At 58.3% G+C, this 57,671-nt stretch carries 50 protein-coding genes, 1 tRNA gene, 1 pseudogene and 1 riboswitch (1 of these 53 running past the window's edge); of the genes and pseudogenes, 26 read left to right on the forward strand and 26 right to left on the reverse strand.

The window, feature by feature from the left end:
* Positions 1-204: pseudogene (locus SIAM614_RS10655) on the forward strand (3-deoxy-8-phosphooctulonate synthase); the annotation flags it as partial.
* Positions 205-346: 142 nt separating this feature from the next.
* On the forward strand, positions 347-1,621 hold the full coding sequence (gene eno / locus SIAM614_RS10660) for a phosphopyruvate hydratase (protein WP_006934372.1): 1,275 nt from the start codon (positions 347-349) through the stop codon (positions 1,619-1,621).
* Between the two features lie 80 nt (positions 1,622-1,701).
* On the opposite strand, the gene SIAM614_RS10665 is transcribed toward eno, so the two are convergent.
* From SIAM614_RS10665 to SIAM614_RS10680, 4 genes are all read right to left on the reverse strand, one after another.
* A complete protein-coding gene (locus SIAM614_RS10665; RefSeq protein WP_006934373.1) occupies positions 1,702-2,376 on the reverse strand; it encodes a DsbA family oxidoreductase in 675 nt (224 codons plus the stop codon).
* 119 nt (positions 2,377-2,495) lie between these two features.
* Positions 2,496-3,677, reverse strand: a complete 1,182-nt coding sequence (locus tag SIAM614_RS10670; RefSeq protein ID WP_208983953.1) for a PleD family two-component system response regulator — start codon at positions 3,675-3,677, stop codon at positions 2,496-2,498.
* Positions 3,678-3,690: 13 nt separating this feature from the next.
* On the reverse strand, positions 3,691-5,322 hold the full coding sequence (locus SIAM614_RS10675) for an AMP-binding protein (protein WP_006934375.1): 1,632 nt from the start codon (positions 5,320-5,322) through the stop codon (positions 3,691-3,693).
* Between the two features lie 24 nt (positions 5,323-5,346).
* A complete protein-coding gene (locus tag SIAM614_RS10680; protein ID WP_006934376.1) occupies positions 5,347-7,218 on the reverse strand; it encodes an extracellular solute-binding protein in 1,872 nt (623 codons plus the stop codon).
* Positions 7,219-7,483: 265 nt separating this feature from the next.
* Between SIAM614_RS10680 and SIAM614_RS10685 the strand changes: the two genes are divergently transcribed.
* On the forward strand, positions 7,484-8,095 hold the full coding sequence (locus SIAM614_RS10685; RefSeq protein ID WP_040439891.1) for an invasion associated locus B family protein: 612 nt from the start codon (positions 7,484-7,486) through the stop codon (positions 8,093-8,095).
* A gap of 105 nt (positions 8,096-8,200) precedes the next feature.
* On the opposite strand, the gene hspQ is transcribed toward SIAM614_RS10685, so the two are convergent.
* The 3 genes from hspQ to SIAM614_RS10700 form a co-directional block, all read right to left on the reverse strand.
* Positions 8,201-8,524: a heat shock protein HspQ gene (gene hspQ / locus SIAM614_RS10690; RefSeq protein ID WP_006934378.1), complete on the reverse strand. Its 324-nt coding sequence runs from the start codon at positions 8,522-8,524 to the stop codon at positions 8,201-8,203.
* 102 nt (positions 8,525-8,626) lie between these two features.
* Positions 8,627-9,667 carry an HpcH/HpaI aldolase/citrate lyase family protein gene (locus SIAM614_RS10695; RefSeq protein WP_006934388.1) on the reverse strand — a complete coding sequence of 347 codons (1,041 nt, stop codon included), beginning with the start codon at positions 9,665-9,667 and terminating at the stop codon, positions 8,627-8,629.
* Between the two features lie 81 nt (positions 9,668-9,748).
* Positions 9,749-10,636, reverse strand: coding sequence for a lysophospholipid acyltransferase family protein (locus SIAM614_RS10700; RefSeq protein WP_208983954.1), 888 nt, complete (start codon positions 10,634-10,636; stop codon positions 9,749-9,751).
* Positions 10,637-10,938: 302 nt separating this feature from the next.
* On the opposite strand from SIAM614_RS10700, the gene SIAM614_RS10705 reads away from it, so the two are divergent.
* Together SIAM614_RS10705 and SIAM614_RS10710 are read left to right on the forward strand one after the other, a co-directional pair.
* The gene (locus SIAM614_RS10705) at positions 10,939-11,895 is read left to right on the forward strand and encodes an AEC family transporter (protein ID WP_006934390.1); all 957 of its coding nucleotides are present in this window, start codon (positions 10,939-10,941) and stop codon (positions 11,893-11,895) included.
* A 43-nt stretch (positions 11,896-11,938) separates the two neighbouring features.
* On the forward strand, positions 11,939-12,361 hold the full coding sequence (locus SIAM614_RS10710; RefSeq protein WP_006934391.1) for a DUF1801 domain-containing protein: 423 nt from the start codon (positions 11,939-11,941) through the stop codon (positions 12,359-12,361).
* 20 nt (positions 12,362-12,381) lie between these two features.
* Here SIAM614_RS10710 and SIAM614_RS10715 read toward each other — a convergent pair whose 3' ends face one another.
* Entirely contained in the window at positions 12,382-13,584 is a 1,203-nt protein-coding gene (locus SIAM614_RS10715) for a UbiH/UbiF family hydroxylase (protein WP_006934392.1), read from the reverse strand.
* Positions 13,585-13,725: 141 nt separating this feature from the next.
* Here SIAM614_RS10715 and SIAM614_RS10720 point away from each other — a divergent pair, with 141 nt between their 5' ends.
* The 12 genes from SIAM614_RS10720 to SIAM614_RS10780 all read left to right on the forward strand — a co-directional run bounded on the left by SIAM614_RS10720 (position 13,726) and on the right by SIAM614_RS10780 (position 28,851).
* A complete protein-coding gene (locus tag SIAM614_RS10720) occupies positions 13,726-14,694 on the forward strand; it encodes a DUF2182 domain-containing protein (protein WP_208983955.1) in 969 nt (322 codons plus the stop codon).
* A 181-nt stretch (positions 14,695-14,875) separates the two neighbouring features.
* Positions 14,876-15,592, forward strand: coding sequence for a CDP-alcohol phosphatidyltransferase family protein (locus tag SIAM614_RS10725; protein ID WP_006934396.1), 717 nt, complete (start codon positions 14,876-14,878; stop codon positions 15,590-15,592).
* Positions 15,593-15,822: 230 nt separating this feature from the next.
* A complete protein-coding gene (locus tag SIAM614_RS10730) occupies positions 15,823-16,800 on the forward strand; it encodes a quinone oxidoreductase family protein (RefSeq protein WP_006934399.1) in 978 nt (325 codons plus the stop codon).
* Positions 16,801-16,813: 13 nt separating this feature from the next.
* Complete coding sequence (locus SIAM614_RS10735) at positions 16,814-17,764, forward strand: LysR family transcriptional regulator (protein ID WP_006934401.1); 951 nt, start codon at positions 16,814-16,816, stop codon at positions 17,762-17,764.
* 336 nt (positions 17,765-18,100) lie between these two features.
* Positions 18,101-19,585 carry a xanthine dehydrogenase small subunit gene (gene xdhA, locus SIAM614_RS10745; RefSeq protein ID WP_006934405.1) on the forward strand — a complete coding sequence of 495 codons (1,485 nt, stop codon included), beginning with the start codon at positions 18,101-18,103 and terminating at the stop codon, positions 19,583-19,585.
* The gene (gene xdhB, locus SIAM614_RS10750) at positions 19,569-21,905 is read left to right on the forward strand and encodes a xanthine dehydrogenase molybdopterin binding subunit (protein WP_006934407.1); all 2,337 of its coding nucleotides are present in this window, start codon (positions 19,569-19,571) and stop codon (positions 21,903-21,905) included. The genes xdhA and xdhB overlap by 17 nt, the downstream gene beginning before the upstream one ends.
* Entirely contained in the window at positions 21,905-22,918 is a 1,014-nt protein-coding gene (gene xdhC, locus SIAM614_RS10755) for a xanthine dehydrogenase accessory protein XdhC (protein ID WP_040439893.1), read from the forward strand. The genes xdhB and xdhC overlap by 1 nt, the downstream gene beginning before the upstream one ends.
* A gap of 93 nt (positions 22,919-23,011) precedes the next feature.
* Positions 23,012-24,526, forward strand: a complete 1,515-nt coding sequence (locus SIAM614_RS10760) for an ABC transporter ATP-binding protein (protein ID WP_040439943.1) — start codon at positions 23,012-23,014, stop codon at positions 24,524-24,526.
* Entirely contained in the window at positions 24,526-25,614 is a 1,089-nt protein-coding gene (locus SIAM614_RS10765) for an ABC transporter permease (RefSeq protein WP_006934421.1), read from the forward strand. Before SIAM614_RS10760 ends, SIAM614_RS10765 begins: the two co-directional genes overlap by 1 nt.
* On the forward strand, positions 25,607-26,521 hold the full coding sequence (locus SIAM614_RS10770) for an ABC transporter permease (protein WP_006934423.1): 915 nt from the start codon (positions 25,607-25,609) through the stop codon (positions 26,519-26,521). The genes SIAM614_RS10765 and SIAM614_RS10770 overlap by 8 nt, the downstream gene beginning before the upstream one ends.
* Positions 26,522-26,618: 97 nt before the next feature.
* A complete protein-coding gene (locus SIAM614_RS10775; protein ID WP_006934424.1) occupies positions 26,619-27,683 on the forward strand; it encodes a BMP family ABC transporter substrate-binding protein in 1,065 nt (354 codons plus the stop codon).
* Positions 27,684-27,906: 223 nt separating this feature from the next.
* Entirely contained in the window at positions 27,907-28,851 is a 945-nt protein-coding gene (locus tag SIAM614_RS10780) for a patatin-like phospholipase family protein (RefSeq protein WP_006934426.1), read from the forward strand.
* Between the two features lie 22 nt (positions 28,852-28,873).
* On the opposite strand, the gene SIAM614_RS10785 is transcribed toward SIAM614_RS10780, so the two are convergent.
* Complete coding sequence (locus tag SIAM614_RS10785; protein WP_006934427.1) at positions 28,874-30,523, reverse strand: alpha/beta hydrolase; 1,650 nt, start codon at positions 30,521-30,523, stop codon at positions 28,874-28,876.
* 471 nt (positions 30,524-30,994) lie between these two features.
* Between SIAM614_RS10785 and SIAM614_RS10790 the strand changes: the two genes are divergently transcribed.
* Positions 30,995-32,953, forward strand: a complete 1,959-nt coding sequence (locus tag SIAM614_RS10790; RefSeq protein WP_198137303.1) for a putative bifunctional diguanylate cyclase/phosphodiesterase — start codon at positions 30,995-30,997, stop codon at positions 32,951-32,953.
* Between the two features lie 39 nt (positions 32,954-32,992).
* Here the strand turns inward: SIAM614_RS10790 and SIAM614_RS10795 are convergent, their stop codons facing one another.
* The 16 genes from SIAM614_RS10795 to SIAM614_RS10870 all read right to left on the reverse strand — a co-directional run bounded on the left by SIAM614_RS10795 (position 32,993) and on the right by SIAM614_RS10870 (position 48,062).
* Positions 32,993-33,226, reverse strand: a complete 234-nt coding sequence (locus SIAM614_RS10795; RefSeq protein WP_006934429.1) for a hypothetical protein — start codon at positions 33,224-33,226, stop codon at positions 32,993-32,995.
* Positions 33,223-33,759, reverse strand: a complete 537-nt coding sequence (locus tag SIAM614_RS30530; RefSeq protein WP_081455225.1) for a hypothetical protein — start codon at positions 33,757-33,759, stop codon at positions 33,223-33,225. Before SIAM614_RS30530 ends, SIAM614_RS10795 begins: the two co-directional genes overlap by 4 nt.
* 4 nt (positions 33,760-33,763) lie before the next feature.
* Positions 33,764-35,002: an agmatinase family protein gene (locus tag SIAM614_RS10805; RefSeq protein WP_040439894.1), complete on the reverse strand. Its 1,239-nt coding sequence runs from the start codon at positions 35,000-35,002 to the stop codon at positions 33,764-33,766.
* A gap of 10 nt (positions 35,003-35,012) precedes the next feature.
* Positions 35,013-35,870 carry an ATP-binding cassette domain-containing protein gene (locus tag SIAM614_RS10810; protein WP_006934432.1) on the reverse strand — a complete coding sequence of 286 codons (858 nt, stop codon included), beginning with the start codon at positions 35,868-35,870 and terminating at the stop codon, positions 35,013-35,015.
* Positions 35,867-36,688 (reverse strand): ABC transporter permease, encoded by an 822-nt coding sequence (locus tag SIAM614_RS10815; RefSeq protein ID WP_006934435.1) that lies wholly within the window; start codon positions 36,686-36,688, stop codon positions 35,867-35,869. Before SIAM614_RS10815 ends, SIAM614_RS10810 begins: the two co-directional genes overlap by 4 nt.
* A gap of 73 nt (positions 36,689-36,761) precedes the next feature.
* A complete protein-coding gene (locus SIAM614_RS10820; RefSeq protein WP_006934436.1) occupies positions 36,762-37,832 on the reverse strand; it encodes a putative urea ABC transporter substrate-binding protein in 1,071 nt (356 codons plus the stop codon).
* A 107-nt stretch (positions 37,833-37,939) separates the two neighbouring features.
* A riboswitch (guanidine-I (ykkC/yxkD leader) is annotated at positions 37,940-38,055 on the reverse strand.
* 206 nt (positions 38,056-38,261) lie between these two features.
* Positions 38,262-38,483 carry a hypothetical protein gene (locus tag SIAM614_RS10825; RefSeq protein WP_157139794.1) on the reverse strand — a complete coding sequence of 74 codons (222 nt, stop codon included), beginning with the start codon at positions 38,481-38,483 and terminating at the stop codon, positions 38,262-38,264.
* Between the two features lie 24 nt (positions 38,484-38,507).
* Positions 38,508-39,113, reverse strand: coding sequence for an SRPBCC family protein (locus tag SIAM614_RS10830; protein ID WP_157139795.1), 606 nt, complete (start codon positions 39,111-39,113; stop codon positions 38,508-38,510).
* Between the two features lie 20 nt (positions 39,114-39,133).
* On the reverse strand, positions 39,134-40,006 hold the full coding sequence (locus SIAM614_RS10835; RefSeq protein WP_157139796.1) for an XdhC family protein: 873 nt from the start codon (positions 40,004-40,006) through the stop codon (positions 39,134-39,136).
* An 18-nt stretch (positions 40,007-40,024) separates the two neighbouring features.
* Complete coding sequence (locus tag SIAM614_RS10840) at positions 40,025-41,224, reverse strand: vWA domain-containing protein (protein ID WP_006934449.1); 1,200 nt, start codon at positions 41,222-41,224, stop codon at positions 40,025-40,027.
* Positions 41,225-41,227: 3 nt separating this feature from the next.
* On the reverse strand, positions 41,228-42,109 hold the full coding sequence (locus SIAM614_RS10845; protein ID WP_040439949.1) for an AAA family ATPase: 882 nt from the start codon (positions 42,107-42,109) through the stop codon (positions 41,228-41,230).
* Between the two features lie 131 nt (positions 42,110-42,240).
* Complete coding sequence (locus tag SIAM614_RS10850) at positions 42,241-44,661, reverse strand: aerobic carbon-monoxide dehydrogenase large subunit (protein WP_006934453.1); 2,421 nt, start codon at positions 44,659-44,661, stop codon at positions 42,241-42,243.
* Entirely contained in the window at positions 44,658-45,167 is a 510-nt protein-coding gene (locus SIAM614_RS10855; protein ID WP_006934455.1) for a (2Fe-2S)-binding protein, read from the reverse strand. Before SIAM614_RS10855 ends, SIAM614_RS10850 begins: the two co-directional genes overlap by 4 nt.
* A gap of 22 nt (positions 45,168-45,189) precedes the next feature.
* The gene (locus SIAM614_RS10860) at positions 45,190-46,056 is read right to left on the reverse strand and encodes an FAD binding domain-containing protein (protein ID WP_040439952.1); all 867 of its coding nucleotides are present in this window, start codon (positions 46,054-46,056) and stop codon (positions 45,190-45,192) included.
* A gap of 423 nt (positions 46,057-46,479) precedes the next feature.
* Positions 46,480-47,742: an MHYT domain-containing protein gene (locus SIAM614_RS10865; protein ID WP_006934457.1), complete on the reverse strand. Its 1,263-nt coding sequence runs from the start codon at positions 47,740-47,742 to the stop codon at positions 46,480-46,482.
* A 230-nt stretch (positions 47,743-47,972) separates the two neighbouring features.
* Positions 47,973-48,062: transfer RNA gene (locus SIAM614_RS10870), tRNA-Ser, on the reverse strand.
* Positions 48,063-48,821: 759 nt separating this feature from the next.
* Between SIAM614_RS10870 and SIAM614_RS10875 the strand changes: the two genes are divergently transcribed.
* From SIAM614_RS10875 to SIAM614_RS10910, 8 genes are all read left to right on the forward strand, one after another.
* The gene (locus SIAM614_RS10875) at positions 48,822-49,967 is read left to right on the forward strand and encodes a septal ring lytic transglycosylase RlpA family protein (protein WP_229597961.1); all 1,146 of its coding nucleotides are present in this window, start codon (positions 48,822-48,824) and stop codon (positions 49,965-49,967) included.
* 172 nt (positions 49,968-50,139) lie between these two features.
* Positions 50,140-51,219 (forward strand): D-alanyl-D-alanine carboxypeptidase family protein, encoded by a 1,080-nt coding sequence (locus tag SIAM614_RS10880; protein ID WP_208983956.1) that lies wholly within the window; start codon positions 50,140-50,142, stop codon positions 51,217-51,219.
* Between the two features lie 74 nt (positions 51,220-51,293).
* On the forward strand, positions 51,294-51,980 hold the full coding sequence (gene tmk, locus SIAM614_RS10885; protein ID WP_040439954.1) for a dTMP kinase: 687 nt from the start codon (positions 51,294-51,296) through the stop codon (positions 51,978-51,980).
* Positions 51,980-53,041 carry a DNA polymerase III subunit delta' gene (locus tag SIAM614_RS10890; RefSeq protein ID WP_006934469.1) on the forward strand — a complete coding sequence of 354 codons (1,062 nt, stop codon included), beginning with the start codon at positions 51,980-51,982 and terminating at the stop codon, positions 53,039-53,041. Before tmk ends, SIAM614_RS10890 begins: the two co-directional genes overlap by 1 nt.
* 149 nt (positions 53,042-53,190) lie before the next feature.
* Positions 53,191-53,997 (forward strand): TatD family hydrolase, encoded by an 807-nt coding sequence (locus SIAM614_RS10895; RefSeq protein WP_006934471.1) that lies wholly within the window; start codon positions 53,191-53,193, stop codon positions 53,995-53,997.
* Positions 53,994-54,836, forward strand: a complete 843-nt coding sequence (locus tag SIAM614_RS10900) for an MBL fold metallo-hydrolase (RefSeq protein WP_006934473.1) — start codon at positions 53,994-53,996, stop codon at positions 54,834-54,836. Before SIAM614_RS10895 ends, SIAM614_RS10900 begins: the two co-directional genes overlap by 4 nt.
* The gene (locus SIAM614_RS10905) at positions 54,826-55,347 is read left to right on the forward strand and encodes a regulatory protein RecX (protein WP_006934475.1); all 522 of its coding nucleotides are present in this window, start codon (positions 54,826-54,828) and stop codon (positions 55,345-55,347) included. The genes SIAM614_RS10900 and SIAM614_RS10905 overlap by 11 nt, the downstream gene beginning before the upstream one ends.
* A gap of 240 nt (positions 55,348-55,587) precedes the next feature.
* On the forward strand, positions 55,588-56,979 hold the full coding sequence (locus tag SIAM614_RS10910) for an ISNCY family transposase (RefSeq protein ID WP_040439957.1): 1,392 nt from the start codon (positions 55,588-55,590) through the stop codon (positions 56,977-56,979).
* Positions 56,980-56,983: 4 nt separating this feature from the next.
* Here the strand turns inward: SIAM614_RS10910 and SIAM614_RS10915 are convergent, their stop codons facing one another.
* A protein-coding gene (locus SIAM614_RS10915; protein WP_006934491.1) for a hypothetical protein crosses the window boundary here: on the reverse strand, positions 56,984-57,671 show its 3' portion. Its footprint extends 41 nt past the window's final position; only the last 688 of its 729 coding nucleotides appear in the window; the start codon falls outside the window, past its right edge; it ends in the stop codon at positions 56,984-56,986.

A 57,671-nucleotide genomic window follows, 5' to 3' on the forward strand; every position in this document is an offset into this window, starting at 1 on the left:
GGCGACCGGACCATGGTGCCCGTTCTTGCCCGCGCTGCCGTCGCAGTTGGCGTTGCCGGCCTCTTCATCGAAACGCACCCAGATCCGGACAACGCTCCGTCCGATGGACCGAACATGGTGCCGCTCGATCAGCTCGAAGCGTTGCTGGCGCAGTTGAAGGCTCTCGACAACGTCGTCAAGGCCCCGGCAACCGCCGCAGAATAGTCAATTTCAGCCGCGCCTTGTGTGCGGCTTTCCTTTGTGGGGCAAGAGCTCCCGGAAAACCGCCGGTCCTCCGGCTTCCAAACAGCCGGACTGTCTCCGGCAACCTTACAATTCAGGTGCATGCGACAAGGGAGTTCTTTCCATGACCGCCATTATCGATGTCATCGGCCGTCAGATTTTCGACAGCCGTGGTAACCCGACCGTCGAAGTCGACGTTTTCCTGGAGGATGGCTCCTTTGGCCGGGCAGCTGTTCCGTCCGGCGCGTCCACCGGTGCGCATGAAGCCGTTGAACTGCGCGATGGCGGCGACCGTTTCATGGGCAAGGGTGTCCAGAACGCCGTTGATGCAGTCAATGGCGAAATCTTCGAGACCGTCGGCGGTCTGGACGCTGAAGATCAGCTTCAGATCGACCAGGCGATGATCGATCTCGACGGTACCCACAACAAGTCGCGCCTAGGCGCGAACGCCATCCTGGGTGTTTCACTTGCCGTTGCCCGCGCTGCCGCCCAGGCATCCGGCCTGCCGCTGTATCGCTATGTTGGCGGCACGTCCGCCCGCACGCTTCCGGTTCCCATGATGAACATCATCAACGGCGGTGCGCATGCCGACAATCCGATCGACTTCCAGGAATTCATGATCATGCCGGTTGGTGCCGAGTCGCTTGGCGATGCCGTACGCATGGGGTCTGAAATTTTCCACACCCTGAAAAAGGCGCTGAACGCAGCCGGTCACAACACCAATGTAGGTGATGAAGGCGGCTTTGCTCCCAATCTGGAATCCACCGATGCCGCTATCGGCTTCGTCATGAAGGCAATCGAAACCGCCGGTTACAAGCCGGGCGAAGATGTCTTCCTGGCACTGGACGCGGCATCGACCGAGTTCTTCAAGGACGGCAAATACGTGCTGGAAGGCGAAGGCAAGACGTTGGCGCCTGAGGAAATGGCAAAATATCTCGCCGATCTCGTGTCCCGCTACCCGATCATTTCGATCGAAGACGGCCTTGCTGAAGACGACTGGGACGGCTGGAAAGCCACCACCGACCTCATCGGCAACAAGTGCCAGCTCGTCGGCGACGATCTATTCGTGACCAACTCTGAGCGCCTGCGCAAGGGCATCGATCTTGGCGTTGCCAACTCGATCCTCATCAAGGTCAACCAGATCGGGACGCTTTCCGAAACGCTGGATGCCGTCGAAACCGCGCACAAGGCTGCCTATACCGCAGTGATGTCCCACCGCTCGGGTGAAACCGAAGACAGCACCATTGCCGACCTCGCTGTTGCCACCAACTGCGGCCAGATCAAAACCGGATCGCTGGCCCGTTCCGACCGGCTTGCAAAGTACAACCAGCTCATCCGTATCGAGGAAGAACTGGGCGCACAGGCGGTTTATGCAGGTCGTTCGATCCTGCGTGGCTGATTTCGGCCTGGTTTGAGTTCGAGAATGAGAAAAGCCCGCCACCCGGCGGGCTTTTTGGTTTTGACTTCAGGAGGACGCCGCTAATTGGAGATTGCAGCCTGCGGATCGGTTCGGGTTTCTTCCGCATGAAGAAGGGCTGCCGCGATGGTCTCCGGCTTTTCAGCTCCAGCCAGTACAAACCGGCCGTCTATGATGAAACAGGGCACCCCGGTGATCCCTGACTTGTGAGCATTGGCAATTTGCGCCTCGACCTTATCAAGATCGGTTTCCGTTCCCAGAAGGTGCTCCACCAGATCAGACTGCATACCCGCTTCCTCGGCAATGCGAACCAGCACCTCAGAACGCGTGAGATCCTCCCCATTCAGGAAGTAGGCTTTGAACAGCAGTTCCACGACCTCGTCCTGAAGATCATCATCGCGGGACCAGAGGATCAACCTGTGACAGTCGAGCGTGTTCGGCGACAAGGTGATGTCCTCAAAGGCAAAGTCTATGCCTTCTTCCTGCCCCGCTGCCTTGATCTGCGTGTAAAAAGCGTCGGCCTTGTCCAGGCCTCCAAATTTGTCGCTCAGATATTGCTTTCGGTCCTTACCCGACTTCGGCAAGGTCGCGTCGAGCTGAAACGGGTGCCAACGAACCAGCACGTCGAGCTGTGGAACCGACTTCAACGCCGCTTCCAGGCGCCTTTTTCCGATAAAGCACCAGGGGCACATCACATCGGAAACGACATCGACGGTAAGGGCGGACAGTATGGTCATCGGACATCCAGAGCGTTGGAGACATTTTATCAGGCTAAAGACTCTGACAAATATGCCAACCCCAAATTCACGGCAGTGTTAAGGCAATCCATAAAACGCGTCGCAGGAGTGGCATCCGTTCACAGAACAGTGTGCGTAAGGATGGAGTTGATCCGTTTCTGTAACCTGGTTGTGCCGGCTTCATTTTTCAAAACAGCCACCGGCCCGAAATCCTTCACGAGACAGACGAGGTCCTCGTCCCGGCTGGTGGCGTCGGCGATAGACAACAAGGTCGCATTGATATCGTCCAGTTCCTCCGAAGACGATACGGCAATGCCGAAATTTTCCGGTTGAAGCCTCATTTCCCAAAGATCGAGCCCGCGCGCGGCAAGACCGTTGCTGCAAGCTTCCAGATACCTGGTGTATTCCTCCACCCCAAGACCGCCTTGCGTGATCCGCTGGCGCAACCAAACATGACTTTCCGCTAGCACTCGGTCAGCAAGGCGCCGCCGTTTGCCAAACCGCGTTGCAGAGTTCAAGCGGTGGGCGAGGGTTTCCTTGCGGTTTTCACCGACGAGAACGTCGGAAGCTCCGTTCCGGAAGATATGCGCGATATCTTCCTCCCGCTCACAGACTGCCAGTACCGGCAATCCGGCGAAGCGGGCATCCCTTCTGATCTGCTGCATATAGTCGACGGCATCATCAAACGGAGCGTCTATCACAACCGCATCGAACGCGCGTTTCGACATGAATTCGACCGCCATGCTCCCGTCAAAAGCACCGACAACTTCAACCTTTTCTTCGCTGGCATCTTGCCATTCCAGGAACCGGCCACTGACGCCAACCACCAGCAGGCTGCTCGTCCCGGAATGATGGGGAGCGCTGCCGAAACCTGGAATTCTGCCGAAGATACGCCTGCGAAGCTGGGCCTCGTCGGATCGAAGCAGTGCGCGCTGATGGATGCAGATCAGCATCAGCAGCACTTCGTCGGGCACGATCCTGTCAATGATCGCCGTCGGCTGAAGGCCGGTTGGCAGAATATCGTCGCTGCCGGTGAGGATGTAAAAGGGGACTTCGCTGGCAAGGTTTCTGATTTGGGGCAAGAGCCAGGAAAAGAAACCGTCGCGGCGCTCGTTTTCTAGGCTGCTGATATCGACCACGATCGCGGCGGGCAGCGCCGTGGGAAGCTTGCTGCCCCTCTCGAACATGCTGACGAGAGAGACGTCTAAATCTTCGGGCGCATCGCCATTGCTGCTCCGCCTCGGCCGACGTCCCGCATACCAATACGGGCCGCGCCAGGAAAGCGACGTTTCAACATCCATTCTTTATCCCCACCTACGCCACGGCGGCGGGCAAACGCTGCGTCCGCATGGTCAGCCGTTCACGGCTGATGGTTCCGTCCTCATTCCGCGGCAGTGACTGTAAAATCAGCACACGATGGGGGATCTTGGCAAGATCCACGCCTTCGGCATCCAGATAGGCAAAAAAGGCACCTGCGTCAGGCACATTCCCGGCTTCGGGAACGAGCGCTGCATACATCCTGGCACCCAGGAGCGGATCTTCCACGATGAAGGCCGCGGCTTCCCGGATACCCGGATAACCGGCATAGACCACATCAACCGTCTCGAGATTGCCAGTACCGAGAGCGTAATGCCCCGGTATCCCGAAACCGGCGATACCCCCATCTGTCAGTTCGACCTTGATATTTGTGTTCAGGAAACCGTTGCCTTCCCAGCGAACACGCCTCTGATCACCGTTGATGGTACGCCAGCCGACATCGGGAACAATGGGCCCCTTGACCAAAAGCGTCGGAATCTGTGCTTCCACCTCGTCGGTGACTGCGATTTCAAGAAGGGCTGGCCCGCTTTCGCACCCTATTGGCCCGCTATGCTTTCCCAGCGCGGTGGCTTTCGTCTTCGCCGATGGACCTCGCGCTTTGGCCACGAGAGCAAACTCGTCAGCGATGTGAAGGTCAATCAGCCGGCGCCGGGCAACGAAAGTTGTCGGATGGGGAGCCGCTATATTCCAGGCCGCAAGCAAGGTTGTTTTGGTGTTTTCCAGTTTCCGGTCGAGCGTCTGAGCCAACGGCCCGGGTGTCGTCACGACATCCGCCTGAACCTCGTTTGCGTGCGCAGCAAGATTTGCAAGGGAGGTCGGGTGATGCAGGTGAAGGGTGCTACCGGTCAACAGCCAGGGTGCAAGTCCTCCGCCAAGCCCGGTCAACCCGCTGAGCGAGTAAGGCAGAACCATCACGCTGGCATCGCGCACATGGGCTTCCTGCACGATCATGTGCGCAACGGATACCCAGTGATTGTGACAGCGTGTGACCGGAACATTTTCCTCACCGCTGCGGCTCCAGCAGATGGTTGCGGTGTGATCCGCCGGATCAGGGCGCTCGCTGGGGGTGAACTTCAACTCATCACCCATTTCGGCAAGCATCGGACCAAGTTCGATCAACCCGTCCGGGATATCCTTGCCGAGCCCGAAAACGAACCGCAACGAGAACAGATCTGCGGCAACATCGCGCGCGGCCACACCAACATCACGCGTTTCGACGCGATCAGCGGCAACGAACCCCTTGGCGCCAATGGAATTCAGCGCTTCCAGAACGTTTTTCTGCCGCCAGTGCAGTGGCAGCGGGGATATGATCAGATCGGTCCGCAGCGCGGCCAGGATCGCGATGACGGTATCGACCGTATTGGGAGCCTGAACACCGACAACATGATCGGATGAAAGGCCAACGGTCGTGTAAAAGGCCGCGAGCCGATCAATCTCACGGTCAGCTTCGGCATAGGTCAGTGCTCGGGGAAGGCCGCCGGTCCAGGTTGCCCTGTCCGGAGCATCGACCAGGGCGAGCCGGTCGGGGTGTTCTGCTGCTGTCTTTCGGAACATTTCATCTAGCGGCACATCGGACCAGGCTCCGCTTTGATGATATTCCTCGGACAGGCTTTCAGGCGTGGCTTTCATATTATTCTTCGTCCATTGGTCCGATTATTGCGCCGTGGCTGACCACCAGGTGTCGTACTCGTGGCCATAAAGCGACTCGTTTTGAGGTGGTACGACCTGCTTCCAGTGAGCAACCCAATCGTCTGCGACATGGTAGAGCGGTACTGCATAGGCGCCGGAAATCAGAACGCGATCGAATGCGCGAACGGCGGAGACGAAATCATCCCGGCTCCGTGCTCCGACGATTTCATCGATCATCGCGTCTATTGCAGGCTCGTGCGCCCCGACAAAGTTGAAGGAGCCTTCTGTTTCCGCGGCTTTTGACGACCAGCGGCCATATTGTTCGGCTCCGGGGGACAACGAGGAGGTCCAGGTGTTGAACACCATATCGAAATCACGTTTGGTCCTGCGATCTTCGAACTGGGTGGGATCGACACTGCGTACGCTTGCCTCAACACCGAGCAGCTCCAGCGTCCGGATGTAGGCAAGGGCCAGCTTCTCTTCGTCTTCGTTCTTCGCCAGGATTTCGAAAGAAAGCTGCTTGCCGCTTTCGGCATGAACGAGTTTGCCGTCCTTGAGCTTGTAACCGGCCTTGCCAAACGCTTCGAGCGCCGCCCGCAGCACTTTCCTGTCCCGTCCCGACCCATCGGCTTCGGCCGGACGCCAGGTGCCGTCCATCACTTCAGGGTCGACCGCATCGGGGTAGGGGGCAAGCAGCTCCTTTTCGCGATCGCTCGCCGGGCGGCCGATCGACGACAGCTCCGAATTGTCCCAGTAACCGGCCGTGCGCGTGTAAAGGCCATAGTAAAGGTTGCGGTTCACCCACTCGAAATCGAACAGCATGCGCAAAGCCTTGCGCACGGCAGGATCGGAGAATTGATCCCTGCGGGTGTTGAACGCGATACCTTGCATGGCTGCGGGGATACCCAGCGGAATCGCGCGCTTGAGCACGTCGCCGTTTTTCACCGCCGGAAAATCTAGGCCCGTTGCCCAACGGGCGGGGTCGCGGAACTGAAGTGCCTGAACCAGGCCCTTTTTGAAGGATTCCTGCAAGGTGGTTTCGTCGCGGAAATACTCGATCCGGATTTCATCGAAGTTGTCGAAACCGGCTTTTACCGGCAGATCCTTGGCCCAGTAATCCGGGTTCTTCTCATAAACGACCAACCGGCCCGGCTCGATCGTCTTGAACGTGTAAGGCCCGGTCCCCACCGGAGGGTTCAAGGATGATTTGTCGAAGTTTTCCGCATCGGTGCTGGCCTTGGAGTAGATCGGCGCCAGTGCAATCAGAAGCGGCAATTCGCGATTGTCGCCGTTTTCGAACACCAGCTTCAGCCGGTTCGGCGCGGTCACCTGCTTTTCGGTAATGGCTGCATACCAGTTACGATAGGGGGGGCGGCCCTTGTCGCGGATCACATCCAGAGAAAAGATGACATCCTCTACGGTAACAGGCGTTCCGTCGGAAAACCTGGCATCCGGGTTAAGCTCGAATTCGATCCATTCCCGGCTGTCCGGCATCCGCACACGTTGAGCCAACAGCCCGTAGAGGGAAAAGGGTTCCGCATAGGAGCGGACCATCAGGCTTTCCAGAACGTTGTTGCCGAATTCACGCTCCCGCATGCCGCGGGCCGACGTCCAGCCCCCCTGGACGATGAAGGAATTCAGGCTGTCGAAGGTTCCCTGGACACCAAGTGTAATCGTGCCGCCTTTAGGCGCTTCGGGGTTGGCGTAGGGAAACGGCTCGTCAGGACCAAGGGCGGGCGTTCCGTGCATGGCAATGGCATGCGTCCAGGGCACGGTTTCTTCGTCCGCCACGGCAGGTAGGTTGAATGTCAACGCGAGCACACAAGCGGACGAAGCCGCCAAACCGATCGCCTTGCCGGCATGAAAAAGAAGACCGGAAACTATCGAACTACGCATCACCACCGCCGGAGATTCTGTTGATTCCCAATGTTCAGAATAACACACGGTTAACGGGGACGCGCCCGGCTCAAACAACAAACCTCAAGATATTCAGGTTTGAATTGCCCATTTGGGGTGCGTTGCAAATCGGCCACCCTCTCGCCCAAATTAAGTGTCTTACCATGGTTTAACGGTTTGAATGTCGTTACGGGCCTTGCGGTTGGTTCCGGAATGCCCCAGAACAACGCGAAAGTTTCGTACACGCACGATTGAGGACGTTTCGATGACGAGTGTTTTGAAAAGAGGATTGTTCGGATGTGCAGTAGGTGCATTCGTAGCCCTGTCTTCTTTTGCTGGTGCACCCGCAATCGCCCAGGAAGAAAAAAGCCCATGGACGAAAGCGTGTAACACCAATCCGAACACGCAGAAGCAAATCTGCTTTATTTCGATTGAATTGCGCACAAATACCGGACAGTTCCTGAGCAACATTGCCATTCAGGAAACTGAGGGGGAAGCCCGCAAGAAGCTGCTGGTCGCCGTACCGACCGGCGTTCTGATCCAGCCCGGCGTTCGCATTCAGATCGATGACGGCAAGCCCGTTCAGGGCAAGTACAGCATCTGCGCACCCAATGCCTGCTATGCAGAACTGGCGATTGATGACTCCTTCATCAACACCATGAAGCAGGGCGGCGAAATGATCGTGGCTCCGTATAACCAGCAGGCCAAGGAAATCGTCTTCAAGATGACCCTGATCGGCTTCACAAAGGTTTACGACGGCGAGCCCATGAACCTTGCTGAACTGCAAAAACGCCAGGAAGAGCTGCAGAGCGAATTGCAGAAGCGGGCCGACGAAGCGCGTCAGAAGCTGATCGACGCTCAAAAGCAGAGCCAGTAACAAACTGCGTTTTCAGAATTGAAAAAGGCCGGAACTTCCAAAGTTCCGGCCTTTTTCGTATTTGAACAAAATTCCGGCAGACCAGGCTGTGTCCCTACGGCCTGTTCAGTGGATCTCCACGCTGCGTGGCAGATAGGACCCGTCGGTCTGTTCTTCGAAAATTTCTTCCACTTGCGGATGGCGTATCGGTTCCCCGGTCATGTCCGCTTCCAGGTTCTGTTCGCTGACGTAGGCCACATATTCGGTTTCCTCGTTCTCGGCGAGGAGATGATAAAACGGCTGATCGCGCAGAGGACGTACGTCTTCCGGGATCGCGTTCCACCATTCTTCCGTATTGCTGAAGGTCGGATCGACATCGAAAATCACGCCCCGGAAGGGGTAAATCCGGTGCCGGACGACCTGGCCAATTCTGAATTTTGCCGTTCGCATGGTTACTCGTCCGCATACTGCATGCACTGCCGGGATACCGTGTCGGCAGCCTGCGTGCAAGCATTGTAGCATTAAACCTTAGACGACGAGCCTTGCGAAAGTCTAAAGGCCATAGACCTCCGCGCGTTCCGCGTCCTTCGATGCAACCAGTTTTGCAAGATCCACGATCACCTTCGCCTGTTTCCAGGTCGCGTCATCCTGCATCTTGCCGTCGATCATCACCGCTCCGGTACCGTCCGGCATTGCTTCAATGATTTTGCGCGCAAAAGCAACTTCGCCCGGATCGGGAGAAAAGACCTTTTTTGCGATCTGAATCTGCGTCGGATGCAGAGACCAGGCACCCAGGCACCCCATCAGGAAGGCGTTGCGGAACTGGCTTTCACAGGCTGCCGCGTCAGAAAAATCACCAAATGGGCCATAGAAGGGTTTCAGACCATAAGACAGGCAGGCATCGACCATCTTGCCGACCGTATAGTGCCACAGATCCTGCTGATAAGCAGTACGGCCGCCTGCGCTGTCCACGTCGGACAGCACCGCATAGTCCGGGTGCCCACCGCCAACCCGTGTGGTTTTCATGCCCCTCGACGCAGCAAGGTCTGCTGGCCCCAGGCTCATGCCATGCATCCGCGGGCTCGCCGCCGCGATCTCCTCGACATTCTTCACGCCTTCCGCCGTTTCCAGAATGGCGTGGATCATGATCGGTTTGGAAAGACCGGCCTTGGCTTCCAGTTGCGCAAGTAGCTGATCGAGGTAGTGAATGTCCCACGCGCCTTCGACCTTGGGCAGCATCACCACATCGAGCTTTTCACCAACTGCAGGCACGATTTCCAGGAGGTCGTCCAAAAACCAGGGGCTGTTCAGACAATTGACCCTGGTCCAAAGACCGGTAGTGCCGAAGTCGTTGTCCTGTGCCATCTGGATAAAGCCTCTGCGGGCGTCCGTCTTGGCATCTGCGGGAATGGCGTCTTCCAGGTTGCCAAGCACGACATCGACGCTCTTGATCAGGTCCGGCACCTTGGACCGCATCTTTTCGATATGCGGGGGGACAAAATGAATCATGCGCTCCAGCGAGACGGGACGTTCGCGGTATGGGTCCGGCGCGCCGATGGCGAGCGGCTTGTAGAATGCGCTTGGGGTTTTCATGAAACAGCTGTCCTCCACCAGTTGAAGACATAGCTATAACGTCAATGTTGCGCTGCAACCATACCCCGAAAGGAGAACAGGCTAATCGTCTTCCAAACGCGCCGCTGCCGCGCGGCGAGCCTGCTTCTGGGCGGAGGTTTTGCCTGGCGGCGCCCACTTCTTGTGGATCCACATCCACTGTTCGGGATGTTCCCGGATCCAGCTCTCGAAAATCGCATGTATACGCGCTGTTGCAGCCTCGATATCCGCCTGACGGTTGTCCGTGACCGGCACTTCGACAGCCTGGGCTTCTATCCGGAAATGAACGCCTTTCTTGCGGACGACCCGGCCCACAACGATCGGCACATTGCAGGATCGGGCAAGAGATGCCGGCACGGGCGTTGCGTAGGCCATCTGATCGAAGAAAGGGACCTGAACGCCTCGCGTTTCCCGCAGATCACCCATCATGGCGACGATCCCGCCACTTTTCAGGGTCGCCAGGATCTTTCGGGCTGTCTGATGGCTCTTCGACAACAGACCACCCTTGTAGAGGTCTTTTCGGAGCGCCTGAAGGGCCTTGTCTGCTTCCGGATTGCGCAAAGCCTGATAGACGCCGGTGATCTCGATGCCGCGGCGCACGGCCGGCTGAACACACAGCTCCCAGTTTGCACTGTGAAACGATACGAACAGACAGGCACGTTCGCCGTTCAGAACCTGTTCGGTGATCTCGTCCGCCACCGCCTCGAACCGGTAGTCCTGTTTCAGAAGACGGTCGATATGGAAGGTCTCTGCCGCCACTCGGCCAAGGTTTTCCCACATCCCGCGCACGATCCGTTCGCGCTCTGCGCGCGGCATGTTCGGAAACGCCTTCTTCAGATGCCGCAGGGCGCGTTTGTGCCTGGCATTGAAAGGCGCCAGAAGGCGCCAGAAGGCGCCCATGACGTAGGAAGCAATGTCGACGGGGATCAGGCGGAAAAGCCAGATGGCCACAGTCAGCGATAAGCCTTCCACCCGGTTTTGCACAGCTGTGAGCTTCGGGTGTTTACGCTGCTTTTTTTTGCGGGACATTACGACCGAATGCTTTCATGTTGTCCGCCCGTCTTGAAAAGAGGGCCTTCCGACCTTGTCCGAATGAATGGGGCCTTGCGATGCGCCCTCAGACCTGATTGGAATGCGGATCACCGGGGTGACCTCCAAGTCACGCGTCCATATCCAAGCCAGGCGCAAGATGCAAGCGCCTTGAGACCCACCAAACCGCCATACAGCGCGTCGTCTTCATCTTTGGTAATTGAATGCAGAATGTCATTTCACTGGCTCTTCCGTTTTTCGGACTGATCCTTCTCGGCTTCGGGGCCGGCAAGATCAAGAACCTGCCGGAGGCAGGTCTGAGCTGGATGAACTTCTTCGTGATCTACTTGGCACTTCCGGCGCTTTTCTTCCGGCTGTTGTCGGAAACGCCGATCGAGGAACTGGCAAACGCCTCCTATATCACCGCGACGACCTTCACGACCTACATCGTTTTTGCGATCTCCTTCTGCATTGGCGTTGTGGCAACGCGTGGCAACATCGGCGAATCCACCATTTTGGGCATCGCCGGAGCCTATTCCAACATCGGCTACATGGGCCCGGGCCTGACTCTGGCCGTTCTTGGCGAACAGGCGACTGTTCCGACAGCTCTTATTCTGGCCTTCGATAACGCGCTGATGTTCATTCTGGCACCGCTGATGATGGCATTGGCCGGTACCGACGACGAATCGATCCTCGGGACCTTGAAAAAGATCGCAATCAGGATCTTCACCCATCCCTTTATTCTGGCAACCATTGCCGGCGTCATAGCCGCAGCGTTCCAGATCAAGCCTCCGCAGGCAATTGACACGCTGCTCCGCTATCTCAGCAATGCGGCCGCGCCTTGTGCCTTGTTTGCGATGGGTGTCAGCATCGCCCTCCGACCCATCGGACGGATACCGCTGGAACTGCCGATTGTGCTGGGGGTGAAACTTCTGCTGCACCCGATCCTGATTTTCCTGCTCTTGACCTGGCTGGGTGGCTTCGATCCCAACTGGATTGCAACCGCTGTCCTGATGTCATGCCTTCCGCCGGCGACAAACGTGTTTGTCATCGCGCAGCAGTATGGAACATATGTTCAGCGGGCATCCAGTTTCGTTCTGATCGGAACAGCCCTGTCGATCATCACGGTGACTGGCTTCATCTGGGCGTTGACCAGCGGGTTCCTGCCAACCGGTGGATAAACCCACACGACAGAACAGCCGCTGAAGAACAGGAGGTTTTGCCGTGAAGGACAATCCGGACGTTCTTGCGTTGATCGAAAGCTATCCGTCGGAGATACGGGATTGCCTGCTGACAATCAGGGCAATGATCGTGGAGATCGCAACGCAGCGGGATGATATCGGAGCGCTTGAGGAAACCCTGAAATGGGGCGAGGCCAGCTATGTGACGACGCGGCCGAAAACCGGAACGACCATCAGGATCGACCATGACAAATCCGGGGCAGGGGATGTTGCCCTTTTCGTCAGCTGCCAATCGTCGCTGGTCGCCGATTGGCGCGGGATGTTCCCGGAACTTGTTTACGGCGGCGACAGAAGCGTTCACTTCAGTCTCGCAAAGCCTCTGCCCGAAAATGCACTCCGTCAGATGATTTTCATGGCCCTGACGTACCACACTGCCAAACGCGCGGTTGCAAAACCACGCACTTGAAAACAGTGCGCCATTACCGCTTACCTGTGAAGTTGAAACGCCGTTCCCGGCGCAAGCCCTTCCCGCATGAGGATGCGCCGCAACGGCCCCAGCTTGCCGGTGAGATACATGCCGGCGCTCCGCACCGCCTGAACCGGCAGGAATTCGGTAAGCAGAGATCTGTTCAGTACGTCGACCGCGTTTGTGCGTGATCGAATGTCGCTGAACCGTTTCTTTTCGTAAGAGGAGAGGAGGGGTCTGCTGCCGATATCGGCGTGCGAATGCCTGGCGGCGGCCACGATGGTGGTCAGGTCGCGGATGTCTCTCATGGACAGGTTCAGCCCCTGGGCGCCGATGGGCGGAAAGACGTGAGCGGTCTCGCCAACAAGTGCAAGACGTGGCCCCACAAGGGAAGTGGCCGTAAGCCCGGCGAGCGGGAAGCTTTGCGGTTTTGACGCCAGCTTGAAGCTTCCCAGAATGGAATGCGCCCGCCGTTCGAGCTCCGTTTCCAGCTCCTCATCGGTCATCGCCAACAGCTTTGCGGCACCTTCCGCGGTTTCCACGCAAACCAGCGACGACTGCCGACCGGGCAGCGGCACCAATGTGAATGGGCCTGTTGAGGTATGAAATTCGGTCGATATCTGCTGATGAGGAAGACGGTGCTCCAGGTTCAGAACGACGGCAACTTGCGGGTAAGACCAGCTCTTCACCTTGATCCCTGCAGCTTCACGCAATGTGGACTTGCGGCCATCCGCGGCAACTGCGAGACTTGTGGAAATTATCATGCCGCCGCTTGTGAAAAGTATAGCCTGTTCATCTCCAAACTCGGCAGTTTCGACAGTGTCCGCTATCATCTCAAGGCTAGGTTGGGCGGCACAGGCCTTTTCAAGAAAGACATTAAGTTCGCTGTTCAAGATATTGAAACCAAACTCTTCCAAGCCAAGTTCGCTGCAGTCGAAGACGACTTCAGGTGCTCGAAAGAGCCGACCTGTGCTGTCGATCATCCGCATCTTTTTCAAGGCCTCGGCATTGCCTTCGATGGCCGGCCAGACACCAATGTCGCGAAGAAGATCTATGGATTTTTGCCACAGCGCGGTGGTGCGGCAATCCTGTTGGTCCAACGTCGGAGCAATCAGAACACAGGACAGCCCCTGTTGAGCCAAGGCAAGAGCGGCAATGCGCCCGGAAGGGCCTCCGCCGACGATTGCGATATCGAACTGTTCCCGCGAGTGGCTGCTGGCCATGACAAAAATCCATCTGGTTTATGCGTACCGACTTAATTGCTGTTTGCCGGTTCAAAATCAACGGGACGAATACACGCAGGGCATACCTCACCCGATATGAGTAATATCAAATCCCGGATCCCGAAAATGCTCTAAGACGTCTTGAGCACATCAAAAGATATCCCGTTCACGGTCACCATGGCGAGTTTGCGCACTATCCTTTCCAATGAAGCCGGCTCCGCTAACCGGGAGAAGCCCCCCCGCGGCTGGCCACTTGTTCTGGCTCTCGTTGCGCTGTTGAGCGTTTCCGGCTGGGCGTATCTGATTGCGATGGTCGCCGACATGGTCCCGGTGATGGACATGAGCGAAGCCGGACCCGGCATGGTGATTCTCAACAGTTTCAATCAGTTCGCAGGCCTGCCGGCAGAAGCAAGAGCCGCACTTGCCGTCCTGTGCCTCCCGACCAACGCCACTTTCGGCATGCCAGGCACAGACATGACGGCTGTCGATCTGGCGAAAATCTTCCTCATGTGGGCAATGATGGCCCTCGCGATGATGCTGCCAACGGCCGTGCCGATGCTGCGCGCCTATCACTCCGCGCTCGCAGCCTGTACCGGAACGAGTGCACCCGGACGGTCTGTGGTTGCCGCTATGTTTGGGTACCTGGCAGTGTGGCTTGGATATGCCGTTGTCGCAACCGCTGCTCAGTGGGCCTTGTCTGTTGCCGGCGCGATGACGACCATGATGGCCCCGGCCAGCATGGCCTTGACGGCGTCCGTCCTTCTCGCTGCCGGGCTCTACCAGTTCACACCGGCCAAAAAGGCCTGCCTCGGCAGATGCTGGTATCCTCGCTGGGTATTCGTCACGGACGAGGGGGCTCCCGGCGTTGTCCCGGGCTTCCGGGAAGGCTTGATTCAGGGCTGGGTTTGCCTCGGTTGTTGCTGGGCCGTCATGACGGTCATGTTTGCGGTCGGGCTGATGAACATCGTCTGGATTGCCCTGCTCGGGGCGTTGATGGCCGTTGAAAAAACCTTCCCCAGCCGGATCCTTCCTCCCGCGATAGGCGTCGTTCTGCTGGTCTGGGCAGGCGTTCTTGTTTCGCTCATCCTTTTGGGAAACGCGACAAGCTAAATTCACCGCTATTGGCGTAGGGACTGTTTTTTAGGTTCACACTGTCATACGATTGCAATAAAGGATCGTATCAGCGTCGGTGTGTGCACCATAGGGTTTTAGGCCTAAGGCTGCCAGCACACATCTCAGTACGCCAACGCTTCAGCAAGTCGCGTTCGGATCACAAAAGCGAGGAAACCCCGTGGCGGATATCACACCAGGCAAAGAGAGGACCGAGCCTGCTCTGTTCCTGATCCATATCCTTACGGCTTCCGGCGCTCCCATTGCTTTGATCGCCCTCCTGGCAGGTGCTCGCGAAAACTGGGCCGAAATGTTTGCCTGGCTTGGCCTTGCCTTTTTCGTTGACGGTATCGATGGTCCTCTGGCTCGCCGTTACAAGATTGCGGAACGCCTGCCTCGCTGGTCGGGGGCGTCCCTGGATTTTGTGATCGACTACGCCACCTACGTCTTTCTTCCCGCCTTCGCGCTTTCCTGGAGCCTGATGCTGTCCAGTCCCTGGAACTGGATTTGCGGCGGTCTCGTGGTCTTTACCGGTGCGCTCTATTTTGCCGACAACGGCATGAAGACGCCGGATGGCTCATTCAAAGGTTTTCCTGCAGGCTGGAACATGGTGGTGTTCGGCCTGATGGTGTTGTCACCATCGCAGAGCTTCACGATCATCTTCGTGCTTTTGTGCTGCGCATTGACGTTCGCCCCCGTCCGTTTTGTCCATCCTGTCCGTGTACGCCGATGGCGGATGATCACCTTGCCGGTGACGTTGCTCTGGATGGGTCTTGCCGCTTACGCCATTCTTGATGGCATGGCGCTTAACGGTCCGGTGGCATGGGTGTTTACGGCAGCCAGCTTTTATCTGCTGCTGGTCTCCGCCGTTCAGCAGTTACTCGACAGGGTCGACTGATCTTTTCTGCCATCTAGAGGCTTTGTCAGCATCGGGGCGATGGCAAGCGCCTGTGCGAGGCTGTGCTTTGTTTCTTGGGCCCGGTCAACGTGTAGCGTCTGGAGTACCAACAGCCGATTCCGCTCCTGAATGACCTTTCCCGATGGCGTTGAAATCATTTATGGTCTTGCCAACATCAATTGCCGCAAGACCAAAAGCGGTCTCGGCCCGCCACTTCGGGGATTTAAGTCATGGTTCAAGCAATCTGTGTACACGAAACCGGTGGACCGGATGTCATGCGCTGGGAACAGATCGAAGTCGGTGAACCCGGCCCGGGCGAAGCACGTATCCGGCACACTGCGGTCGGCCTCAATTTCATCGACACCTATTTCCGCTCCGGTCTCTATCCGGCCCCCAACGGCGTCCCTTTCTCCCCAGGGAATGAGGGGGCAGGGGTCGTCCTGACGGTTGGCGAGGGCGTGACGCACCTCAATCCGGGGGACCGGGTCGCTTATGTAGGTCCTCTCGGCGCCTATGCTCAGGAAAGACTCGTTCCCGCTGATCGGCTCGTCGTTCTGCCGAACGAGATCGATGACAAGACCGCTGCAGGCATGATGCTGAAGGGCATGACCGCCCAGTACCTTCTGCGCCAGACCTTTTCCGTCGGCCCCGACACAACGCTGCTGTTTCATGCGGCAGCCGGAGGGGTCGGTCTGATTGCCGGTCAATGGGCTTCGCATCTCGGCGCTACCGTCATCGGCACAGCCGGATCAGAAGCCAAGGTCGAACTGGCCAAGGCCCACGGCTACGATCATGTGATCAACTACCGGACAGAAAACTTCGTCGACAGGGTGAAGGACATCACCGGCGGCAAAGGCTGTGACGTCGTTTATGACAGCGTCGGCAAGGACACCTATCCAGGATCGCTCGATTGCCTCAAACCCAGGGGCCTGTGGGTCACCTTCGGTCAATCCTCCGGCCCCATCACTGATTTCAACCTGGCGCTTCTCGCCCAGAAAGGCTCCCTGTTCGCAACGCGGCCGACGCTATTCAGCTACATAGCCAGCCGCGAAGCGTTGGAGGCAACAGCAGGCGAACTGTTCGATGTCGTCCAGAAAGGTATCGTCAAGATCGGCGTCAACCAGGAATACAGGCTCGCGGATGCCGTTCAGGCCCATCAGGATCTCGAAGGCCGAAAGACCACCGGCACGACAGTTCTGATCCCGTAAGGCCGGGAACCTCATGCGGTCCGCACGAGCACTGGATCTGTCTCGAAACCTCTACAGCCCGGCGATGCGCTATTTTCTGGCCGTCGCCGAGGCTGGCTCGATCCGTGCAGCGTCCCGGGACCTCAATGTGGCGTCCTCTGCCGTCAACCGGCAGGTTCTCTGGCTGGAACAAGCCCTCGGCCTGCAACTGTTCGACCGTGTCGGCCGACGTCTGCGTCTGTCTCAAGCCGGGGAACTGCTGCTGGCCCACATCCGGCGCACCTATTCCGATTTTGAGGGTACGGTTGCCGAACTCGACGCTCTGAAGGGGCTGCGCCGGGGCACCGTGTCGATCGCAAGCGTCGAAAGCGTTGCCGAAAAACTCCTCCCGGCGGTCATCAGCACATTCCGCAAGAGCTATCCCGGCATTCATGTGAATGTCTCCATTTCGTCTTCGAAGGAAGCTGCACGCAAGGTGGAAGCGGCGGAAGCAGATGTTGGCTTCACCTTTGATCCTCCGGAAACTTCCGCCCTGACCATTGCCTTTCACCATGATCTCGTCATTGGGGCGCTGATGCGTCCTGACCATCCGTTGGCGGGCGCGAAGTCACTTGGTCTGCAGGACTGCCTGAAATACCCGGTGGCGCTTCCGGCCGAGGGTCTGTCGCTCCGCACACGCCTCGACATCGTCCGCAGCCGGATACCCGGAGCGTCCCGCACCTATGTGGAAGCCAATTCTCTCAGACTGATGCGGGCCCTTGCCCGGGAGGAACAGGTGATCGGCTTTCAGACGTTGATTGGCTGTGAGGACGATCTTGCCAACGGTGTCCTGATCTTCAAACCTTTGTCAGATGCGCCGCTTCAGGCAGACAGGCTCTGTGTGGTAACGTCTTCTCTGCGTGCTCTTGCGCTTGCGCCTGGCATGTTTTTCGATCACGCGGTGCTCGCTTTGCGGGACCAACTTCCATCTCTTGATGCCAAATAGGCATCATTGCGGTCTCAAATGAGCGCTTTGGTTCCGTGTTTTTTTAAGGCACATTTTTTGTGACAGTTTTGCGGCAACGCGCCGCGCGAGGGAGAAAACTGATGGGGCGTTTGTCAACGCAGGTTCAGAACCCAGCCATGGAAAGACCGGCCGGAGGCCTGGTGTTCAATCAGTGGCATTGGGGCGAGGCCCTCGGCCCAATCTCCCCGCACCAGACACACCAGGAAAGCGGCACTGCCATCGCTGCACTGAAGAAATGCAAATGCACTTTCCAATCGATCCTTGCCGCCACTTTGCTTGCCCTTAGGCCTTCTGAGGAAAAAGGAGAGTTCCACCATGCGTGACACGATCCGTTTTCTGAAAGGTGGCGAAGTTGTCGAGCTGGCGAATGTCGGCCCGACTGAAACCCTTCTCGATTATCTGCGCCTGCGCCGACGCGAAACGGGTACGAAGGAAGGCTGCGGCGAGGGCGATTGTGGGGCCTGCACCGTGGCGCTCGGCCGCCTGATTGACGGCAAGCTGGTCTATCAGCCCGTCAACAGTTGCATCCAGTTGCTTGGGATGATCGACGGCGCGGAACTCGTGACCGTGGAAGATCTTACCCAGGACACAAGGCTGCACCCGGTCCAGGCTGCAATGGTCGAAATGCACGGATCCCAATGCGGCTTCTGCACGCCGGGTTTCATCATGACGCTGTTCACGCTGTATCACGATGCGGGAGCGGAAAAATCTCGAAAGACCGTGACCGAGTGGCTTGCGGGAAATCTGTGCCGTTGCACGGGCTACCGGCCGATCATCGATGCAGCGCTCGAGTCGTGTTTTGACGCCGCTGACGACGCGTTTTCGTGGCGCGCCCACGAAACACGGGAGCAGCTGCGGCAGTTGTCCGACAGCAGCGACGTCTTCATTGGCGACAGCGACTGCTTCTTTTCGTCCCCGGCAACGCTGGACGGCCTTGCAGCGCTTTATGGTCAGCATCCGAACGCAACCCTGGTCGCCGGAGCAACCGACGTCGGTCTGTGGATCACCAAGCATCTGCGCGAACTTCCCAAGATGATCTGGCTTGGCCGGATAGAAGGTCTCGACCGTGTGGAAGACAGCCCGTCGGGCGTTCTCATCGGCGCGACAGCAACCTATGCCGCCACAGAAGAAGCGATGACAAGCTTGTCCTCGAACCTGGGTGAACTCTGGCGCCGGATCGGCTCGAAACAGGTTCGCGCCTCAGGAACAGTCGGCGGAAACATTGCCAACGGCTCACCGATCGGCGACACACCGCCCGCCTTGATCGCGCTTGGAACGACGCTGGAACTGCATTCGGCGGAAGGCTCCAGAGCCCTGCCGCTTGAAGACTATTTCATCGACTACGGCAAACAGGACCGCCGGCAGGGTGAATTCGTCACCGGTCTCTTTGTACCCCGTCTTTCCGCCAATCAGGCTTTCCGCTGCTACAAGATCACGAAACGCTTCGATCAGGATATTTCGTCCGTCATGGGCGCTTTCCGCCTGACGCTGGACGGGGAGGGACTGATAACGGATGCCCGGATTGCCTTTGGCGGCATGGCCGGAACGCCGAAACGGGCAAGCGGAGCGGAGGCAGCCTTGAAAGGGGCCTCACTGGACGACCCGTCCACCTGGGGGGCTGCCATGCAGGCGCTCCTGTCTGACTTCACGCCGCTGACGGATATGCGCGCAAGCGCAGAGTACCGCATGGAAACCGCTAGGGCCTTGCTCGCCAAGGCCCTGATGGAGGTCAGCGGCACCGCGCCGGAAGAAGTTCGTGTGCTTGCAAAGCGGGAGGCAGACCATGACCGCGCAGCTTGACCCGAACGATCTGGCGACGCCTCTCAAGCATGTCCGAAAAGCATTGCCGCATGACAGCGCGGCAAAGCATGTTTCCGGAACGGCGACCTATATCGATGACATGGTTGAACCCGTCGGCACGCTTCATCTGGCACCCGGCTGGTCTCGGCAGGCTGTCAGGGGCCGGATCCTGGCGCTGGACCTCGAAGAAGTCAGGTCGGCCCCAGGTGTGGTTGCTGTCCTGACCGCAGACGATATCCCCGGTCGGAACGACTGCTCGTCCGCCTTTGGCGACGACCCGGTGCTCGCCGAAGACGAAATCCTGTTTTACGGTCAGGTCGTTTTTGCCGTCGTTGCCGAAACGAGAGACCAGGCGCGAAAAGCAGCGCTGAAGGCAAAGATAGACGTTGCCCCGATCACGCCCATTCTGACGGCTGAAGACGCGGTCGATGCCGACACGACGGTTCTGCCCGATTATCAGTTCCGGCGCGGGTCCCCTGAAACAGGAATGAATGCGGCAGAGGAAATCCTGTCCGGCAGCATGAAGATCGGCGGACAGGAGCATTTCTATCTGGAAGGCCAGGTTGCCATGGCCCTGCCGCAGGAAGACGGCGGCATGCTGGTCTATTCCTCGACCCAGCACCCGACCGAAATCCAGCACACCGTTGCCAAGGTGCTCGGCGTGCCCGATGCAGCGGTCACAGCTGAGGTGCGGCGCATGGGCGGCGGCTTCGGGGGCAAGGAATCGCAGGCAAACCAATGGGCCGCGCTGGCGTCCATAGCAGCCGCCCACACGGGACGGGCCTGCAAGATCCGCCTGGACCGCGACGACGACATGATCATGACCGGAAAGCGGCACGATTTTAAGGTCAACTGGCAGGTTGGACATGACAGCGAAGGCCGCATCCGCGCCGTCGACATGGAGTTTCTGGCCCGTTGCGGTTATTCGGTCGATCTTTCACTCGGTGTGAACGACCGAACGCTGTTTCATGCCGATTCCAGCTATTTCTACCCGGACGCGCTCATCCGCTCGCGCCGGCTGCGAACAGACACCTGCTCCAACACCGCGTTCCGCGGGTTCGGTGGACCGCAGGGCATGCTTGCTGCCGAACGCATGATCGATGCGATCGCGATCACGCTCGACAAGGACCCGCTGGAAATTCGCAAACTGAATTTCTACGACGGGGAACGCAACCTGACCCCCTTCGGCATGCCGGTGGAAGAGTTTCAGGTTATGCATGACCTGATAGACCAGTTGGAGGAAAGCTCAGACTATTGGGCCCGCCGGGACGATGTTCGCTTCTTTAACGAAAACAACGCCGTTCTGAAGAAGGGTCTTGCCCTGACGCCGGTCAAATTCGGCATTTCCTTCACGCTGAAACATCTGAACCAGGCCGGTGCGCTTGTCCACCTTTACACAGACGGCTCCGTTCATCTGAACCATGGTGGCACCGAGATGGGGCAGGGGCTCTACCAGAAGGTGGCCCAGGTTGTTGCGGAGGAGTTCGGCGTCAGTCTGAACAAGGTGCGCATCACCGCCACCAACACCTCCAAGGTTCCCAATACCGGCCCGACAGCGGCTTCCTCCGGCACAGACCTCAACGCCATGGCAGCAAAACTTGCGGCCAAGGAAATCAAGAACCGCCTGATTACCTTCCTGTGCGAGCAGCACCAGTGCGGACCGGAGGCCATCTTCTTCGGGGACAACAAGGTTGTCGTCGGAGACCAGAGCTTTGCTCTGGCGGATATCGCCAAACAAGCACATATGGCGCGCATCCAGTTGTCTCATGCAGGGTATTACGCGACGCCCGGCATCACCTGGGACAGGGAAAGCGCCACCGGCCGTCCGTTCTACTATTTTGCCTTTGGCGGTGCTTGCGCCGAGGTGACAATCGACACCATGACCGGCGAAATGACCGTCGACCGCGTGGATATTCTGCACGACGTCGGCCATTCGCTGAACCCGGCCATCGACCTTGGCCAGATCGAGGGTGGGTTTGTGCAGGGCATGGGGTGGCTCACCACCGAAGAACTGGTCTGGGACGAAACGGGCCGCCTGCGCACCCATGCGCCGTCCACCTACAAAATCCCGACCGCGTCCGATATTCCCGAGGAATTCAATGTCCGCCTTTATCAAGGCAGCGGAAATCCGCAGGCAACCGTTTACCGGTCCAAGGCTGTCGGCGAACCGCCCGTCATGCTGGCCAATGCGGTGTTTTGTGCCATCAATGATGCCGTCGCGAGCCTTAGTCCCGGCCTGGTGCCTAACCTGAATGCCCCAGCAACGCCTGAGGCGATCATGAAGGCTGTGCAGGATATGCGACGGAGGAAGATCGTCTGATGAAGGTCTGGGGGCACATTGCGGACTGTTTGAAGCGTAGCGGCGCTTGTGCTCTCGTAACCGTTGCCCGTGCCGATGGCTCGACACCTCGCGATGACGGGGCACGAATGGTGGTAACGCCTGACGGTGGTTTTTATGGCACGATAGGTGGCGGCACACTTGAGTTCGAAACAATCCGCCGGGCTGTGACTGCGATCCGCGAAGGCGCAGCGTCCTTCATGCTGCAAAATGTGTCTCTCGGTCCGGATCTCGGCCAGTGCTGCGGTGGCCGCACGCAGATAGCCATCGAGATCCTGACAGCGTCATCGCTTGAAATGGCTGAGGCGCTCTCGCGAAAGGAAGCCGAACGGCATCCGTTTTCAACCGAGGCCCACGTTGTGAACGGCGTCGTCCAGCCGCGGCGTCTGCTTTCAGCTTCTCCAACGAGCAGAATATCTCTTCAGCATGATCAAGGAACAGGCAATCAGTTGCTGATCGAGCAATTCGGGAGCCGGCGGCGCGAGCTTTATCTGTTTGGGGCAGGTCACGTCGGCAAGGCGGTTGTCCTGGCGCTTGCACCCTTGCCTTTCAATGTGACGTGGATTGATAGCAGAGCGGGCCAGTTTCCAGTCGCGGTTCCCGGAAATGTTTGGAAAGTCGCCAATTCGGATCCGGCAGCTATCCTCGATCAGGCTCCCGATGGGGCGTTCGTTTTGGCGATGACCCATTCACACGCACTGGATGAAGACATCATGGCACGTGCCTTGCTTCATCAACGCTTTGACTATTGCGGTGTCATCGGCTCCAAAACCAAACGCGCCCGCTTTCTGAAACGCCTTAAGGCCCGGGGGCTCACCGACACTTTGACGGCAAACATGGTCTGTCCCGTGGGCGTGACGACTGTCAGATCAAAAGAACCGGCTTCGATCGCCGCGGGAATAGCAGTCGACTTGCTGGTTCGGGATGAAGCTCGAAATCATCAACAGGCTGCTGCAGGCGGGGGGCTTGCACAAAAACTAACACTTGGTCAATAAGGCGGCATTCGCTTGGGGGACGGCGTGGCAGAAACGGTAACAACGACAGGGGACGCCGGTGCAGGGCGGCAAGGCAGGTCCGGCAAGGATACATTGCTTGACGCCCGGGGGCTGACCAAACGCTTCGGCGACATATTGGCGAACGACAGGGTCGATCTCGTCATCAACAGGGGCGAGATACACGCGCTTCTGGGCGAAAACGGCGCGGGCAAATCAACCCTGGTCAAGATGTTCTACGGCTCGCTGGAGCCGGATGGCGGCGAAATCCTCTGGCAGGGAAACCGGGTGGACATCGGCAATCCAGCAGCCGCCCGCGATCTCGGCATCGGCATGGTTTTCCAGCACTTTTCGCTGTTCGAAGCCTTGAGTGTCGTTGAGAACATTGCTCTGGCTTTGCCCAATCCGGGACGGATGTCCGAACTTTCCAACCGCATCCAGACCGTGTCGCGCGACTATGGCTTGCCGCTCAACCCGGAGGACATCGTCGCCGATTTGCCGGTTGGCATCCGCCAGCGCATCGAGATCGTGCGGTGTCTGCTTCAAGAGCCGCAGCTCATCATCATGGACGAGCCGACCTCGGTGCTGACACCTCAGGAAGCGGACCTCCTGTTCCTGACCTTGGAACGCCTGGCGAAGGAAGGTTGCGCCGTCCTATACATCAGCCACAGGCTGGAAGAGGTGAAACGCATCTGTCACCACGCGACAATCCTTCGGCATGGCCAGGTGGTGCGCGAATGCGACCCGACAAAGGAAACCCCGGCGTCTCTGGCAAGCATGATGGTGGGGGCGGATGTGGCTTCCGTCAGTGCAAGCGCTCAGAAACCTGTGATCGGTGAACCACGCCTTGCCTTGAAGAACCTCTCCGCAAAAGCCGCAACGCCCTTTGCGACGGCCCTCAACAATGTCTCGCTGGATCTGCGGGCAGGCGAGGTTGTCGCCATCGCAGGTGTGGCCGGCAACGGTCAGGGCGAATTGTTCGACGCCATTTCCGGCGAGATGCCGGTGGCAGCCGATATGGTTGTCCTGGACGGCAAGCCTTGCGGCAACCGGAACATAACTTGGCGCCGTCGGCAGAACGCGGCCTTCGTTCCTGAGGAACGGCTCGGTCACGGTGCCGTGCCGGGCATGAAACTGTCGCAGAATATCGTGCTGACACGCCACAGCACTGGCGACAAGCTGGTGAGCGCTGCATTCGTTTCAACCGCTAACGCCGGCAAGATGGAACAGCGCATCAAGAAGATCTACGACGTGCGCATGTCCCATGACGATCCGGAGGCACGGTCCCTGTCAGGGGGCAATCTGCAGAAATTCGTCGTTGGCCGGGAGCTCGACCGCAAGCCTGGTGTACTGATCGTCAATCAGCCGACCTGGGGTGTTGACGCAGGTGCCGCTGCCCTTATCCGGCAGGCCCTGATCGACCTTGCCCGTTCGGGATCGGCGGTTCTGGTGATCAGTCAGGATCTCGACGAGATCTTTGAAATCGCTGACCGCATTGCGGTGATATCAAGGGGCTATCTGTCTGCTGCAGAACCAACGGATGACATGAACCGCGAGCGGGTCGGACTGCTCATGGCAGGCGGCGCGGAAGCGCAAGGGGAGGTTGCCTGATGCGCGTCGAACTCGTCAAACGCAAAGAACACAGCCGCAAGATGGCGTTGCTGTCGCCGTTGATCGCCGTCGGGCTGACCGCAATCGCAGCCGGAATCATTTTCTCAATATCCGGCCATAACCCATTGTCCGGACTGTACAAGTTCTTCATTGAACCTTTAACTCAGGAATGGTCGTTCAACGCGACGATCGCCAAGGCGACACCGCTCATACTGATCGCCTGTGGCTTGTCTGTCTGCTATCTGTCAAACAACTGGAACATCGGCGCGGAAGGCCAGTTCATCGTTGGGGCGTTGTTCGGGTCTGCCTTGCCCATCCTGATGCCGGATTTCGAAAATGCGGCAACACTGCCGTTGATGATGGTCTTCGGCGTGATCGGGGGCGCCCTCTGGGCTCTGATCCCAGCAGTGTTGAAAACCAGGTTCAACACCAATGAGATCCTGACCAGCCTGATGCTGGTTTATGTCGCAAGCCTGCTTCTGGACTATCTGGTGCGCGGCCCATGGCGAGATCCGGGGGGGTATAATTTCCCGGAATCGGCAATGTTCTCGGACGCCGCCACCTTGTCCACCATCCCCGGAACCTCGCTCAGCTTTGCGGCGCCGATCACCGTGACTGTCGCAATCGTGCTTGCTGTCATTCTCGGCAAGACCCTCAAGGGCTTCGAGATAAGGGTAATGGGGGAAAGCCCGCGCGCAGGCAGCTTTGCCGGATTTTCAGCCAAAAAGCTGACCCTGTTTTCCTTCGCGACCGCCGGGGGCCTTGCGGGCCTCGCCGGAACGATGGAAGTGTCCGGTGCGCTCAATCAGCTCCTGCCGACAATCTCGCCGGGCTATGGCTTCACGGCCATCATCGTTGCCTTTCTCGGCCGGCTGAACCCGTTCGGGATCATCGTCGCGGGCTTCGTGCTGGCCTTGTCCTATATCGGCGGGGAGGCCGTGCAGTCGGCAATGGGGGTCTCCAACAAGATAGCCAGCGTCATTCAGGGGCTGCTTCTGTTCTTCGTGCTCGCCTGTGACACGCTCATCCTCTATCGCATCCGATTTGTCGGCCGGCGCGGCTCGGCTGGGGAGGCCTCCCATGTTTGAAGCCGTTCTTCTGACCGTCATCACCGCGGCAACGCCGCTGTTGATTGCCGCAATCGGCGAACTTGTCGTCGAACGCTCCGGGGTGCTGAACCTCGGTGTCGAAGGCATGATGATCATGGGGGCCGTCGTCGGCTTTGCGGTTGCCAATCAGACAGGGTCCGGCACGCTCGGTGTCATTGCCGCAATTGCCGCCGGCATGGCCATGTCAGCCCTGTTCGGCTTCCTCGTCCTCGTTCTTGTCACCAACCAGGTTGCAACCGGCCTCGCCCTGACCATCCTCGGGGTCGGCTTTTCCGGCCTGATCGGTGAAGCCTTCATCGGCATTCCGGGTTTGAGGCTGCCGGACCTCTACATTCCGGTGCTGTCGGAGATTCCCTTCTTCGGGCCGGTCTTCTTCCAGCAGGATGCACTGGTTTACATCAGTTTCGCACTGGTCATCGCGGTCGCCTACTTCCTGTTCCGGACGCGCCTCGGCCTCGTGCTTCGTTCTGTTGGCGACAACCATGGCTCAGCCCACGCTCTCGGCTATTCGGTAATCCGGATCCGATATGCGGCCGTTCTGTTCGGCGGTGCCTGTGCGGGCCTTGCGGGCGCTTACATGTCGCTTGCCTATACGCCTCAATGGGTTGAGAACATGACGGCAGGCAGAGGCTGGATCGCGCTTGCTCTTGTCGTGTTTTCGTCCTGGCTGCCGCTGCGCGTCGTGATCGGCGCTTATCTGTTTGGCGCAGTCAGCGTTCTGAATCTGCACGCACAGGCCGTTGAACTGGACATTCCGTCCCAGCTTCTGTCCAGCTTGCCGTATCTTGCGACTATTTTGGTGCTTGTGCTCATCTCCGCAAACCGCAGACTGACGCTCGTCAATACGCCAGCCTGTCTCGGCAAGCCATTCGTTCCAGACCGGTAAGCCTCCCAGCCACCGGTCGGCCCGGCCCCGGTGCGATCGGGGGCCTGGCCAGAAACAAGATCGCAACCAAGAGATCGAACAGAGGGGAAAGAACCAGATGAAATCTCTTTTGAAAGCAACCGTTGCCGCCGTTGCCTTTGCCGCGGCCGGCTCTGCCGCAAACGCTGCGGACGTCAAGGCCTGCTACATCTATGTCGGACCGGTAGGCGACTTCGGCTGGTCCTATCAGCATGACCAGGGCCGCCTTGAAGCAGAAAAGCATTTTGGTGACAAGCTGGAGACCGCCTATCTTGAGAGCGTTCCGGAAGGTCCGGACGCAGAACGTGCAATTGAGCGTTTCGCCCGTGAAGGCTGCAACATCATCTTCACCACGTCCTTCGGCTACATGAACCCGACCATCAAGGTCGCCAAGAAGTTTCCGGACGTGAAGTTCGAACACGCCACCGGTTACAAGACCGCCGACAACGTCGCGACTTACAACTCAAAATTCCACGAAGGCCGTTACATTATCGGCCAGATCGCGGCTAAACAGTCCAAGACTGGTGTCGCCGGCTACATCGCCTCTTTCCCGATCCCGGAAGTTGTTTCCGGAATCAATGCGTTCTTGCTCGGTGCTCAATCCGTCAATCCCGATTTCAATCTGAAAGTCGTGTGGGTCAACTCCTGGTTCGATCCGGGCAAGGAAGCTGACGCTGCCAAGGCTCTGATCGACCAGGGTGCAGACGTAATCTCGCAGCACACTGATTCCACCGCTCCCCTTCAGGTGGCACAGGAACGCGGCGCGCACGGTTTCGGACAGGCGTCAGACATGATCCAGTTCGCACCGGAAGCCCAGTACACGGCAATCGTCGACGATTGGGGTCCGTACTACATTGAGCGCATCCAGGAAGTCATGGACGGCACCTGGGAATCCAAAAGCACCTGGGCAGGCCTTTCTGAAGGTCACGTCGTAATGGCTCCCTATACCAACCTGCCGGATGACGTTGTTGCCATGGCCAAGGAAACTGAGGCCAAGATCGCCGGCGGCTGGGAACCGTTTACCGGTCCGATCACCAAGCAGGACGGAACCGTCGCGGCTGAAGAAGGTGTCACCCTCGACGATGGCGCTATCCTTGGCATGAACTGGTACGTCAAGGGCATCGACGACAAGCTGCCGCAATAAAGGCAATAATCACGGCACAAAAGCGGCCCGGACCTTACGGTTCCGGGCCGTTTTTATAGCCAGGACCTGTGGTCAGGACCTGCGACAATCGCACTGGTTGCCGCTGTAAGAGTATGCTTCAATTGATTGAACCGGATTTCCGGCACCTCTACAAAACAGAACAGAGATCTCGTTGCTCATCCAGGTGGACTGATGACATGAAACAGAACAGGACCCGTGAAGTATGATCCACCGCCGCGAACTCATGCTGGCCGCAGCCGCGGCCGGGTCCGGCAGTATCGCCGGCCTGACGTCAGAAAGTCTGTCCGCGCAGTCTGAGGAAGCTCCAAAGCAAATCAGCAAGGAGGATGGGTTCAGACTGGCCCTTGGAGGCGGCGCCGCAAAGGCGTTTGCCCATATCCCCATTCTCGAAGCGATGGACGATCTGGGTGTCAAACCCGTTGAAATAGCCGGTACGTCAATGGGCTCCATCCTGGGCGCGTTTTATGCAAGCGGCATGAGCGGACGCGAAATCAGACAGTTTGCCGTCGATCTGTTCACGCAAAAGACGCAGTTGATTCAAAAACTGTTTCTGACGGATGGCCGCACGTGGTCATCATTGTTCAATGTTGTCCGCCCCGCGATCATCGATCCGCTGGTTCTGTTTGAAACGCTCTTCCCGCCGTCCCTTGCAGAACGGTTCTCGGATTTGAAATTGCCGATGAAAATCATCGCTACGGATTTTTACACCCAGTCACAGGTCATTCTGGAGGAGGGGCCTTTGCTGCCGGCGATCGCTGCCTCTTCCGCTCTTCCAATGCTGCTGACACCGGTCAGGATCGACGGGCAAGTGTTGATCGATGGCGGCTTCGTCAACCCGACGCCCTTTGATGTCTTCCCGGATGACGGTGTCGCGACAGTTGCGGTCGATGTGACGGGAAGTGATTTCGCGGAACGAAAAAGCGGTCTACCGAGTGGGCTGGAAACCTGGATCGGGTCGTTCTCGATTACCCTGCACTCGCTTGTCGCCGCCAAACTGGCCTGTACGCGACCAGATGTGTTGATCGAACCACCGATAGGCCGCTTCAAGACCATGGAATTCTTCAAGATTGCGGACATCGTGAAGGCGGCAGAACCGGCTGGAGAAACCTTCAAACGCGGCTTGGCCAACCTTCTGGAAAACCGGTAGTTCGTCTGGTTGTTCAGGTGTCCTAGATGGCCGGGTCACGGCGCGCGAAGATCGCCTTCAGCGCCGCTGCTTTTTCAGGTGACCATCCTTCCGGATCAACGACGGCTGCCCAACCGTCGATGTAATCCGGGGCGACGTAGTAATGACCGTGCCGGGGCACATCCAGCGCAAACAACGAATCCAGCGCAATCTGAAGCATTGTCACCACAGGAAACCACGACAGCTTTTCGGACACGTCTGGTGCGCGCGGTGCAGCGAGCCAGGCCGGCGGTCTGAACGCCGTGTCAAACGTGAAATTGACAATCGGATCGCTGCCGTAGTTGAGAAACACTGTGCGGATTGGACCCCACGGGGCAAAATTGCCCTCCAGTCCGCCATATTGATCCATCACCCGGACAAGCGAGCCGTTTCCAAAGTCTGGGCGCCAGGCGGGACTACCCGCATTTCGTCGGTCACGCACTTCCGACCAATAACGCGAGAAAAAGGGAGAGCCTGCCCAGAAGGCTCCCTGAATCGGATCTCCCAACATATCGAACAACGGCAGGGTTGCCTGCGAGTTGAACGCGCCCTGGCTTAACCCGTGCACGTAAAGATCCGGCCGGCTATCTTTCGGCAGTTTCGTCCAGTGAGCATAGACTGTGTTGAACAGGGCTCGCGCCTGATCGACGCCGTAGTCCGGATGGGCAGCCAGCGCCAGAAAACTGGTGAGATAGGAATACTGAACAGCCACCGTTGCCACATCGCCGCCAAGCATGAAATCGATCGTATCGTGGGCTCCTGGGTCCATCCAGCCTGTGCCGGGAGGCACCACCACAACAAGAACGGATCTTTCGAAACCGCCCGCGCGGATGAGTTCCTGTAAGGCAAGTTGCGCACGCTCTTCAGCGGTGTCGCCCGATCTGCGCCCAACATAGACCCGCACCGGATCAACGGCATTGCCCGGCGAGAATTCGGCTATCTCTTCGGCTGTAGGAGCGGACGCAACATAGTGCCGGCCCCAACGTCCCATTTCCTCCCATCTGACCAGCGACTGGCTGCTGCCGGTCTTTCCAGGGTCCTCGGGTCTCGCGACATCCGGTTCAAGCATCATGTCTGCTGCCAGGAAGGATGCGTCGGCCGCACGAAATGCATTGCGCACCAACGCGCCATCAACAAGGGCCCAAAGCAGCCAGCCGACCAGAACAACGGACAGGACAACGCCCACACGTTTGGGCAGAACTCTCTCCAAAATGGCGGCGACGGCCCGACGGGCAGCTCCGGCCAACCGGAATACCAGCCAGAACACAAGCGCGATGACTACGCCAACGCAGACAATGAACAGTGGCGCTGCGGTTTCCAGAGGGGGCAGCCCGACGGCTTCCCGGGTGGCGTTTTGCCAACTGGCCGCCTTCGCAAGGCTGTAGATCATGATCGCGAGAGAATTTCCGACAGCAGCGAGCAGCCAGAGCTTCCAGATCCGCCCCTTCGGTTCCGGCAATTCCAGGTAACGCCAGATACTCCGAGTAAAAAGGGTTGCTTCATAGCCCACTGCGGCCGCAACCGCCGCCAACATCGCCTGGACAATTGGTTCCCTCGGCATCATCGACGGCGTCAGTGCGGCACCGAAAAAGCTGGCGGCGACAATCAGACCAGCCGGCGAAATCCCATCTCGGATTGTCTTCAAGACCGGCATTCGCGCGCGCTCCCTGATGCGTTTACGTTGTCATGCTGCAGAATTTCGTGACCGGGACGAGACGTCAAGACAACCTTGGGTAAACAATGGCAACTTTGCAGCAATCTTTTGCCCATCCCCGTTATCCACCATCGAACCGATCAAAATTACGCTGCGTCTTTTAGAGTTTAGACGGTCTTAACCGTTGTCAGGTCTAATTTTCGCAATCGTGGATCGATGGGCAGAAAGATCTATCCACGTAAATGGATCGCACCGGTTTTCGTTCGCAAGTTCCGTGAAAGATTGCAGCGCTAACAATCGAATGTGATCCAATGCCGGTTCAGCATAGCAGGTTGAAGACCTCTCGCTGATAACCGGACATGGCAAGCCGGGGGGCACCGGTTCGTCTGTGGCAGAGACATTGGGCCGGCCAGGACTATTAACATGCTCCATTCGGGAGCTAAGGACTCTGTCATCAGGGCGGTTAAGCCAATGAATTTTGATAAACTATTGCGAATAGGGTTTCCGGCGCTCTGCGCAACTCTTACGCTGTTTCTTGGTGCAAACGCCTATTCTCTTTACAGTGCGCAATCCGACTATCTGCACAAGGTTGAGTTGGAACGCTCTGTCCTCAATGATGCACTGCGCTTCAATACCACGGCTCTTGAAAAGCTGATTGCGCGGTACGGCGCATTCAAGAGCCCGGAAGACGCGACTGAGGCCAGAAAGACCTACGAAATTCTTGTAAACGCCTTCGAAACATGGCCCAGCGATGCCTACAGCGAGATTGTCGGTCCCTCGGACTATATCCAGCAAAAGTTGCTCAACATCATTCGCGCGAGCAACCGGGTTAAGCCGTTCCTGGACACACTTGATGACCAGACATCCCTCAACAATGCTCTCATCATCCTGCAGGGAATAGAAAGTTCTCTTGAGCAGATCAATCGGATGGCGACAGAGGAAGCCGGCACGCAAATGGCGGCGGCCAGAGACAGCTTTCATTTTCAGCAGATCTTGCAGGACCTTCTCATTGTTGCGTTTCTTTTGGCGAGCCTCGGGTGGATATGGTTCACCAACAAGCGCAGCCAGATGCTGCAGCGGCAAGCAGATACCAGCCGCGAACAGATGGAACTTCTGGAGCACCGGCTCAACCATGACAGTGTCACCGGCCTGATAAACTATCGCGTTTTCGCTGAAACCGTACGCGCTACCCATGAAACGCTGGCTGCGGGCCAGACCTTGGCCATTCTCAATATCGATCTGGAATCCCGTCTTCCGGCGATCAACAAATTCAGCCTGGCGACCGAAGAAGCCATCCTGACCTCGACAGCGGACCTGCTGCGCCATGCCGTCGACCGGATGGAGGGTGAAAACTGTCTGGCCCGATCAGCCGGCAAGGGATTTTTGCTGATGACCATCAGCGACGAGGACCTTGGCCTGACCGCGTCTGTGATTGCGAACCGCATCCACGATATTTTCCTGCGTCCAATACCGACGGCGGTTGGCTCATTTTTGATTTCGCCGGCCATCGGCTACGCGGATTCGACTACCGTCGAGCGAGATGCGGCGGACATTATCCGCAATGCGGATCTGGCAGTCAGCAATGCGGTCAACTACAGCCGCCGCCGCGTCGTGACATACGAACCGGCCATGCGTGCAGAAATGGAACGGCGGACAATTGTCGAAAACGCGCTTGCCCGCGCCATTGAGGCCAACGAGTGCCTGCCTCACTTCCAGCCTCAGTTCAACCTCATGACCGGGCGTATCTTCGGCGTGGAGGCCCTGGCCCGCTGGTATCATTCCGAACTGGGCTGGATCTCACCATCGGAATTCATCCCGATTGCCGAACGTAATGGCGATATCGTTTCGCTTGGCTGGAAGATCCTGGAGACGTCCTGCTCGGAAGTTCAGTTGCTGCCATCAGATCTCAGCCTGTCGGTCAACCTGTCCGTCGCTCAAATCCTGAGTGACGATGTCGTCGCGATGCTGGACGAGTGTCTGGGGCGCACCGGTCTTCCGGCTTCCAGACTGAAGCTTGAAGTCACCGAAACAACCCTGATGAGCGATCTGCGCCGCATTCAGACGACACTGTCCGAGTTGCGGTCCCTTGGCATCGGCATATCGCTGGACGACTTTGGCGTTGGCTACTCGGCCCTGTCTTATCTGACGGACTTCGACTGGGACGAAATCAAGATCGACCGTTCGTTTGCCACCAAGGCGGTCAAGGACAAGAAACTGCGTGATATCCTCAAGATGGTTCTCGGCATTGCCGAAACCATGGGCTCGCAGGTCCTGATCGAAGGCATCGAGACCGTCGAGCAGCGGGATGTCCTGGTCGACATCGGCTGCACCATTGGCCAGGGCTATCTCTTCGGTGGCCCGATGGCGATTGACGACATCACGACGCTGTTCTTCTCCGATCACTCCAGAAGCACTCTGGCGGGACTATGATGCCTCCAAGGCGAAGTCCCGCCTGAAGCTATTCGGTTCTCAAGACGCGCGATCGGCGGCTTGCTGTTTCTTTGCTTTTCTCGCTTGCCTGACCAGAGAAAAGATCAGAACGAGACCTCCGATGGCGGCAACGAACATAAGCTGATGGAATGGCGATCCCAGCAGGTGATCACCTGCGCTTTCCAAACCGGTCAGATGATCATGCTCTCCGGGGTGGGCAAGTGCCGGAGTGGATGCCACGGCAAGAAGTGACGTCATCACAAGCTGTTTCATTCTGCGATATCTCCATGGGACAGGCGGGTGGTGAGGATGTCGATCAGATCGATGTCTGACCGTTGCGACAGGGATACGAAGGTGAAGGTCATGGTTTCCCGGGCTTTGACCATCGAACCGGGAAAACTCATGTAGACGAGCTCACGGGAGGCAAAGGCGGGCGAGGCTGTGCCCACCTGCCAATTGCTGACGATCTTCGCGTCGACAAGGTGCTGCACGAGACCATCGGTACCGGGACGGTGAAACGGAACGCCCGCAAGACGCAGGTAACTGGTCTTGTCTTCCGCCGCCCGAAAGCCGTCGATGAAGCTCACTGCCAGAGCCTGCAGTTCCTCCGCCCGGTCAGTGTGGGACGCGCCATGCACATGGGAATGCAGATGGTCCGGACCGTCGTGATTATGCCCCGCGAGGTCTGTGTGGTCGTGGCTGTGGTCGTGTCCGTGCGCATGGGAATGATGATCGTGGTGGTGGTGGTCGTGATGACCATGATGAAACTGGTGGTCGTGGTCGTGCCTGTGCTGGTGCCGCGCCATCGCCTTACTCCACGTCCGGACCGGCCGGAATGGACACCGGCTTGTCGACGATGGATTTGTGGGAGCCCATCTTGCCGTGGGAAACCAGGGTGCCGAGCACATCCACAATCACACGAGTTGCTAAAAGGGCGGTGATGTCGGAGCAATCGTAAGGCGGCGAGACTTCGACAACCTCAAGACCGCAGATGCCTTCCTTGGCGACAAGCGACACAAGCTCCAGTGCTTCTCTCGGCAGGAAGCCGCCCGGTTCCGGCCAGCCAGTGCCAGGCACGAACCCGCAGTCGACGCTGTCGATGTCAAACGAGATATAGACCGCGTCAGCATCCTTCCAGGCGAGTTCCAGCGCGCGCGCGGCCGTTTCCGCCAGACCCAGTTCCTCAACATCGCGCATGGTGAAGATGTTGGTGTTGCGCTCCCGGGCAACTTCCACCCCTTCGCGCGGGACCTGCCAGCCACCGATGCCGATCTGGACCAGATTGACGGCCGGGACATTGACGAGATCGGTTGCATGGAACCACGGCGTCGTGTGCATCCGCTCATCCAGGTCCTTTTCCTGAATGTCGATATGCCGGTCGAAATGCACGATGCCGATACGTTTTGAGGTGCACTGGGCAATCCCGCGCACGCAAGGAAAACCGATTGAGTGATCGCCGCCGATCATGATCGGCAAGGCGCCGGAGGATGCGACGTGGGAAACCGCCCGCGTGATCTGGTCAAAGGTCTTCTCGATATTCGCCGGAATGGTGAAGATGTCGCCGACGTCGCAAAGCGTCATCTGCTCCCGAAGATCCACCCCCATCTCGTAATTGTAGGGCGTGTAGAGGGCAGAAATCTTGCGAACACCCTGCGGCCCGAAGCGTGTACCAGGCCTGTAAGTGGTGCCACCGTCAAAAGGAATGCCGATGACAGCCGCATCATAGGCGCCGACCTTGGTCACGTCCTCGATGTAGGGCGCCTTCAGGAAGGTGTTGATCCCCGCATAATGGGGCAGTTCGCCACGGGCAAAGGTCGGGATCGATTTGTCGGTGAGACTATCCGATCCAGTCAATCCCATCCGCAGGGCCCAGGCTTTTTCCTTTTCCCAGGCAGCTGAGGGCAGGGCACCTTCCTTTTCAGCAGCCTTCCAACCCCGCAATTGCAGTTTGTCGAAGTCAGGATGATGCTGTCGACAGCTTGGTTCTCTGTTCAATTGCCCCGCGCCACGGTGGTGCGTCCTGGGGCCTGAGGTTCGATGGAAACTCATTGGATAATCCTCATTCGTGGTTGTCACTGGCCTGGGTGTCATGAGCCTTGCTGTTTTGGGAGAAAGGCGGGGGTTTGGTTGCCTGGGACGCGCCGATGGCCCCGGCGATGGCTTCCGGCGACCGCAGGGTGCCTCCGGTTGGCGATTTGAGCGGCAGGTCGTAGGTGATGGTCGCGCCGTAGGCGTGCGGTGCTTGCGGATCGTGACGGATCTTGTCGAACACCAGCAACCGCGTGCCCAGTTTGAAGGCTTCATGGATATCGTGCGTCACCATGAACACCGTCATGGACAGCTCTTTCCAGAGCCCCAGAAGCAGTTCATGCATGTCAACGCGGATACCGGGGTCAAGCGCGCCGAAAGGTTCGTCGAGCAGCAGGATACTTGGCTTCTTGACCAGGGCTTGAGCGATCGCCAGACGTTGCTGCATACCGCCGGAGAGTTGGGCCGGGTACTTGTTTGCTGCCGGCTGCAAACCGATCCTGTCAAACAGGTCGTCGATCGACTGAAAGGCCGCCTTGCGAGCAGAGCCAAAGAGGCGTCCCGACCAGCGTGAGGCTTCAAACTCCTGGGCGAGGATGAGGTTTTCAGCCACGGTCAGATGCGAAAACACCGAGTACTTCTGAAAGACGATCCCACGGTCCGGTGTCGGTTCCGGCGGCAAGGGCTTTCCGTCCAGCAGGATCTGGCCCCGGCTTGCATGTTCCTGGGAAAGCAGCATACGCAGGAATGTTGATTTGCCGCAGCCGGATGCTCCAACGATGGTGCAAAAAGACCCGGTTTGGACGTCCAGGTTGACCCGTTCCAGAACGGGTATTCTGTCGTAGAATTTGGCAAGTCCCTGGACCGAGAGTTTGGGCGCAGTGCTCATAGCGCGTCCCCTCCCAGATGGTGCCATCGGAAGGCGCGGCGAGACAGGAGGAGCAAGGCTCTGTCGAGCAGGAACGCCAGCAGCGTGATCCAGACAACGTAAGGCAGGATTACATCCATCGCGAGATAGCGGCGCACCAGAAAAATCCGGTACCCGAGCCCGGACGTGGACGCGATGGCCTCCGCAGAAATCAGAAAGATCCAGGCAGGCACGAGAGAGAGCCGCAGGCTGGTGATCAGGTGAGGCAGAACCTGCGGCAATACTAACCGCGTCACCATTTGCCAGACGCTGGCCCCAAGCGTTTCGGCCTTGATGATCATCTCCCGCGGAATGTCCAGAACGGCCTGGGCCGTTGAACGGATCATCACAGGTGCTGTCCCGATGACGATCAGGGCAATCTTGGCGAGTTCGCCAAGACCGAAGGTGATGAACAGGATCGGCAGAATGGTGATCGGCGGGATCAGCGAGAAGGTTGCCAGATATGGCGCCAGTGCGCTGCGCACATGCGGAATGAAGCCGATGGCGATACCAAAAGAAAGCGCCAGCAGCGTGGAAACCGCCATGCCCGTCCCCAGTCGCCAGAGACTGTCGAAACTGTCCAGCCAAAGCAGCAGATCGCCTGACCGCCGATCCGGCACCGTCGCCATGCGCCAGAAAGCTTCCGCCATGCTGGACAGGGACGGCAACAGCTTGTCGGCCGGGTTGTCGAGCCGGCGATAATGACTGGCAACCGCGTAGGTGACCACTGTCAGCACGAAGGGCAGGAGCCCAAGCGCCAGGGCGGTGACCCGGGAGGGTTTCCGGTTGATGATGCGCATGAAACGGTCCGATCGGTCTCTGGCGGCGGTTCCGGCACAACGGTACCGAAACCGCCGGGTCAGCAGCGGATGCTTAGAGCGTGCCTTCTGCGGCCATTGCCATGAAACTCGGGTCGAATTTCAGTTTCACATTGCCAGTGTCGCCATAGATCGAGCCATCCGGGAACGAGACACCGACAAATTCCGGGCTCGGCGCACCTTCACCCAGAATACCCTTGTCGAACAGAAATTCGGCGACGAACTTCATCGTCTTGGGAAGTTCTGCGGACTTGGTGAACTCGACCGCTTCTGCGGGCGTGTAGAACATCTTGGTGGTCGCGAGCTGCGCGTCGTATCCGGCAAGGTCCGTGCCGGAGGCTTCGGCCATGGCGGTGCGTGCCGCGACGCCCTCGTCGCTATCGGACGACATGATCGCCATCAGCTCGTACCACGCTCCGACAAGGGCCTTACCGAAGGCGGGATTGTCCGCAAGCGTCTCGGTATTGACCATCATGATATCGATGATTTCGCCAGGAATGCCGGAGCTGTCGAACACCTTGGTAGCATTTGCTTCCGCTTCGATTTCAGACAGGAGCGGGTTCCAGGTGACCACCGCCGTGACATCCGGCGTCTGATAGGCGGCGATCATGTCTGCGTCGGATGTATTGACGACCGTCAGATCCTGTTCACTAAGCCCCACCGTGTCGAGCGCCCGTGCGAGCAGGTAGTGAGAGACGGAAAGCTCCACCAGGTTGACGCTTTGTCCCTTGATATCGGCAAGTTCGGTCTTGTCCTTCAGGATGATGCCGTCGTTGCCGTTGGAGTAATCGCCGACGATAAGCGCAGTCGTGTCGACACCGCCGCCAGCCGGGATCGAAAGGGCATCCATATTGGTCATGGAGCAGCCGTCATATTCCCCCGCGGTGTATTGATTGATCGACTCCACATAGTCGTTGATCTGAACGATCTCGACAGAGATGTCGTATTTGTCGGCCCATTTCTTCATGAGGCCGCTGTCCTGCAGATAGCCCCAGGGCATCCAGCCGACATAGATGGACCAGCAGACCTTGAAATCCGTCTTTTCCTCGGCCCTGGCCGAAGTGAGGGAAAGAGGCAGCGTCAGCGCTGCGGCGAGGAGGGAAGCTTTGGCAATCGATTTCAACATCTGTGCGCGTCTCCTGTCTTGGGCCCGGTCATCAGAACCGGGCTTACGTCATGAGGTTTTTGCGCACGGCCGGGAGAAGGTTCGCGCGCGCGAAACCTCGTGCAGTTGTCTCCCGGGTTTTTGTCCCGCCGTGTCACCGGTCTATGTCGGCATGTGCCACTCAACCGGCTTGCACCTCTCGGTCCTGCGTCGTCTTGCGACCGGATCCCTAGGCGCGCTGCACGTCGCTAACAAAGCAAGGGGAATGCCAGAAAGATGAGGAGGGAAATTTCGTCCATTGTTTCAATGTTTTAACAAAAAGCAGTTGGATTGAGTTCGTCGAAACCAATCAACAACAAATGGTATTCTGAGCAGAATATGGGCAGCATGGTGAAGAATGCACCATGCCCAGACCTTAAGCAGGCTTTGCAGGTCTATCGAAAAACAGTCTCAGCCGTCGAAAGAACAGATCTGAACCAACGGCAGGAAATGCTGTGCGGTGATGCCCAGACAACAGGCGTGCGCCACCAGCAAAAATCCGGTCAAGGTCGAACCGGTAACGAGAGCCAGAAGAAGCGATGGATCGCGCACCACCTCGCTTACGCCCCCCAACGTTTGAACTTCGGTATGTGCCATAACAATTCCTCCGGTTTGAATATCTGCAAGAGCCACCCTTGCGGCTCCTGCTGTTGGGATTTAAGCCGCAGGTTCGTCGACCTTCCCCTCGTCTCCAGCCACGTCCTGCTTTTTCTTGCCGGCGAAAAGACCTTTGATCCATCCCTTCTTCTCTTCGCCGCCGGAAGGAGAAGCGTCTTCTGGCGCGGTAGGGGCTTCCGCTTCGTTCGTTGTTGAGGGTGCTCCCGGGGCAACCTGTTCGCCAAAGGCGGTAAAAAACTCGCCGGCAAGACGTTTGGCGGTTGAGTCAATCAGCCTGGAACCAAGCTGCGCCAGCTTGCCCCCAACCTTGGCATCAACGTCGTAGTGAAGGATCGTCGCGTCAGGACCGTCTTCTTCCAGACGAACCTTGGCAGCCCCTCTGGCAAAGCCGGCAACGCCGCCGGAACCTTCGCCTTCGATGGTATAGCCATTCGGCGGGTCAAGATCGTTGAGGGTCACCTTGCCGCCGAACGTTGCTTTTACGGGCCCCACCTTCAGGCGAACCTTGGCCTCCAGATCGGTGTCCGAATGCTTGATCAGCTCCTCGCATCCTGGAATCGAGGCCTTCAGAACCTCCGGATCATTCAACGCCTCCCAGACCTTTTGCTTGGGGGCTCCGATCCGCTGGCTGTCGTTCATTTGCATGTGGCTGTTTCCCTGGTGGATCAAACGTTATGGATGTTGCTCTGGCGATGGCCGCTGCGGCGGATCATCAAGAGTTCTGCCAGAATGGAGAGTGCAATTTCTTCCGGCGCAATGGCTCCCAGATCGAGGCCTGCGGGTCCCTTGATCCGGTCGAGGGTCTGATCCGCTACGCCTTCGTCGCGCAATTTCGCCTTCAGGGCTGCAATCTTCCGGCGGCTCCCGACAAACCCAATGTGGCGCGCATCCGTCAGAAGAGCTGCCTTCAGGGCCGCCAGATCGCTGCGTCCCTGGGTCGAAATGATGGAGTAGATCTGCCCGTTGCTGCGAATGGGACTGTCAAATCCTTCTGCTCTTTTCCCGGTGCCTGAAAAGACGGACAGGTCTTCGGCAGGCGCGCAGAAGGTCAGGTCAAACCCGATGGAAGGCGCCTGGCTCGCAAGAGCAACGGCAACCGGACTGGCGCCGTAGATGACAAGCGTGGGCCGCGGCAGAACCGGTTCTATGAAGATATCCATGGTCCCCTGGCTCGGGCACATGTTCTTGGCAAATTGAATGCCTTCGCGCTCCTCACCGGCTTCTACGCCGATCTCCGCCAGCAGGTCCGCCGGTTGAAGGGAGATCAATCGTGTCTGTCCATCTTCAAAAGCGGACTTTGCCGCCTTGATGACAGCCGATCTTGCGCAGCCACCGCCGATCCAGCCGCCGACAATGTCACCATTCCTGTCGATCACCGCCTTGGCGCCGGCCTTGGCTGCGGTCACCGATATGGTGCGTACAACGGTTGCCAGAACGAAAGGTTCGTTGTCACCCTGCAATCGGTTCATCAGACGCGGCAGGTCCTGCACGACCTCTGGCGAGGCCTCTTTGCCGGACACGGGAACGGAATGCTTCATCTCAACATCTCCCATCGTTCAAAGTCTCGCCAGATAAGGCTCTAGGGCTTCAAGGCTGGCCAGGTTATGAGCTGGCGCGAAGAAATCGACATGGGGCAGGGCGGCGGCCATGCCTCCGGCTGTCGGTTCATACCCCTGCCAGCCGAGCAGCGGATTGAGCCAGACAATGCGCCTGCAGCGCCTTCGCAACCGTGCCATCTCGTCCCCAAGTGCTTCCGGCGTGCCCGTGTCATAGCCATCCGACAGGATCAGGACGCAGGTGCGAGAGTGGACGACCCGGGCAGCGTGCCATTTGTTGAAGTCGGCCAGCGCCGCACCGATCTTCGTGCCGCCGCCGATCCCTTGCGCCATCAGCCCCATGCGATCGAGCGCACGGCCAGCGTCCCGCTCCGAGAGCGCTGAGGAGACATGGACAAGACGGGTATGAAAAAGAAACGCTTCAGCTTCGCGGAAGCTATCGAGCAAACCGTGCACGAACCGAGTGAAGACACCCGTGTAGTTGTTCATCGACCCGGACGCATCGAGCAGGATCACCAGCCGCAACTGTTTCTCGCGGGGGCCTTTGCGCACAAGTTCGATAGGTGTCCCGCCTTGGGCAATGGACCGCCGGATGGTTCTGCGCAGATCCAGCTTCCGGCCTTTTCGTTTCTGACGATCTCTGCGGGTCAGTCTTATGCGCATTGCCCGTGCGAGCCGTTCGGCAAGCTCATGTGCCTGTTTCACCGCCTCCGGATCGCTGAGATGTCGAAAATCCAGCTGGCCGAGGTTTTCGGCAATGCTCGCACCTTCCCGGCGTCCGGAAGGAGTGTCCTCGCTCGCCTCATCCTCTTCACCCGGGAGACGCTCAACATCACCGGCAATTGTTTCCTGACGGTTTCCGCTGGCGTCGATCATCTCGCGAATTGTCTTCATGCCCTTGCGCGTACTCGTCCCGGTGACCTTCACGCCCGACTTGACACCCTTGCCAGTCCAATAGGCGTCGAAGATATCGTCGAAACGCTGCCAGTCGGACAAACGTCCGCAAAACAGACTGCGAAAGGCAGCCCTCAAGCTGCCGGGGCGTTGTATCATCCGAGAACTCAGCAACCGGCTTGCGTCCCGGGTCTCGGCCAATCCGACCTTGAAGCCACTGTCGCGCAGGGAGCGGACGAACCCGGCAAGCCGCAGCCTCAGAACCGGACCGATGTCAGCACTGGTTTCAAGGCTAAGGCCGGACATCACTCAGGCCACCTTTCCCAGAAGCCTGTCGGTGACTTCGCGGCTGACGCGGGCAGTGTCCTCGCGGGTTTTCAGAACACAGGAAAGCGTCTCGAAGACAAGTTCCCGGCTGTCTTGCAGGTTTTTGGCTCCAAGGCCCAAAAGAGCCGCCGCCCAATCAATGGTTTCGGCCACGCCGGGAACCTTCACGAGGTCTTCCTTGCGCAGTTTGCCCATAAGGTCGGCGATCTGTTGGGCGAGAGCAGCATCCAGGCCGGGGACACGTGACTGCAATATGCGTGTTTCACGGTCGGGCGAAGGATAATCGACAAAATGATAGAGACAGCGGCGACGCAGCGCGTCGGAGAGTTCACGCGTTCCGTTCGAGGTCAGAACCACGCGCGGGATCGATGTTGCCTGAACCGTGCCGAGTTCCGGGATCGAAACCTGGAAGTCAGACAGGATTTCAAGCAGGAATGCCTCGAATTCCTCATCCGCCCGGTCGATTTCATCGATCAGCAAGACAGGCGGTTCCTCCCGGCGGATGGCTGCCAATAGCGGGCGCTCCAGCAGATACTTTTCAGAGAAGACGGCTTCTTCCACCGCATCGGCGCTGTCGCCCGATCCCTCCCGCGCCTTGATGGCCAGAAGCTGTCGCTGGTAGTTCCACTCGTAGATGGCATCGGACCGGTCGAGGCCTTCATAGCATTGCAGGCGAATGAGATCCGTGTTCTCCAGCCGCGCCAGAGCCTTTGCCACTTCCGTCTTGCCGACACCGGCTTCGCCTTCCAGAAGCAGCGGCCGCCCGAGCATTCCGGTCAAGAGAAGTGCCGTCGCAAGACCTTCGTCCGCGATATAACCGGCGTCCGCGAGCTGAAGCGCTATCTGATCCTTGGTCTGGGTCATGCTGGTCCGTTCGGTGAGAAGGTCGCGTCCATCGTCTTTCAGGCGCTGATCCTGGATCAGGTCACGAGAGGACGACCGGAACGTCACCGCAGTCCGTTTCCCGGAAGAACCGGCCTGCGGTGACGAGCGCTTTACCCGTGCGCGCCCAGTTCCTTGGCTGCCTGCCAGATCCGCCAGGCGTCATGCGGCATCTGGATATGGGTAGACCCTAGGAACTTGAAGGCATCGTTTACCGCGTTGGAGAAGGCCGGCACACCACCGACATTCGGGCTTTCGCCAACGCCCTTTGCTCCGATCGGATGATGCGGGCTGGGGGTGACGGTGAAATCCGTTTCCCAATGGGGTGTTTCGACCGCCGTCGGCAGGAAGAAGTCCATGAAGGACGCACCGAGCACGTTGCCCATTTCGTCGTAGCGGATCTCCTGACCCATTGCGATGGCAAAGGCCTCTGTCAGGCCGCCGTGGACCTGACCCTCGATGATCATCGGATTGATCCGGGTTCCACAGTCATCCAGCGCATAGAAGCGACGTGTCTTGGCAACACCGGTATCGACATCGATATCCATCACACAGAGGTAGGCGCCGAATGGATAGGTCATGTTGGGCGGGTCGTAATAACTGACCGCTTCAAGACCCGGCTCCATGCCCGGAGGCGGGGCGTGATAGGCAGCCCAGGCGATCTCCTTCATGGATTTGCGTGCCTGCGGATTGCCTTTCACCTGGAAGCCGTCCACGTCCCATTCCAGATCGTATTCGGAAACTTCCAGCATGTGGGCCGCGATCATCTGCGCCTTGTTGCGGATCTTGCGAGACGCAAGGGCAATCGCGGCCCCCGCCACAGGCGTAGAGCGCGAGCCATAGGTCCCGAGACCGTAAGGCGCGGTATCCGTGTTGCCTTCCTCCACCATGATGTCGGCGGCGGGAATGCCGATTTCCGTCGCGATGATCTGCGCCCAGGTGGTCTCATGCCCCTGGCCTTGCGACTTGGTCCCCATGCGGGAAATCACCGAGCCGGTCGGGTGCACGCGGATTTCCGCGCTATCGAACATTGCGACACCGAGGATATCGCAATTCTTGGACGGACCGGCGCCGACGATCTCAGTAAAGAACGACACGCCAATGCCCATGATCTCGCGGGTTTCGCCGCGTTTGAAGGCTTCCTGTTTGGCCTTTTGTTCCGCGCGCAGCTCGCGATAGCCGATCGTGTCCATCGCCTTCTGCATGGCGGTATGATAGTCGCCGCTGTCATATTCCCAGCCTAGGGCCGAATGATAGGGAAACTGCTCCGCCTTGACGAAGTTCTTCATCCGCAAGTCCGCCGGATCCATGTCGAGCTTCTGGGCCAGAATATCCATGGCCCGCTCGATGCAATAGGCCGCCTCCGTCACTCGAAACGAGCAACGGTACGCCACCCCACCGGGTGCCTTGTTGGTATAGACCCCGTCGACTTCCAGATGCGCGGCCGGGAAATCATATGACCCGGTCACGATATTGAAGAAACCGGCCGGCCATTTAGATGGGTCGGCACAGGCATCGAAGCCGCCATGGTCAGCCAGAACATGCACCTTGAGACCGGTGACGGTACCGTCATTCTTGGCGGCGATTTCCGCCGTCATGTGATAGTCGCGAGCGAAGGACGTGGTCGAAAGGTTCTCCATCCTGTCCTCGACCCATTTCACCGGCACGCCGGTGACGATGGACGCAACGATGGCGCAGATGTACCCCGGATAAGCACCGACCTTGTTGCCGAAGCCACCGCCGATATCCGGCGCGATCACATGGATCTTCTGCTCCGGAATAGTCGAGAGCAGTGAGGCCACCGTCCGGATGACATGGGGTGCCTGGAACGTTCCCCAGACGGTCAGCTCCCCCTTGATCTTGTCCATCGATGCAACGCACTGGCACGTCTCGAGGGGCGAGGGGTGCGTCCGGTGATAGGAGATCAGCTCCTTGATGGTGACATCGGCCTCCGAAAAGGCTTTGTCGGTTTCCTCCCGGTCGCCCACCTCCCACGTGAAGATGTGGTTGTGGTGTTTGCGCGGACCGTGTGCGCCTTCCATCTTGCCGTCTAGATCAGGCCGCAGAACCGGAGCATCCGCATCCATCGACTTGAAGGGATCGGTCAGGACGGGAAGTTCCTCATATTCGACTTCCACAAGCTGGATGGCATCGTCGGCAATGTAGCGGTTTTCGGCCACCACAAAGGCAACTTCCTGGTTCTGGTAAAGCACCTTGCCGTCCGCCAGCACCATCTGCACGTCACCGGCCAGGGTTGGCATCCATGCGAGGTTGACGCCTTTCAGGTCTTCGGCCGTCAGAACGGCAATCACGCCCGGCAGTTTCAGGGCCTCGGAGGCGTCGATCCTGGTGATCTTCGCGTGGGCATAGGGAGAGCGGACGAAATCGCCGAACACCATGCCGGGCAGTTTCAGATCGTCGACATACTGGCCCTTGCCCTGTGTGAAGCGAATGTCTTCCACGCGCTTGCGCTTGCAGCCCATGCCTTCCAGGGCGGCTTCACGCTGTTCCCGTGTCGGGGTCATGTCGTTCATTCTGCAGCCTCCTGAAATTCAGTACCATTCAGCTTTGCAGCGGCGTACTGGATCGCCTTGACGATGTTCTGGTATCCGGTGCACCGGCAGAGATTTCCCGAGATCCCCATCCGGATTTCCTCTTCCGTCGGGTTCGGGTTTTCCTTCAGCAGCGTGTGCGCGCGCAGGATCATGCCCGGGGTGCAGAAGCCGCATTGCAGCCCGTGCATCTGCCGGAAGCCTTCCTGCAGCGCAGACAGAGTACCATCCGCATTGGCCATGCCTTCGATGGTGGTCAGTTCCGCGCCGTCTGCCTGGACTGCAAACATGGTGCAGGACTTCACGGACATGCCGTTCAGTTCCACTGTGCAGGCACCGCAATGGGACGTCTCGCAGCCGATATGCGGCCCTGTGAGGTTGAGGTCCTCGCGCAGGAAATGGATCAGAAGCGTGCGCGCTTCCACAAAACGCTGCACCTTCTTGCCGTTGACGGTCATGGTGACCGGGATCTGTTCGATATCGCTCATGTGTGTCTCCCTCGGTCCCGGTTCAGCTTGCGGCGCGCGTTGCAGCTCGTGCGAGAGCTCTCTGCAACATCACGCCAGCCATCTTGGTGCGGTATTCCGCCGGTCCACGCCCGTCCGAGGCAGGCTCGGTGATTTCCTCAGCAGCTGCAACTGCACGGGCAACAGTCTCCGCATCCAGCGTCGAGCCGGTCAGGATCTCACCGGCCTCCTGCGCATAAAGCGGCGTATCGGCGACATTGGTGAGCGCGATGGAACAGAAAGAGACGGTGCCACCGTCCAGGGTCAGCACCACGGCGGCGGCGGCCGTCGCATAATCGCCGACCTTGCGCTTCAGCTTTTCGTAGGCATAGCCATGGCCTGCAGGCGGAACAGGAATTCTGACGGCTGTCAGGATCTCGTCCGGTGCAAGGGTGGTGAAATAGGCAGCTTCATAGAAGTCCCGCGCGGGGACCTCGCGGTCACCTTCAGGACCGGTCAGCACGTAGGCCGCATCCAGACACTGCATCAGCGCCGGCATGTCGTTGCCCGGATCGCCATTGGCGACATTGCCGCCAAGCGTACCGACATATCTGATTTGAGGATCGGCAATGAGAAGCGACGTTTCACGAATGATCGGCAGCTTCTGCGCAAGCAGGTCCGAGGCGATCAGTTCGTGCTGCGTGGTCATGGCGCGAATGGTGATCGTATCGCCGTCATCCGTGATGCCCTTGAGATCGGCAATGCCGCCAAGATCGACCAGGTGTTCCGGCGCTGCCATTCGCAGCTTCATCATGGGGATCAGGCTGTGTCCGCCTGACAGGGGCCGCGCTTCGTCGCCATGGCTGACCAGGATCGCAACCGCTTCTGCAACGGACGATGGCCGGTGATAGGTGAATGCACCAGGTATCACGTCTTTCTCCTCCCTCTGCCGGCCGCCCAGGGGCCGGATGCCGGTCCTCTTGAAAAGCAAATGGTTTCGCCTTCCACCGGCAACGTCGTGTCCGGACGCAAGAAGCGGCAGGACAGTTCACGTAGGCAAAGGGTGCGGAAGAGTGCGGCGCACACTCAAGGCTGCTTGCACAAACGGCCCGCTCGACCACACGGACGGCGGTCTGCCTTGCACGAATTGCGACAGTTTTATTGACGCATTCCGGGACGGAAACGGGCATAACCCTGGAAAGAAACTCTTAATTACAGAGACTTATGGCGGCTTTTTCGGATTTGAGCGGAAGTCGACCAAACGGCACTTCAATCATGCAGGTTTGCACGAACGGCGTGTTTTCAGGCCCAGGATGCACTGCAACACGCAGAAGTTGCCGGACCCGGCCCCTTCTTATTGGGCGGCCGCCGGTTGTTCATGCCCTGCATGGCTTTGAGGCCGGCTCTGGCCAATCGCCTTCAGACGCGCTTTCACCCGCCCCCAGCGAGATCGGCTGACAGGAACGCTTTGCGCAGACTGGCCTGCCAGAATAAGAACGCCGCCGTCGCCCGAGCGCTTGTAGCTGACAACGCGGCTGAGATTGACGATGTGACTGCGGTGAACCCGATTGAAGGTTCTCGGATCAAGTTGCTGTTCCGCCTCGCTGATGGACAGCGGGCAAAAGAACTCCCTGCTGCCGTCACATATCCGCGTGTAATGCGCATCCGCGTGGATGGCGTAAATGTCCAGAACGCCAATCTTGGTCTTCTGACCGTCCCGCTCGATCGGCAGCATTCCCTTTGGAACAGGTTGACCTGGACGAACGGCTTGCGCCGCAGCCTGCAAGCCGGACGCGGATTTAACTGTTGCCGTTGTTGCAGGCGGCTCTGACGGAACGTTCTTTTTCTCACTGGTGTCGTGCAGTGTGTTCTCAAACTCAGCTTCGATCTCCCGTGCGGAAACGCTCTGATCTTCGTGTGCGGGAACGAGAGCCAGAAGGAACAGACCCGACACCAGAAACGCAACACAGGAAACAAGAATGGCGAGCATTCCAGGGCTCAAGGCCGGCGCAAGCCCCGCGGACAGCGGCTGCCGCGTTTCGTAGGTCAACCCGGCCATGGCCGTGTAGTGCATGGCGGAAATCGCGAGAGCCAGGACCGCTGCCGAAATGACAAGAGGAGGGCGGCGGCCAAGGCCAAAAAGCAGCCACATGGCGAGACCGGCAGCGTTGAAGGCAATCAGAAAACTGGCAAAGACGTAGGCCGGATCATGGTCCATGCGCAAAGACCCATGCAGAGCATACATACCGAGATAATGCATGGTGCAGATACCGCTTCCCATCACAAATGCGGAAAGGCCGAGCCGAACCGGCGTCAGACGCGCATTGCTGGCGGCAAAAACCGCAATGCCGACAACAAGAACACAAACGAGAAACGACAACAGCGTCGGCAAGACAAGAAAATCGACAGCGACCGGCATTTGCGCTGCCAGCATGCCGACGAAATGCATGGACCAGATGGCGAGCGCTAGCGTCAGCGCGGCACCTGCGAGCAAAAGCCGCCGGCGCGGATCCACTGCGCTTCTCACCTGCACAGCAAGGTTCAAGCCTACAAAACTGCCCTGAAAGGCCATCACCAGGGACAGCGCAACAAGCCAGGGCTCGTGCATCACCGACATGCCGGCTATCTCCTCCCAGTAGCCGCCGCCGCATCGAGCGACGGTTCCTCCAGGTTCCGATGATAGGGGAAAGACAAATCCGCATCAAATTGCGAGTTAAGCCAAAGTCAGCATCGCTTTCGATTTCTAAATTCTCAATTTTTTGGAAAATTGCGGTGGAGTGCGGACAAAATCCACACCCGGAACCAAGCGCTCAAGTGGCTGGAAACATTTAAGGACAAAGAGGGAAATGGCGGTGAGGGTGGGATTCGAACCCACGGTACGCTCTCACGCACGGCGGTTTTCAAGACCGCTGCCTTAAACCACTCGGCCACCTCACCAAACCGGTGCCTTGGCGGCCCGGCTGTTCAAACCGTTTCCTTTTTCTCAATCGGAAAGTCAAGCCGGAATCATCTGCATGAGGTTCAGGCTCGAGAAATCGTGTGGATGCGCGTGGCGGGAGGAGGCTCCTTTGGGATGTTCCGGCGCCGCTTGCTTAGAAGGGGCAGGACGGGCAGCGCGAGCGCAGGAACATCGCCAAAGGGCAGGGGCCGCCGGTCCGGTGTCGTGGGCAGGGTTTTGAACCGGCGGCCTAAGCTGGAGGTGGGGTCCAGCGTTGCTGTGACAGGGCGGTCATCAGCAATGAGGACACCCTAGGCGGAATTGACAGGGCAGAATGTGACCTGGATCACATGTGGAGCGAATGACGATTTCTTCTCACCTGTGTTTTCAGCGCAACAGTAGAGGATCGGCAAATTGACGCAGCTTTTCTCCATATATTTCAGACTGTTACACTCGTCACTCTTTAGGGGATGAGCGAAAAAACGCTCGAAAGCGGTGGAGCGTTGAAATTGGGCAACGGCGCGGCCTCGACGGACAGTTTACTTTGAAGTAATAAAACTACGCTTTAACAAGGGCATATGCGGGATGTATAGCGGGGGCTAGTGCATCTCGCGGGGACTGATCTGAAGATCGGAACAATGCCTTGAAAACCGGCGCGGACCGAACCACGCGCCGGAATGATCGCGTCAGCTGCGGGGCCGCCAGCGCGTAATGAGTAGGACGGCAGTATGCAAGGGACAGGCGGGAAATCTTGCCGGGTGAATAACCAGGTGGCAGGAACGTCTTCAGGGGAACCGGCTGCGACGCTCGAGGGTAACTCGCGTCCGGGCCGCAAACTCAGCGCCCAGTTGCGCACGGGGTTGATCGTTGCGGCCGCTGTTTCGGCCGTCGCAGCCTGTAGCAGCGCTCCACAACAGAAATCGAAATTCAGCCCGGAAAAATATGGCGTCAAAGGCAGCCCGCGCATGGTTGCGGAAGGTCAGCCCGTACCGAAAGGTGGCGGACGCTATATCGTCGGCAAGAAATACAAGATCGCTGGCAAGTGGTATTATCCGAAAGAAGATCCGGATTATAAGAGAACCGGTCTCGCTTCCTGGTACGGACCGACATTCCACGGCCGCAAGACCGCCAATGGCGAAATCTTCGACCGGAACTCCCTCACAGCCGCGCACACCACGATGCCGCTGCCGTCTTATGCCCGCGTAACGAACGTGGAAAACGGCCGCTCGATGATCGTACGTGTGAATGACCGCGGTCCGTTCCATGGCAACCGCGTCATCGACCTGTCAGAACGCGCAGCAACCATGCTTGGCACCAAGAGCGCCGGTATCGGTAAGGTGAAGGTTGAATATGTCGGCCGCGCACCGCTGCACGGCCAGGATGATGCATTCCTGATGGCCTCCTACCGTGGCCCGGGTGCTGTCGAGCCAGGCGCGACCATGCCTGGCACAATGCTGGCTCAAGCTGAACCAACGCAGGTTGCGCCTCAGCAGGCCGCACCGCAGGTCACTTTTGGTGCAGTGCCCGCTCCAAGTAGCCGTCCTTACATGACGACCGCGTCGTCCACGACAGCTTTCCGGGCTCAGCGGACCACAGTAACAGTTGCCTTCGACCCGGCACTGGCATTCGAAGCCGGCCGGCCGACCATCGAAGTTGCGTCGAACAATCGTTTCGAGCCGGTCGAATCGGCTTATTCGCCGTCCGGCCTGGCACCTGCGGAAGGAACGCTCGGTGTGCTGCGCGTCCCGGCTTCGGATACCTCCGCCGCTCTGGTCAACGGCAGTGCGATTTCCTCCTTCGCAGCGAACCGCCGAATTTCCGACGCACATTCGCTTCTCGCAAATGCTTCCGCGACGGGCCTTTCCATGCGGGAGCTGGTGGTCAAACTGGAAAACGGCGGCTAATAGGCCCGAAGCCGCGCCTGTATCGAAAAATAGGGCAAGCGGGTTTATGGCCTCCGCACATTCTGTATCCGGCTTTCTAAAAGCGTCCCATCGTCTGTTGAGGCGAGGGGCGCTTTTTTCGTTCCTGGTCGTCGCATCCATTGCAGGACCCGCGCAGGCGGCCGAAACCATCGTGACCAAAGCTCCGATGGCTTTTCTCTATGAACCCGCGTCTGGCACCATCCTGTTTGCAAAGGAACCGGACCGTCCGTTCTCTCCTGGAGCTCTCGTCAAGGTCATGACAGCAGCGACCGTCTTCAAATCGCTCAAGGACGGTGACCTGAAGCTCGATCAGACCTGCAAGGTCAGCGAGCACGCCTGGCGGACAGGCGGCGCACCGTCAGGACGTGGCGCAACGATGTTCGCCGCCATCAAGTCTGACATTCCGGTTGAAGATTTGCTGAAGGGTCTGCTGGTGCACAACGGCAACGATGCCGCAATCGTGCTGGCCGAATGCCTTGACGGATCAGAAGAAGCCTTTGCGGTGCGCATGACCGAGTTTGCACACGCCATCGGCATGAAGAACAGCCGTTTCGGGAACTCGACCGGATATCCGGAAGTGCCGAGCCAGACGACGGTCCGGGATCAGGCAAGGCTTGCGGAATATATTCTGGAGAGCCACGCCGATCTTTATCCGATGTTCGCAATCCCGGAATTCACCTGGAACAAGATATTCCAGCGCAACAAGAACCCCTTGCTTGGTGAAATCCGGAACCTCGACGGTCTGGGCGGCGGCAACGATGCTGAAGCCGGGTACTCCGGCCTTGGGTCTGTCGACAGGAACGGCCGCAGGGTAATAGCCGCAGTTGCCGGTCTGTCGTCGGACAAGCACCGGCTACAGACGCTCAAGGAAGTCATCGAAGGCGCCTGGGAATATTTCACCGTCCAGACGTTGTTTTCAGCAGGCGATGTTGTTGCCGACGGCCGTGTTTTTGGCGGCATTTCCGCAAGTGTGCCACTGGTTTCCGAAGAGGGTGTCAACGTGCTGCTACCGCTTGGCGGCACACTGGACTACCGGATTCGGGTCATCTACAACGGCCCGCTTGCCGCGCCCGTTCAGGCCGGAGAGAAAGTTGGCGAAATCCGCGTGATAGGCAAGGACGGCATCGTCTATCGTTCTCCCCTTGTAACCGGGGGCACGGTCGCGGAAGGCACCATGATCGGCCGCGCTCTTGACGGCCTGCAGGAACTTCTGTTCGGCTGGATCGGCTAAACGGTCCACAACGATTGCATTTGCTGTTAAAGCCGGTGACAAAGACCAACAAGAACAAGCGGAGCCGGGAACGGGTGTCAGGACATTTCATCACCTTTGAAGGCGGCGAGGGCGCCGGCAAATCGACACAGATCGCCCGCCTGAAAACCTATCTGGAAGGTATGGGCCAGTCTGTCGTTGTCACGCGGGAACCGGGTGGCTCGCCGGGCGCTGAAAAGATCCGGACAATGCTGCTGTCGGGCGGCGCAAAGGATCTCGGGCCGCGTGGGGAGGCAATGCTGTTTGCCGCTGCACGGGCTGACCATGTCGATACAACGATCAAACCGGCGCTGGAGCGCGGTGACTGGGTTCTTTGTGACCGATACGCTGATTCGACCTGGGTCTATCAAGGCGAAGCGGGTGTCGACCGCGAGTATCTGAAGCTGCTGGAAACGGCTGCGGTTGCCGGCGTTTATCCTGACCTGACAATCCTGATCGACGTACCGGTAGAAATCGGACTTGGCCGGGTGGCCGAACGGTCCCGCACGGACAACAGCGGCGGACCGGACCGGTTCGAGGACGAAGACCTGAAGGTTCATCAGCGCAGACGCGAGCTGTTTCTGGAACTCGCAAAAATCGAATCCTTCCGATTTGCGGTCATCGACGGATCGAAGGGTCTTGATGAAGTCGCCGCCGCCATCCGGGAGGCCGTGCAGAAAACCTTCTCCAACGATCTGCCCCAGGCAAAGTCCACAACCAGCATTCCTGCAGAGGCGCATTGATGGCCCGTGCCAATGAACCGATCGACATTCCCGAGGTCGACGCCCTTCCGGGATATCCATTGCCGCACGAACGCGATCGACTGATCGGGCACGCCAAGACCGAACAGGCTCTGCTGGAGGCTTACAGGTCCGAACGGCTTCACCATGCCTGGATCCTCGGCGGGCCGAAGGGCATCGGCAAGGCGACGCTCGCCTTTCGCTTTGCACGTTTCGTAATCGCCAATCCCGACAGGTTCGGGCCGGAAGTCGCCTCAGCGCGGGATCTTGCCGTCATGCAGGACCATCCCGTTGCCCGGCAGCTCAAGGCAGGCGGACATCCGAATGTCCTGCATCTTCGGCGCCCCTGGGACGACAAGTCGAAACGGTTCAAGGCCGACCTGCCAGTGGACGAGGTTCGCAGAACCGTTTCCTTCTTCGGAACCACAGCATCCGCAAAGGCGTGGCGGATATGCATCGTTGACGCCGCGGACGACATGAACATCAGTTCCGCCAACGCTCTTTTGAAGATCCTGGAAGAACCGCCGCAAAGGTGTCTGTTTCTGGTTTTGAGCCATGCGCCCGGGCGTCTTTTGCCGACCATCCGGTCCAGATGCCGGAGGCTCGATCTCGATCCGTTGACCGAAGAGGAAGTCGCCCAGGGCCTGCAGGACCTGTCAGGCGGTTCGGTTGCCTCGTCGGATGACCTTCGCGAACTGGCATTGACGGCAGACGGCAGCCTTCGCTCTGCAATCACTTTGCTCTCCGGCGATGGTCTGGCCATTGCCAAAGGCGTTCGTCAGCTTGCCGACCGGCCGCACCAGCTTGATCTGGCTGCAGTTCATGCACTGGCGGATCTGGTTGCCGCGCGTGGCCAATCCGACAACTGGGAAAGCTTCCAGCACATCATGCAGATCTGGCTGCATGACCGCATGCGCCGGAACCTTGCAAATGGCGTTCGAGATGCACACGGCATCGTCGAACTCTGGGAAAAGATGAACAAGGCGATCCGGGACGCGGACGCACTCAATCTCGACAAGAAACAGGTCGTGCTGGATTTCTTCTTCGCACTGCGCGCCGCCTGACGGCCGCAACGCGTCTCAGGATTGCGCCAGAACAAGACGAAAATCACCGCAACCAGCCGTTCGTGACTTGGGTCAGATCCGATTCTCTTGTTAAAAGGCGGCTGAAGCACCTATATGCGCCTTACCAATCAAAGACATCCGGATCCCAAATGCTCGTCGACAGCCACTGCCATCTCGATTTCCCTGATTTTGACGGCGAACGCGCCGACCTGATCGCCCGGGCCAAAGCAGCCGGTGTGGAGCTGATGGTGACCATCTGCACCCATATCCGCAAATTCGACCAGGTGCGTGCAATCGCAGAAGAGTTCGAGGAAGTCTATTGCTCGGTCGGAACCCATCCCCACAACGCCGGGACGGAACGTGGCATAACAGCCGACGAGATCGTGCAATTGACGAACCACCCCAAAGTGGTGGCGATTGGCGAAGCGGGCCTGGACTATTTCTACGACAAGGCACCGCGAGATGCACAGGCAGAGGGTCTGCGCATCCATATCGAGGCGGCACGGCGCACAGGCTTGCCGCTTGTCATTCATTCACGCGACGCAGATGACGACATGGCCGCCATCTTAAGAGAAGAAACGGGGAAGGGGGCTTTCCCTGCCCTTTTGCACTGCTTCTCGTCCGGCCGCGATCTGGCACTCACGGGTATCGAACTTGGCCTTTATGTTTCCTTTTCCGGAATCCTGACATTCAAGCGCTCTGAAGAGATCCGCGACATCGCTCGCGACCTTCCGGCCGACCGTTTGCTTGTGGAAACAGACGCGCCTTATCTCGCCCCGCAACCGAAACGGGGCAAGCGGAACGAACCGGCCTATACAGCCATGACCGCAGCGGTTCTGGCGGAAACACGCGGTGTCTCAGAAGAAGAGATCGCCCGGCAAACCACAGACAATTTCTTCCGCCTTTTCAACAAGGTGCCCCGTCAGAACCAGCAGACAAAAGCGATTGCTTCATGACATTGACGCTGACCATTCTCGGATGCGGTTCGTCCGGAGGCGTGCCGCGCGTCGGCAACGATTGGGGCGACTGTGATCCTACCGAGCCAAAGAACCGGCGTGGCCGGTGTGCGCTTCTTGTGGAAAAGCGTGTGGATAACAAGTGCACAACGGTGTTGATTGACAGCGGGCCCGACATCAGGTCGCAGTTGCTGGTCGCCAACGTCGAGCACCTGGATGCGGTTCTATACACCCATTCCCATGCCGATCATTTGCACGGCATTGACGACTTGCGGGCCTTCTGGGTCCAGTCCGGCAAAAGAGTTCCGGTCTACATGGATGACGCAACCGCTGCGCGGGCCCTCACGGCATTCAGCTATTGTTTCGAAACGCCGCCAGGGTCCAACTATCCACCCATTCTTGAGCGGCATGATCTTCAGCCGGGCACACCCGTGACGATCAATGGAGACGGTGGCGCAATCACGTTCGAACCCTTCGAGGTCGTCCATGGAGAAATCAATGCCCTCGGGTTTCGAATTGGTGACACTGCCTATATTCCAGATGTTTCAGACATTCCGGAAAACAGCCTCAACCAATTGAAAGACCTTGATATTTTGATCCTGGACTGCCTGCGCCGCAGGCCGCATCCGAGCCATTTTTGCCTGGCGGAAGCGCTCACCTGGACACGTAAAATTGCACCAGCGCGTGCCGTTTTCACCAATCTTCACAACGACTTGGACTACCATGTTCTGTCCGCCGAACTGCCTGAAACCATAGAGCCGGCCTATGATGGAATGATTTTGACTGCAGAAATTGCCGGCACTGGCAAAGAAACCGTTCTGTCGACAGATGGCTGGTAAGCCGCGATACAAACCACCGACCGAAGACCGGCTGATCAAGTCTGCGCTTCATTATCTGGAACGCTATGCAACATCAGCGGCCAATCTCCGCAAGGTTCTCGAACGCAAGGTTATGAAAGCCTGTATGAGCCTTGATCTCGAACCGGCAGACTATTCGGATCAGATCGACGCCGTCGTTGAAAAATGCGTTCAGACAGGTCTCGTCAACGACAAAACCTATGCGGAAACCAAAACCGCCGGTCTGCGGCGGCGGGGTGGATCAACCCGTAAAATCGAAGCGCAGCTCGCTGCCAAGGGTGTCGACAAAACCACAATCCAGACCGTCTTGGAGCAGGACGAAAACAGTGACCAAGACGCTGCACGGATCTTTGCAAGACGCAGACGTCTTGGACCATTCAGAACAACACCAGCACGCGACGACCGCCGCGAAAAAGATCTGGCAGCCTTGTGCCGCGCCGGATTTTCCTACGAGATCGCGCGTAAGGTGATCGACGGATCCGAAGATGACTGAGCTGTGCCACAGAACAGAAGATCGCGCAAAAAAACGATGCGCTTTCTAAAGCTGTCCTCAAGCGTCAACCGAATGCTGCGGCTAACACACTGACAAACCGCGACAAACCTACTCTAGTAAATTTGTTCCATAATATTGATTATGCGAATTACATGTGTAAGCGCCGGACTAAAATGTCTCACATATGCAATTCAAAAATGTCACGCTTCCCGCGTCCTTCAGGTTATCGGGAGCATGGACATGGGATGGGTTTTGATGAGTGAGCGTGATTTGAATCGGGTCGAGATCCTGGCGCAGGTCGAAGATGGCCACGTTGGCGTCACGACGGCGGCCAACCTGATGAACATGTCGAGACGGCACGTCTATCGTCTGCTGGACCGGTTCCGGTCCGAAGGTCCTGGCGGGATCCGTCACCGGGCTCGTGGCCGCCGCCCGAACAACGCCATCCATCCCGCCAAGCGTGAGTATGCGATGACAATGGTGCGAGAGCGCTATGAGGACTTCGGACCGACGCTGGCGGCTGAGATGCTTCTGGAACATCACGGTTTCAAGGTCGGCCGGGAGACGCTGCGCCAGTGGATGATCGAGGACGGCCTGTGGCTGTCCCGCAAGCAACGCCGGCGGTTTCATCAACCACGATTGCGCCGGGAATGTTTCGGCGAGCTGGTACAGATCGATGGTAGTGAGCACCGCTGGTTTGAGGACAGAGGCGATCCCTGCACGCTGCTGGTTTTTATTGATGATGCGACCAGTACCTTGATGGAATTACGCTTTGTGCGATCAGAAAGCGCCTTCAGCTATTTCGAGGCACTGGACTCCTATCTGACCCATCACGGCCGACCTGTTGCGTTCTACTCCGACAAGCATTCGGTGTTCAGGGTCAACAAGTCGGAGGTCAAAGGAGGCCAAGGCATGACCCAGTTCGGCCGGGCCTTGTCGGAGCTCAACATCGAGATTCTGTGCGCCAATTCCAGCCAGGCCAAGGGCCGCGTCGAGCGGGCCAACCGCACCCTTCAGGACCGTTTGGTCAAGGCCCTGAGGCTGGCTGACATCGGCACGATCGAAGATGCAAACGCGTTCCTGCCAACATTCATCGAGCGCTACAACGCGCAGTTTTCCAAGGTTCCGGCACGGTCTGACAATCTTCATCGGGCGCTGAACGTGGAGCCGGACCGGCTTCAGGATATACTGTGCTGGAAGGAAAAACGCTATGTGACCGCACAACTTGCGGTTTCCTACGAGCGCAAGCGGCTGATCCTGGAAGAGAACGAGGTGACCAGCGCCCTGCCCGGCAAATATGTCGAGACGCGCCAATTTGCTGACGGTTGTCTTGAGGTGCTCTGGAACGGAGTTTCGTTGCCGTTCAAGGTGTTCGACAAAGACCAGCGGGTTTCGCATGCGGCAATTACCGAGAACAAGCGTCTCGGCGATGTCCTGTCCTGGGTGAAGGAACAGCAGGATGCCAACCTGCCTCCGCCGAAGGTCAAGTCGTCGAGCGAGAAAGGCGGCTACAAACGTCGGGGAAAGAGGCGTGGACGGCCGAGCCTGTTTGACGATCCGAAGTACATTGCCAAGCGGCAGAAAAAGGGATCGAAGATTGAGCGGCGGAATGAGGAGACGGACCTCGTTTGAGGCATCAACTCAGGCGGCGACTGCCAACCTCGGGGTCGCTTTCAAGGCGCAGCGATGCCTGCCAGAGAGGTGTTTTGTAGTAGGTACCCTCTTCGAAAAGACCAAGGCCGTTGCGGTCATGGCGTAGAAGACCCAGCCAGCACAAGGGTCTGAGAACGTTAAGGCGGATCATATATTTCCTGTCATTGAAGTCGGGGTCGTATTTGTCCGTTTCTTCCCACCCGTACAGCACGTTCAAAAGATTACTCAAGGAGCAGCCGGCTTCGGCCTCGAGATTGAGTACATTGAGAAAAACGTGCCAAAAGTGATGTAGAGTATCCGTTCGCTCTAAATAAGGTGTGTGGTTGAAGCGGTACAGGTAGACAGGTGCGACGAGGTCGAACAGGTCACGTGGACGCTCTGCGAGACTAACGCCGGCTTTGGTGGCCTTGAGAAGCCCCTTTGACCGTCGCAGCAGTTTGAAGTGCTTGAGCAAGGCGTGTATTGGCCACAAGGGTGGCATATCCTGTTCATTCAGGACCTTGTTGACGACATAGAGTTCCTTGACGGTGTACTCTGGCCAGTTGAAGGCGTCTGCAGCCCAGGTGACGAACTTTCGGTTTAAAGCTCCCGACTGCGTCAGGCCGATGCCCTGGTTGTCATGCGCATAGCACAAGCTTAACGCCATACCTCGAATGAGCGGCGAATACTCG

The organism is Roseibium aggregatum IAM 12614 (genome assembly GCF_000168975.1).
Taxonomy (GTDB): domain Bacteria; phylum Pseudomonadota; class Alphaproteobacteria; order Rhizobiales; family Stappiaceae; genus Roseibium; species Roseibium aggregatum.

Excerpts from the sequence above, each read along its gene's own strand:
- eno (WP_006934372.1), top strand. The coding sequence starts at position 347 with ATGACCGCCATTATCGATGTCATCGGCCGTCAGATTTTCGACAGCCGT.
- SIAM614_RS10665 (WP_006934373.1), bottom strand. The coding sequence starts at position 2,376 with ATGACCATACTGTCCGCCCTTACCGTCGATGTCGTTTCCGATGTGATG.
- SIAM614_RS10670 (WP_208983953.1), bottom strand. The coding sequence starts at position 3,677 with ATGGATGTTGAAACGTCGCTTTCCTGGCGCGGCCCGTATTGGTATGCG.
- SIAM614_RS10675 (WP_006934375.1), bottom strand. The coding sequence starts at position 5,322 with ATGAAAGCCACGCCTGAAAGCCTGTCCGAGGAATATCATCAAAGCGGA.
- SIAM614_RS10680 (WP_006934376.1), bottom strand. The coding sequence starts at position 7,218 with ATGCGTAGTTCGATAGTTTCCGGTCTTCTTTTTCATGCCGGCAAGGCG.
- SIAM614_RS10685 (WP_040439891.1), top strand. The coding sequence starts at position 7,484 with ATGACGAGTGTTTTGAAAAGAGGATTGTTCGGATGTGCAGTAGGTGCA.
- hspQ (WP_006934378.1), bottom strand. The coding sequence starts at position 8,524 with ATGCGAACGGCAAAATTCAGAATTGGCCAGGTCGTCCGGCACCGGATT.
- SIAM614_RS10695 (WP_006934388.1), bottom strand. The coding sequence starts at position 9,667 with ATGAAAACCCCAAGCGCATTCTACAAGCCGCTCGCCATCGGCGCGCCG.
- SIAM614_RS10705 (WP_006934390.1), top strand. The coding sequence starts at position 10,939 with ATGCAGAATGTCATTTCACTGGCTCTTCCGTTTTTCGGACTGATCCTT.
- SIAM614_RS10715 (WP_006934392.1), bottom strand. The coding sequence starts at position 13,584 with ATGGCCAGCAGCCACTCGCGGGAACAGTTCGATATCGCAATCGTCGGC.
- SIAM614_RS10730 (WP_006934399.1), top strand. The coding sequence starts at position 15,823 with ATGGTTCAAGCAATCTGTGTACACGAAACCGGTGGACCGGATGTCATG.
- SIAM614_RS10735 (WP_006934401.1), top strand. The coding sequence starts at position 16,814 with ATGCGGTCCGCACGAGCACTGGATCTGTCTCGAAACCTCTACAGCCCG.
- xdhA (WP_006934405.1), top strand. The coding sequence starts at position 18,101 with ATGCGTGACACGATCCGTTTTCTGAAAGGTGGCGAAGTTGTCGAGCTG.
- xdhB (WP_006934407.1), top strand. The coding sequence starts at position 19,569 with ATGACCGCGCAGCTTGACCCGAACGATCTGGCGACGCCTCTCAAGCAT.
- xdhC (WP_040439893.1), top strand. The coding sequence starts at position 21,905 with ATGAAGGTCTGGGGGCACATTGCGGACTGTTTGAAGCGTAGCGGCGCT.
- SIAM614_RS10765 (WP_006934421.1), top strand. The coding sequence starts at position 24,526 with ATGCGCGTCGAACTCGTCAAACGCAAAGAACACAGCCGCAAGATGGCG.
- SIAM614_RS10770 (WP_006934423.1), top strand. The coding sequence starts at position 25,607 with ATGTTTGAAGCCGTTCTTCTGACCGTCATCACCGCGGCAACGCCGCTG.
- SIAM614_RS10775 (WP_006934424.1), top strand. The coding sequence starts at position 26,619 with ATGAAATCTCTTTTGAAAGCAACCGTTGCCGCCGTTGCCTTTGCCGCG.
- SIAM614_RS10780 (WP_006934426.1), top strand. The coding sequence starts at position 27,907 with ATGATCCACCGCCGCGAACTCATGCTGGCCGCAGCCGCGGCCGGGTCC.
- SIAM614_RS10785 (WP_006934427.1), bottom strand. The coding sequence starts at position 30,523 with ATGCCGGTCTTGAAGACAATCCGAGATGGGATTTCGCCGGCTGGTCTG.
- SIAM614_RS10790 (WP_198137303.1), top strand. The coding sequence starts at position 30,995 with ATGAATTTTGATAAACTATTGCGAATAGGGTTTCCGGCGCTCTGCGCA.
- SIAM614_RS10795 (WP_006934429.1), bottom strand. The coding sequence starts at position 33,226 with ATGAAACAGCTTGTGATGACGTCACTTCTTGCCGTGGCATCCACTCCG.
- SIAM614_RS30530 (WP_081455225.1), bottom strand. The coding sequence starts at position 33,759 with ATGGCGCGGCACCAGCACAGGCACGACCACGACCACCAGTTTCATCAT.
- SIAM614_RS10805 (WP_040439894.1), bottom strand. The coding sequence starts at position 35,002 with ATGAGTTTCCATCGAACCTCAGGCCCCAGGACGCACCACCGTGGCGCG.
- SIAM614_RS10810 (WP_006934432.1), bottom strand. The coding sequence starts at position 35,870 with ATGAGCACTGCGCCCAAACTCTCGGTCCAGGGACTTGCCAAATTCTAC.
- SIAM614_RS10815 (WP_006934435.1), bottom strand. The coding sequence starts at position 36,688 with ATGCGCATCATCAACCGGAAACCCTCCCGGGTCACCGCCCTGGCGCTT.
- SIAM614_RS10820 (WP_006934436.1), bottom strand. The coding sequence starts at position 37,832 with ATGTTGAAATCGATTGCCAAAGCTTCCCTCCTCGCCGCAGCGCTGACG.
- SIAM614_RS10830 (WP_157139795.1), bottom strand. The coding sequence starts at position 39,113 with ATGCAAATGAACGACAGCCAGCGGATCGGAGCCCCCAAGCAAAAGGTC.
- SIAM614_RS10835 (WP_157139796.1), bottom strand. The coding sequence starts at position 40,006 with ATGAAGCATTCCGTTCCCGTGTCCGGCAAAGAGGCCTCGCCAGAGGTC.
- SIAM614_RS10840 (WP_006934449.1), bottom strand. The coding sequence starts at position 41,224 with ATGTCCGGCCTTAGCCTTGAAACCAGTGCTGACATCGGTCCGGTTCTG.
- SIAM614_RS10845 (WP_040439949.1), bottom strand. The coding sequence starts at position 42,109 with ATGACCCAGACCAAGGATCAGATAGCGCTTCAGCTCGCGGACGCCGGT.
- SIAM614_RS10850 (WP_006934453.1), bottom strand. The coding sequence starts at position 44,661 with ATGAACGACATGACCCCGACACGGGAACAGCGTGAAGCCGCCCTGGAA.
- SIAM614_RS10855 (WP_006934455.1), bottom strand. The coding sequence starts at position 45,167 with ATGAGCGATATCGAACAGATCCCGGTCACCATGACCGTCAACGGCAAG.
- SIAM614_RS10865 (WP_006934457.1), bottom strand. The coding sequence starts at position 47,742 with ATGTCGGTGATGCACGAGCCCTGGCTTGTTGCGCTGTCCCTGGTGATG.
- SIAM614_RS10890 (WP_006934469.1), top strand. The coding sequence starts at position 51,980 with ATGGCCCGTGCCAATGAACCGATCGACATTCCCGAGGTCGACGCCCTT.
- SIAM614_RS10895 (WP_006934471.1), top strand. The coding sequence starts at position 53,191 with ATGCTCGTCGACAGCCACTGCCATCTCGATTTCCCTGATTTTGACGGC.
- SIAM614_RS10900 (WP_006934473.1), top strand. The coding sequence starts at position 53,994 with ATGACATTGACGCTGACCATTCTCGGATGCGGTTCGTCCGGAGGCGTG.
- SIAM614_RS10905 (WP_006934475.1), top strand. The coding sequence starts at position 54,826 with ATGGCTGGTAAGCCGCGATACAAACCACCGACCGAAGACCGGCTGATC.
- SIAM614_RS10910 (WP_040439957.1), top strand. The coding sequence starts at position 55,588 with ATGGGATGGGTTTTGATGAGTGAGCGTGATTTGAATCGGGTCGAGATC.